55 protein-coding genes and 2 pseudogenes (1 of these 57 only partly in view) are annotated in these 54,045 nt (G+C 69.1%); 19 read left to right on the forward strand and 38 right to left on the reverse strand.

Annotated features, from left to right (window positions below; all coding sequences use genetic code 11):
• On the reverse strand, window positions 1-422 hold the 5' portion of the coding sequence (msrA, locus tag BMW51_RS07485) for a peptide-methionine (S)-S-oxide reductase MsrA (protein WP_093004913.1). It extends 127 nt beyond the left edge of the window; only the first 422 of its 549 coding nucleotides appear in the window; it begins with the start codon at window positions 420-422; its stop codon lies off the left edge, out of view.
• Between the two features lie 61 nt (window positions 423-483).
• On the opposite strand from msrA, the gene galE reads away from it, so the two are divergent.
• Together galE and BMW51_RS07495 are read left to right on the forward strand one after the other, a co-directional pair.
• Window positions 484-1,497 carry a UDP-glucose 4-epimerase GalE gene (gene galE / locus BMW51_RS07490; RefSeq protein ID WP_093004915.1) on the forward strand — a complete coding sequence of 338 codons (1,014 nt, stop codon included), beginning with the start codon at window positions 484-486 and terminating at the stop codon, window positions 1,495-1,497.
• Between the two features lie 4 nt (window positions 1,498-1,501).
• On the forward strand, window positions 1,502-2,344 hold the full coding sequence (locus tag BMW51_RS07495) for an HpcH/HpaI aldolase/citrate lyase family protein (protein ID WP_093004917.1): 843 nt from the start codon (window positions 1,502-1,504) through the stop codon (window positions 2,342-2,344).
• Here BMW51_RS07495 and BMW51_RS07500 read toward each other — a convergent pair.
• From BMW51_RS07500 to BMW51_RS07510, 3 genes are all read right to left on the reverse strand, one after another.
• Window positions 2,341-3,042 (reverse strand): phosphatase PAP2 family protein, encoded by a 702-nt coding sequence (locus BMW51_RS07500; RefSeq protein ID WP_093004919.1) that lies wholly within the window; start codon window positions 3,040-3,042, stop codon window positions 2,341-2,343. The genes BMW51_RS07495 and BMW51_RS07500 overlap by 4 nt on opposite strands.
• A 66-nt stretch (window positions 3,043-3,108) precedes the next feature.
• On the reverse strand, window positions 3,109-4,230 hold the full coding sequence (locus BMW51_RS07505; RefSeq protein WP_093004921.1) for an NADH:flavin oxidoreductase/NADH oxidase: 1,122 nt from the start codon (window positions 4,228-4,230) through the stop codon (window positions 3,109-3,111).
• A 67-nt stretch (window positions 4,231-4,297) separates the two neighbouring features.
• The gene (locus tag BMW51_RS07510) at window positions 4,298-4,672 is read right to left on the reverse strand and encodes a winged helix-turn-helix domain-containing protein (RefSeq protein ID WP_093005177.1); all 375 of its coding nucleotides are present in this window, start codon (window positions 4,670-4,672) and stop codon (window positions 4,298-4,300) included.
• Window positions 4,673-4,748: 76 nt separating this feature from the next.
• On the opposite strand from BMW51_RS07510, the pseudogene BMW51_RS07515 reads away from it, so the two are divergent.
• Window positions 4,749-5,330, forward strand: a pseudogene (locus tag BMW51_RS07515) (DUF2585 family protein).
• A gap of 38 nt (window positions 5,331-5,368) precedes the next feature.
• The gene (locus tag BMW51_RS07520) at window positions 5,369-6,688 is read left to right on the forward strand and encodes a methyltransferase family protein (RefSeq protein ID WP_245708330.1); all 1,320 of its coding nucleotides are present in this window, start codon (window positions 5,369-5,371) and stop codon (window positions 6,686-6,688) included.
• 33 nt (window positions 6,689-6,721) lie between these two features.
• Here BMW51_RS07520 and BMW51_RS07525 read toward each other — a convergent pair whose 3' ends face one another.
• The 21 genes from BMW51_RS07525 to BMW51_RS07625 all read right to left on the reverse strand — a co-directional run bounded on the left by BMW51_RS07525 (window position 6,722) and on the right by BMW51_RS07625 (window position 25,320).
• A complete protein-coding gene (locus tag BMW51_RS07525) occupies window positions 6,722-8,095 on the reverse strand; it encodes a glutamate--cysteine ligase (protein WP_093004923.1) in 1,374 nt (457 codons plus the stop codon).
• Window positions 8,096-8,242: 147 nt separating this feature from the next.
• Complete coding sequence (locus BMW51_RS07530; protein ID WP_093004925.1) at window positions 8,243-9,370, reverse strand: OmpA family protein; 1,128 nt, start codon at window positions 9,368-9,370, stop codon at window positions 8,243-8,245.
• 113 nt (window positions 9,371-9,483) lie between these two features.
• Window positions 9,484-9,981 carry a DUF2793 domain-containing protein gene (locus tag BMW51_RS07535; protein ID WP_093004927.1) on the reverse strand — a complete coding sequence of 166 codons (498 nt, stop codon included), beginning with the start codon at window positions 9,979-9,981 and terminating at the stop codon, window positions 9,484-9,486.
• Window positions 9,978-12,122 carry a GTA baseplate fiber-binding domain-containing protein gene (locus BMW51_RS07540; RefSeq protein ID WP_093004929.1) on the reverse strand — a complete coding sequence of 715 codons (2,145 nt, stop codon included), beginning with the start codon at window positions 12,120-12,122 and terminating at the stop codon, window positions 9,978-9,980. The genes BMW51_RS07535 and BMW51_RS07540 overlap by 4 nt, the downstream gene beginning before the upstream one ends.
• A 40-nt stretch (window positions 12,123-12,162) precedes the next feature.
• Entirely contained in the window at window positions 12,163-12,561 is a 399-nt protein-coding gene (locus BMW51_RS07545; protein ID WP_093004931.1) for a hypothetical protein, read from the reverse strand.
• Complete coding sequence (locus BMW51_RS07550; RefSeq protein WP_093004933.1) at window positions 12,558-13,361, reverse strand: DUF2163 domain-containing protein; 804 nt, start codon at window positions 13,359-13,361, stop codon at window positions 12,558-12,560. Before BMW51_RS07550 ends, BMW51_RS07545 begins: the two co-directional genes overlap by 4 nt.
• Window positions 13,358-15,625, reverse strand: coding sequence for a DUF2460 domain-containing protein (locus tag BMW51_RS07555; RefSeq protein WP_245708331.1), 2,268 nt, complete (start codon window positions 15,623-15,625; stop codon window positions 13,358-13,360). The genes BMW51_RS07550 and BMW51_RS07555 overlap by 4 nt, the downstream gene beginning before the upstream one ends.
• Before the next feature lie 61 nt (window positions 15,626-15,686).
• Window positions 15,687-16,256, reverse strand: coding sequence for a tail tape measure protein (locus tag BMW51_RS07560; protein ID WP_093004937.1), 570 nt, complete (start codon window positions 16,254-16,256; stop codon window positions 15,687-15,689).
• Window positions 16,249-16,443 carry a phage tail assembly chaperone gene (locus BMW51_RS07565; protein ID WP_093004939.1) on the reverse strand — a complete coding sequence of 65 codons (195 nt, stop codon included), beginning with the start codon at window positions 16,441-16,443 and terminating at the stop codon, window positions 16,249-16,251. Before BMW51_RS07565 ends, BMW51_RS07560 begins: the two co-directional genes overlap by 8 nt.
• Window positions 16,443-16,736 (reverse strand): gene transfer agent family protein, encoded by a 294-nt coding sequence (locus tag BMW51_RS07570; protein ID WP_093004941.1) that lies wholly within the window; start codon window positions 16,734-16,736, stop codon window positions 16,443-16,445. The genes BMW51_RS07565 and BMW51_RS07570 overlap by 1 nt, the downstream gene beginning before the upstream one ends.
• Before the next feature lie 29 nt (window positions 16,737-16,765).
• Complete coding sequence (locus BMW51_RS07575) at window positions 16,766-17,173, reverse strand: phage major tail protein, TP901-1 family (protein WP_093004943.1); 408 nt, start codon at window positions 17,171-17,173, stop codon at window positions 16,766-16,768.
• 135 nt (window positions 17,174-17,308) lie between these two features.
• Window positions 17,309-17,704, reverse strand: a complete 396-nt coding sequence (gene gp17, locus BMW51_RS07580) for a tail completion protein gp17 (protein WP_245708332.1) — start codon at window positions 17,702-17,704, stop codon at window positions 17,309-17,311.
• Between the two features lie 12 nt (window positions 17,705-17,716).
• The gene (locus tag BMW51_RS07585; protein WP_093004945.1) at window positions 17,717-17,935 is read right to left on the reverse strand and encodes a hypothetical protein; all 219 of its coding nucleotides are present in this window, start codon (window positions 17,933-17,935) and stop codon (window positions 17,717-17,719) included.
• Window positions 17,932-18,474: a head-tail connector protein gene (locus tag BMW51_RS07590; RefSeq protein WP_093004947.1), complete on the reverse strand. Its 543-nt coding sequence runs from the start codon at window positions 18,472-18,474 to the stop codon at window positions 17,932-17,934. The genes BMW51_RS07585 and BMW51_RS07590 overlap by 4 nt, the downstream gene beginning before the upstream one ends.
• Window positions 18,475-18,588: 114 nt before the next feature.
• Entirely contained in the window at window positions 18,589-19,617 is a 1,029-nt protein-coding gene (locus BMW51_RS07595) for a phage major capsid protein (protein ID WP_177171571.1), read from the reverse strand.
• Window positions 19,618-19,721: 104 nt separating this feature from the next.
• Window positions 19,722-20,102, reverse strand: a complete 381-nt coding sequence (locus BMW51_RS07600; protein WP_245708334.1) for an HK97 family phage prohead protease — start codon at window positions 20,100-20,102, stop codon at window positions 19,722-19,724.
• Window positions 20,090-20,416 (reverse strand): DUF6127 family protein, encoded by a 327-nt coding sequence (locus BMW51_RS07605; protein ID WP_093004951.1) that lies wholly within the window; start codon window positions 20,414-20,416, stop codon window positions 20,090-20,092. Before BMW51_RS07605 ends, BMW51_RS07600 begins: the two co-directional genes overlap by 13 nt.
• The gene (locus BMW51_RS07610) at window positions 20,413-21,498 is read right to left on the reverse strand and encodes a phage portal protein (RefSeq protein WP_093004953.1); all 1,086 of its coding nucleotides are present in this window, start codon (window positions 21,496-21,498) and stop codon (window positions 20,413-20,415) included. Before BMW51_RS07610 ends, BMW51_RS07605 begins: the two co-directional genes overlap by 4 nt.
• 240 nt (window positions 21,499-21,738) lie before the next feature.
• Window positions 21,739-23,058: a DNA-packaging protein gene (locus BMW51_RS07615; RefSeq protein ID WP_093004955.1), complete on the reverse strand. Its 1,320-nt coding sequence runs from the start codon at window positions 23,056-23,058 to the stop codon at window positions 21,739-21,741.
• A gap of 2 nt (window positions 23,059-23,060) precedes the next feature.
• Window positions 23,061-23,612, reverse strand: a complete 552-nt coding sequence (locus BMW51_RS07620) for a hypothetical protein (RefSeq protein ID WP_093004957.1) — start codon at window positions 23,610-23,612, stop codon at window positions 23,061-23,063.
• A 211-nt stretch (window positions 23,613-23,823) separates the two neighbouring features.
• Complete coding sequence (locus tag BMW51_RS07625) at window positions 23,824-25,320, reverse strand: MFS transporter (protein ID WP_093004959.1); 1,497 nt, start codon at window positions 25,318-25,320, stop codon at window positions 23,824-23,826.
• Between the two features lie 414 nt (window positions 25,321-25,734).
• On the opposite strand from BMW51_RS07625, the gene BMW51_RS07630 reads away from it, so the two are divergent.
• From BMW51_RS07630 to BMW51_RS07660, 7 genes are all read left to right on the forward strand, one after another.
• Window positions 25,735-27,030, forward strand: coding sequence for a glycoside hydrolase family 1 protein (locus BMW51_RS07630; RefSeq protein ID WP_093004961.1), 1,296 nt, complete (start codon window positions 25,735-25,737; stop codon window positions 27,028-27,030).
• Between the two features lie 31 nt (window positions 27,031-27,061).
• Window positions 27,062-27,727 (forward strand): TetR/AcrR family transcriptional regulator, encoded by a 666-nt coding sequence (locus tag BMW51_RS07635; protein WP_177171572.1) that lies wholly within the window; start codon window positions 27,062-27,064, stop codon window positions 27,725-27,727.
• The gene (locus BMW51_RS07640; protein WP_093004965.1) at window positions 27,724-28,638 is read left to right on the forward strand and encodes an alpha/beta hydrolase; all 915 of its coding nucleotides are present in this window, start codon (window positions 27,724-27,726) and stop codon (window positions 28,636-28,638) included. The genes BMW51_RS07635 and BMW51_RS07640 overlap by 4 nt, the downstream gene beginning before the upstream one ends.
• Before the next feature lie 51 nt (window positions 28,639-28,689).
• On the forward strand, window positions 28,690-29,646 hold the full coding sequence (locus BMW51_RS07645; RefSeq protein WP_093004967.1) for an alpha/beta hydrolase: 957 nt from the start codon (window positions 28,690-28,692) through the stop codon (window positions 29,644-29,646).
• Window positions 29,639-30,082: a hypothetical protein gene (locus BMW51_RS07650; protein WP_143051830.1), complete on the forward strand. Its 444-nt coding sequence runs from the start codon at window positions 29,639-29,641 to the stop codon at window positions 30,080-30,082. Before BMW51_RS07645 ends, BMW51_RS07650 begins: the two co-directional genes overlap by 8 nt.
• Before the next feature lie 60 nt (window positions 30,083-30,142).
• Window positions 30,143-30,463: a hypothetical protein gene (locus BMW51_RS07655; RefSeq protein WP_093004971.1), complete on the forward strand. Its 321-nt coding sequence runs from the start codon at window positions 30,143-30,145 to the stop codon at window positions 30,461-30,463.
• 101 nt (window positions 30,464-30,564) lie between these two features.
• Window positions 30,565-31,398, forward strand: coding sequence for a 23S rRNA (adenine(2030)-N(6))-methyltransferase RlmJ (locus BMW51_RS07660; protein WP_093005185.1), 834 nt, complete (start codon window positions 30,565-30,567; stop codon window positions 31,396-31,398).
• Between the two features lie 60 nt (window positions 31,399-31,458).
• Here BMW51_RS07660 and katG read toward each other — a convergent pair whose 3' ends face one another.
• The 5 genes from katG to BMW51_RS07685 all read right to left on the reverse strand — a co-directional run bounded on the left by katG (window position 31,459) and on the right by BMW51_RS07685 (window position 36,777).
• Window positions 31,459-33,726, reverse strand: a complete 2,268-nt coding sequence (katG, locus tag BMW51_RS07665; protein WP_093004973.1) for a catalase/peroxidase HPI — start codon at window positions 33,724-33,726, stop codon at window positions 31,459-31,461.
• Between the two features lie 342 nt (window positions 33,727-34,068).
• Window positions 34,069-34,578, reverse strand: coding sequence for a DUF427 domain-containing protein (locus BMW51_RS07670; protein ID WP_177171573.1), 510 nt, complete (start codon window positions 34,576-34,578; stop codon window positions 34,069-34,071).
• Window positions 34,575-34,937: a thiol-disulfide oxidoreductase DCC family protein gene (locus BMW51_RS07675; protein ID WP_093004975.1), complete on the reverse strand. Its 363-nt coding sequence runs from the start codon at window positions 34,935-34,937 to the stop codon at window positions 34,575-34,577. Before BMW51_RS07675 ends, BMW51_RS07670 begins: the two co-directional genes overlap by 4 nt.
• Window positions 34,934-36,259, reverse strand: a complete 1,326-nt coding sequence (locus BMW51_RS07680) for an FAD-dependent monooxygenase (RefSeq protein ID WP_093004977.1) — start codon at window positions 36,257-36,259, stop codon at window positions 34,934-34,936. The genes BMW51_RS07675 and BMW51_RS07680 overlap by 4 nt, the downstream gene beginning before the upstream one ends.
• 182 nt (window positions 36,260-36,441) lie before the next feature.
• A complete protein-coding gene (locus tag BMW51_RS07685; protein ID WP_093004979.1) occupies window positions 36,442-36,777 on the reverse strand; it encodes a hypothetical protein in 336 nt (111 codons plus the stop codon).
• Between the two features lie 61 nt (window positions 36,778-36,838).
• On the opposite strand from BMW51_RS07685, the gene BMW51_RS16430 reads away from it, so the two are divergent.
• The gene (locus tag BMW51_RS16430; protein WP_143051833.1) at window positions 36,839-37,018 is read left to right on the forward strand and encodes an RraA family protein; all 180 of its coding nucleotides are present in this window, start codon (window positions 36,839-36,841) and stop codon (window positions 37,016-37,018) included.
• Here the strand turns inward: BMW51_RS16430 and BMW51_RS07690 are convergent.
• Window positions 37,008-37,910 carry an SDR family oxidoreductase gene (locus BMW51_RS07690; protein WP_093004981.1) on the reverse strand — a complete coding sequence of 301 codons (903 nt, stop codon included), beginning with the start codon at window positions 37,908-37,910 and terminating at the stop codon, window positions 37,008-37,010. The genes BMW51_RS16430 and BMW51_RS07690 overlap by 11 nt on opposite strands.
• Before the next feature lie 96 nt (window positions 37,911-38,006).
• Between BMW51_RS07690 and BMW51_RS07695 the strand changes: the two genes are divergently transcribed.
• The gene (locus tag BMW51_RS07695; RefSeq protein ID WP_093004983.1) at window positions 38,007-38,843 is read left to right on the forward strand and encodes a helix-turn-helix transcriptional regulator; all 837 of its coding nucleotides are present in this window, start codon (window positions 38,007-38,009) and stop codon (window positions 38,841-38,843) included.
• Window positions 38,844-38,859: 16 nt separating this feature from the next.
• Here the strand turns inward: BMW51_RS07695 and BMW51_RS07700 are convergent, their stop codons facing one another.
• Window positions 38,860-39,762: a LysR family transcriptional regulator gene (locus BMW51_RS07700; protein WP_093004985.1), complete on the reverse strand. Its 903-nt coding sequence runs from the start codon at window positions 39,760-39,762 to the stop codon at window positions 38,860-38,862.
• A gap of 94 nt (window positions 39,763-39,856) precedes the next feature.
• Between BMW51_RS07700 and BMW51_RS07705 the strand changes: the two genes are divergently transcribed.
• Window positions 39,857-40,720, forward strand: coding sequence for an aldo/keto reductase family oxidoreductase (locus BMW51_RS07705; protein WP_093004987.1), 864 nt, complete (start codon window positions 39,857-39,859; stop codon window positions 40,718-40,720).
• Window positions 40,721-41,029: 309 nt separating this feature from the next.
• Here BMW51_RS07705 and BMW51_RS07710 read toward each other — a convergent pair whose 3' ends face one another.
• The gene (locus BMW51_RS07710; protein ID WP_245708335.1) at window positions 41,030-41,746 is read right to left on the reverse strand and encodes a GMC family oxidoreductase; all 717 of its coding nucleotides are present in this window, start codon (window positions 41,744-41,746) and stop codon (window positions 41,030-41,032) included.
• Between the two features lie 22 nt (window positions 41,747-41,768).
• Here BMW51_RS07710 and BMW51_RS07715 point away from each other — a divergent pair.
• Window positions 41,769-42,482, forward strand: a pseudogene (locus tag BMW51_RS07715) (chromate transporter); the annotation flags it as partial.
• A 252-nt stretch (window positions 42,483-42,734) separates the two neighbouring features.
• On the opposite strand, the gene BMW51_RS07720 reads toward BMW51_RS07715, so the two are convergent.
• From BMW51_RS07720 to epsC, 5 genes are all read right to left on the reverse strand, one after another.
• The gene (locus tag BMW51_RS07720) at window positions 42,735-44,021 is read right to left on the reverse strand and encodes a dicarboxylate/amino acid:cation symporter (RefSeq protein WP_093004991.1); all 1,287 of its coding nucleotides are present in this window, start codon (window positions 44,019-44,021) and stop codon (window positions 42,735-42,737) included.
• Window positions 44,022-44,136: 115 nt separating this feature from the next.
• On the reverse strand, window positions 44,137-46,617 hold the full coding sequence (locus tag BMW51_RS07725; RefSeq protein WP_093004993.1) for a TonB-dependent receptor plug domain-containing protein: 2,481 nt from the start codon (window positions 46,615-46,617) through the stop codon (window positions 44,137-44,139).
• A gap of 192 nt (window positions 46,618-46,809) precedes the next feature.
• The gene (locus tag BMW51_RS07730; protein ID WP_143051831.1) at window positions 46,810-47,022 is read right to left on the reverse strand and encodes a hypothetical protein; all 213 of its coding nucleotides are present in this window, start codon (window positions 47,020-47,022) and stop codon (window positions 46,810-46,812) included.
• 20 nt (window positions 47,023-47,042) lie between these two features.
• A complete protein-coding gene (locus BMW51_RS07735; protein WP_177171574.1) occupies window positions 47,043-47,831 on the reverse strand; it encodes a gamma-glutamyl-gamma-aminobutyrate hydrolase family protein in 789 nt (262 codons plus the stop codon).
• On the reverse strand, window positions 47,828-48,784 hold the full coding sequence (gene epsC, locus BMW51_RS07740; RefSeq protein ID WP_093004997.1) for a serine O-acetyltransferase EpsC: 957 nt from the start codon (window positions 48,782-48,784) through the stop codon (window positions 47,828-47,830). The genes BMW51_RS07735 and epsC overlap by 4 nt, the downstream gene beginning before the upstream one ends.
• Window positions 48,785-48,999: 215 nt before the next feature.
• On the opposite strand from epsC, the gene BMW51_RS07745 reads away from it, so the two are divergent.
• The 4 genes from BMW51_RS07745 to BMW51_RS07760 all read left to right on the forward strand — a co-directional run bounded on the left by BMW51_RS07745 (window position 49,000) and on the right by BMW51_RS07760 (window position 53,644).
• A complete protein-coding gene (locus BMW51_RS07745; RefSeq protein WP_342723607.1) occupies window positions 49,000-50,271 on the forward strand; it encodes an FAD/NAD(P)-binding protein in 1,272 nt (423 codons plus the stop codon).
• Window positions 50,272-50,454: 183 nt separating this feature from the next.
• The gene (locus BMW51_RS07750) at window positions 50,455-51,369 is read left to right on the forward strand and encodes an ATP-grasp domain-containing protein (RefSeq protein WP_093004999.1); all 915 of its coding nucleotides are present in this window, start codon (window positions 50,455-50,457) and stop codon (window positions 51,367-51,369) included.
• A complete protein-coding gene (locus tag BMW51_RS07755; protein WP_093005002.1) occupies window positions 51,366-52,403 on the forward strand; it encodes an LLM class flavin-dependent oxidoreductase in 1,038 nt (345 codons plus the stop codon). Before BMW51_RS07750 ends, BMW51_RS07755 begins: the two co-directional genes overlap by 4 nt.
• Window positions 52,400-53,644 (forward strand): dicarboxylate/amino acid:cation symporter, encoded by a 1,245-nt coding sequence (locus BMW51_RS07760; RefSeq protein WP_093005005.1) that lies wholly within the window; start codon window positions 52,400-52,402, stop codon window positions 53,642-53,644. Before BMW51_RS07755 ends, BMW51_RS07760 begins: the two co-directional genes overlap by 4 nt.
• Window positions 53,645-54,045 lie beyond the last annotated feature (401 nt).

The raw sequence follows: 54,045 nt of genomic DNA on the forward strand, positions 1-54,045 counted from the left end.
TGATAGCCTTCCGCCGGATACCAGGTGTCGTTCGCCTCGATCGTCGTGACGATCGGCTTCGACTGCTCGCCCTGCGCACGCTCGATCGCGGCCCTGGCCTCCGCCGCCTGCTCGTCCGATTGCGGGAAGATCGCCGAGCGATACTGCGTGCCGACATCGTTGCCCTGGCGATTTAGCTGCGTCGGATCGTGCGTCGCGAAGAAGATATCGAGCAGGTCGCCGTACGCGATTTTGGCCGGATCGAAGCCGACCTTGATCGCTTCGGCGTGGCCGGTGTCGCCACCGCAGACCTGCTTGTAGGTCGGATTGGGCGCGTGGCCACCGATATAGCCGCTCTCGACGCTCTCGACGCCGATCACGTCCTTGAACACGGCCTCGGTGCACCAGAAACAGCCGCCGGCGAGGATCGCATAGTCGGTCATGTAAGTCTCCTTTGAGAAGCATGTAGGAAGTCGCTAACGCGCTCGAAAGGGAGTTGCGGTGATGCTCGACGGCAAAGTGCCACTAGGCGGCAAGGTCATGGTGACGGGCGGCGCGGGCTATATCGGCAGCCACGCGGTGCTGGCGCTGCTCGATGCCGGCTATGACGTAGTCGTTCTCGACAATCTTATCACCGGGTTCGACTGGGCGGTCGACGCCCGCGCGACGCTGGTCGAGATGGCCGTCGAGGACCCGCGGGTAGCGGCCGTACTCGCCGAGCACCGTGTCCGCGCGATCATGCACTTTGCCGGATCGGTGGTGGTGCCTGAGTCGGTCAGCGATCCGCTAAAATACTATCGCAACAACACCGCGGCGACCCGCAGCCTGATCGAGAGCGCGGTGAAGGCAGGCGTGCCGCACTTCATTTTCTCCTCCACCGCAGCGACCTACGGCACGCCCGAGCGTGTGCCGGTGACCGAGACCGATCCGACGGTGCCGATCAATCCGTACGGCATGTCGAAGTTGATGAGCGAGGCGATGCTGCGCGATGTCGCGGCCGCACACCCGATCAACTATGCGGCGCTGCGCTACTTCAACGTGGCGGGTGCGGATCAGCAGGGACGCAGCGGACAGTCGACCGTGGGTGCGACGCACCTGATCAAGATCGCGGTCGAGGCGGCGATCGGCAAGCGCGCCGCGGTAAGCGTGTTCGGTGAGGATTTCGACACGCGCGACGGCACCGGCGTACGCGACTATATTCACGTCAGCGACCTGGCCGAAGCGCACGTCGCCGCACTCGGCTGGCTGATTGAACATCCGGGCGAGAGCGCGACGCTCAACGCCGGCTACGGCCGCGGCTTCTCGGTGCTGGAGGTGCTCGACGCGGTCGACCGCGTCACCAACATGCGCGTCGAGCGCCAGATGGAGGGACGCCGCGCCGGCGACCCGGCCGAACTGGTCGCCAACAATGCCGCGATCCTCGCAACGCTCGACTGGACCCCCGCCCGCGCCGACTTGGACGGCATCGTGCGCGACGCACTGGCATGGGAGCGCAAGCTCGCCGAGATGGGACGCTGACACCATGATAAAGATTGGGCGGCTACGCTCACTGTTGTTCGTGCCGGGCGACCGGCCGGAGCGGATGGAGAAGGCGCTGGTGCTCGGCGCCGACGCGCTGATCCTCGACCTGGAGGATGCCGTCGCGGCGGGTGCCAAGGCGGCGGCACGCAGCGCAGTGCGCGAGTTCGTCGACATGCGCAGCGCCGACATGGCGCTGTTCGTGCGCGTCAACCCGCTCGACAGCAGCTTCAACGCCGATGATTTCGCAGCACTAGCCGGCGCCGCGATGACGGGCGTCGTGCTGCCCAAGGCGGAGGGTCGCGCCTCGGTCGCCGAGCTACGCCGCCGCCTGCCCGGCGACTATCAGGTGCTGCCGATCGCGACCGAGACGCCGCGCGCGGTGTTCACGCTCGGCGACTATGACGGCGCGGGCTTGGCGGGGCTGACCTGGGGGGCGGAGGACCTGCCCGCGGCGATCGGTGCGTCGACCAGCCGCGAAGCGGACGGCAGCTACACCGATCCTTACAAGATGGTGCGCGCGCTCACCCTGTTCGGCGCGCACGCGGCCGGCGTACCCGCAATCGAGACGGTCTACCCCGACTTCCGCAATCTCGACGGCCTCGCCGCCTACGCGGCGCGCGGGCGGCGCGACGGGTTCACCGGAATGATGGCGATCCATCCCGCCCAGGTGCCCGTCATCAACGCCGCCTTCTCGCCCAGCGACGCGGAGATCGCGCACGCGCGCGCGGTGGTCGATCTCTTCGCCGCCAATCCGGGTGCGGGCGCGCTGCAACTGGACGGCAAGATGGTCGACGCCCCGCACCTGAAGGCGGCGGAGTGGCTGCTGCGGCTCGCCGGCGTTTAGCTGCCGAGCAGCGGCCGCGTCCGCCGCGCGATTTGCCACCAGCCGATCGCCCACAAGGTACCGTAGCTCCAGCCCGCCAGCACGTCGGAGGGCCAGTGCACGCCCAGGTAGACGCGGCTCGTCCCAATCGCACCGACCAGCAAAATCGCGAGCGTCAGCACCGTGTTGCGCGTCGCGCGACCGGGCGTCACCTGCGTCACCAGCGCCGCGAGCGTCAGATAGACGAGCGCCGAATTGGCCGCGTGCCCGCTCGGAAAGCTGTCCCCGGATACCTCGATCAGCCGATCGGCGATCGGTGGACGCGGGCGCGCGTAGACGAGTTTGAGAAGGTTGCTGCTCGTCGTGCCCGTGATCACCGCCGCCGCGACCATGCCCGCGGTGAGCGCCAGGCGCCGCGCGATCAGGATCGCCACCGCACCGACCGTCACGATCGCCAGCACCGTACCACCGCCCAGCGCCGTCACGTCGATCATCGCCTTGCGCAGCCAACCGGGTCCGGCCCCGCGAAGCGCGTTGCTGATGCCCAGGTCGAACCCGAACGCGTGACGGCTTAGCACGAAGCCGATCACCAGCAGCAGCGCGATCGCCCCGGCGCATACCCCCGCGGCGCGCAGCACGGAGGGGAGATGCCATGCCTGCGCTTCCCGTACGGGTTCGGCCGCGGTCAGCGCGGGGGCGATCGGGGTTCGGTCGGTCATCACGCGTCTGTAGGGCGTACGCCGCCCCACGTAAGCCCCTGCGGCATCATCACGCCCCCACACCGCTCAATAGGTGCGGTCGTCGGGTGCGTCGAACAGGTCCTTGAACTGCCGCGGCTGCGAGCGAAGATATTGTTCGGGCGCGCGAACGCGGGCACCCAGATGCGCGGCGGCGTGCCACGGCCAGCGCGGATCGTACAGGATCGTGCGCGCGAGCGCGATCAGGTCAGCGTCCCCGGTAGCAACGATCGCCTCGGCCTGCTCGTAATCGGCGATGAGGCCGACCGTAACGACGGGCATCGAGACCGCCTGCTTCACCGCGCGCGCGAGCGGGACCTGATAGCTGGGGCCAACCGGAATGTCCTGCCGCGGATCGAGCCCGCCGCTCGACACGTGGATCGCCGCGCATCCGCGCGCCTCCAGCGCCTTTGCAAAGGCGATCGTCCCGTCCACGTCCCAGCCGCCCTCGACCCAGTCGGTACCCGACACGCGCACCGTCACGGGCTTGTCGGACGGGAACGCCGCACGGACCGCGTCGAATATCTCGAGCGGGTAGCGCATGCGGTTCTCCAGCGTCCCGCCATACTCGTCGTCGCGCCGGTTGGAGAGCGGCGAGAGGAATTCGTGCAGCAGATAACCGTGCGCGGCATGGATCTGCACCGCGTCGAGCTCGAGCCGCGCCGAACGACGCGCCGCCTCGGCAAAGGCGTCGCGGATCTCGTCCATCCGCGCGCGGGTCAGCTCGGCAGGCGGCGCCTCACCCTCGCCGAATGCCAGCGCGGAGGGTGCTTCGGTCTGCCAGCCGTTCGCGTCATCCGCGGCGATCTGCTTGCCGCCGTGCCACGGCAACTCGGTCGATGCCTTGCGCCCCGCATGCGCCAGCTGGATCGCGATCGGCATCTTCGAGTGCGCGCGCACGCCGTCCAGCACGCGCTTCATCGCTGCCTCGGTCGCGTCGTCCCACAAACCGACATCGCCGTAGGTAATGCGCCCTTCCGGTACGACCGCGGTCGCCTCGATCGTCAGCACCCCCGCGCCCGACAGCGCCAGGTGACCCAGATGGATCAGGTGCCAGTCGGTCATCCAGCCGTTTTCGGCCGAATATTGGCACATCGGTGCGATCACGATGCGGTTGGCGAGCGACAGGCCGCCCACGTTCAACGGTGCGAATAACTTGGGTCCGCTCATGCCTTGCGCTCTCGTCAGTGAGCCGCCCCAACGCACGATCACGGATAGGGATGCGCCGCGCGCGGGCTCACGGACGGCTTGGCTGCGGCGTGTCGAGCAGGGTGCGGGTCAGCGCGCGATACGCCTCACTGTCGGCGATCACCGCAGCCTCCGCTTCCAGCGTGCGATAGGCTGCGAGGACCTTACGCCCGTCCGCGGTCAGCCGCGCGCCGCGGTTCTGCCCGCCTCCCGCCGACGCCTCGACCAGCCGGTCGCGGAAACAGCGGTTCATCTCGTCGACCAGCAACCAGGTGCGGCGATAACTCATCCCGAGCGCGCGCCCCGCGGCCGAGATCGACCCCTCGCGATCGATCGCCTCCAGCAGGTCGGCCTTGCCCGGACCCATAGCGAAACCGTCGCCGCAGACCAGCTGCAGCTTGAGCTTGAGCGCGCCGAGCCTCACGGCCGCGCCTCGGGGCGTGTGCGTGCCATGCGCGCGGGCATATCGCGTCCGCGCCGCGCGCGCTACGCTCGCGCACATGCATGTGGAGCGTGAGGCGCGCCGATCGACGCGGACCTGGCTGGCAATCGCGGGCGTTGTCGCGCTCACCGCGGCAATCCTGCTCGCGATGGGACGCAGCGCGATCTGCACCTGCGGTCGCGTCGCGCTGTGGCACGGGCAGGTCAACTCGGCCGAGAACAGCCAGCAACTGCTCGACCCGTACAGCGCGACGCACCTCGTCCACGGGGTGCTGTTCTACGCCGCCGGCTGGCTGCTGCTGCGCCGCTGAAACTGGCGCGCACGCCTGCTCGCCGCAGTGATGGTGGAGGCGGCGTGGGAATTGGCGGAGAACTCGCCCGCGGTGATCGATCGCTACCGCAGCGTCACCGCCGCGCTCGGCTATACCGGCGACAGCGTGCTCAACTCGGTCGGCGACATCGCCTGTATGGTCGCCGGCTTCCTGCTCGCCCGCATGCTGCCGGCGCGCGTCAGCGTCGTGCTGGTGATCGCGACCGAGCTGCTGCTGCTCGCGACCATTCGCGACAACCTCACGCTCAACGTGGTGATGCTGGTTGCCCCCGATCCGCGCATCCTGGCGTGGCAGCAGTCGGGCGGCTGAAGGGGCGGGCTTCACCCGGCGCTTACCAATGCGCGTCTATGCCCCTGGGCATGTTTCACGACTCAGCCCTTGCCGGCGCGACCCGCACCGATCCCCGCCCCGCCAGCGCGGTCAGCCACGGCGTCGGCGTCGCCGGGCTCGTCGGGCTGATCGCGTGGATCGCGGTCGCACGACATTTCGGCATGGACGGCACCTACGCCGCGTTGACCAACGTCGCAGCCTGCGCGCTGCCGATGATTGCGTGGTCGCTGCTGGTCGACAAGGTCCACCGCCGCGCCTCGACCGGGATCGACTGGTCGTACGCGAAACCGTTGCGCGAAACGATCGACATCAGCCTGGTCAAGCTCGCCGGGCTGTGGATCACCTGGGCCGGTATCGCGCTCATCTACATGACCGGGCGCTTCTACTGGGACGGCAATTACCGCTTCGCGATGTGGTGCATGGAAAGCGCCGCGCCGTGGCTGTTCGCCGCCTCGATCCCCTACGTCCTGTGGCTCGACCGCTATCTGGTCGAACCGCGCGACGGTGCTTGGGCGCTCGGCGCTTGGGTCACCGGCACCGCGTCCGCCGACCGCGAGGCGATCTACGCGCACCTGCGCGCCTGGGGCGTGAAGGCATTCTTTCTCGCCTTCATGCTCGCGATCGTGCCGCCGGGGTTCGCCGATTTCGTCGACGCCGATGTCGCCAACCTGCTCGGCTCGCCGACCGCGCTCGCCAATTGGCTCATCAACTTCATGTTCGTCGTCGACGTGGCGTTCGCGACTGTCGGCTACCTGCTGACGATGCGCCCTCTCGACGCGCACATCCGCTCAGCCAACCCGTTCATGGCCGGCTGGACCGCAGCGCTGATCTGCTACCCGCCGTTCATCATGATGGATGACGGACGCCCGTTCGACTACCGCCCGGGCACCGCCGACTGGATGCACTGGATGCAGGGGCAGCCGACCATGCTCGCGTTGACGGGCGCGGTGCTGGTGGTGCTGACCGGCATCTACGCCTGGTCGACCGTCGCCTTCGGGCTGCGGTTCTCCAACCTCACCAACCGCGGCATCCTGACGCATGGCCCCTACGCACTCTCACGCCACCCGGCCTATCTGTCGAAGAACCTCTTCTGGTGGATCTCGACCATTCCGTTCCTCACCACCGGGAGCCTCGCCGACGCGGCGCGCGCCACGATCCTGATGGCGGCGGTCGGTGGTATCTACTACTGGCGCGCGAAGACCGAGGAGCGCCACCTGATGCTCGATCCCGACTATCAGGTCTATAACGCCTGGATGACCCGCCGCGGCGTGGTGCCGCGTTTCTTGCGCTGGGCGCGGGGTAGCTCACCCCTTCCGGTAGAGCACGCACCTGCCTGATCGCGTGGCCGCCGGCACCTCGCGCGGACGACGCTAGAAACTCGCCTCGTCGTACACCTTCGACACGTCGCCGCCCCAGGCGCCGTGGTATCGCTCCAGCAGCACCTCCGCGGGCACCTTGCCGCTGCGCACGACCTCACGCAGCGGATCGAGAAAGCCGGTCTCGTCGTCGCCCGCCGCGTTCAGCCGCGCGCGCGCCTTCAGTCCCGCGTGCGCGATATCGAGCACGCGCCCGGCCACGTCGCGCAACTGCCCGCCGCCCGCGATCGGTGCCGACAGCCCCTGCGCCGGGACCGCGTCGCGCAAGGCTTGCCGTTCCTCCAGCGTCCAGTCCTTGACCAGATCCCACGCCGCATCCAGCGCCGCGTCGTCGTACAGCAACCCGACCCAGAAAGCGGGCAGCGCGCAGATCCGGCTCCACGGCCCCCCGTCAGCACCGCGCATCTCCAGAAACGTCTTCAATCGCACTTCGGGGAAGGCGGTCGATAGATGGTCGTTCCAATCCTCGATCGTCGGCCGCTCGCCCGGCAGCACCGACAGCTCGCCGCGCAGGAAGTCGCGGAAGCTCAGCCCCGCCGCGTCGATGTACTTGCCGTTGCGATAAACAAAGTACATCGGCACATCGAGCATGTAGTCGGCGTAGCGCTCGTAGCCGAACCCGTCCTCAAACACGAACGGCAACATGCCCGTCCGCGTCGGGTCAGTGTCCGACCAGATGTGGCTGCGGTAGCTCAGGAACCCGTTCGGCCGGCCTTCCGTGAACGGTGAGTTGGCGAACAGCGCGGTGGCGAGCGGTTGCAGCGCGAGCCCGACGCGGAACTTCTTCGCCATGTCGGCTTCGCTGGCATAATCCAGGTTCACTTGGATCGTGCAGGTACGCAGCATCATGTCGAGGCCCATCGTGCCGACGCGCGGCATGTGGCGCAGCATGATGGCGTAGCGGCCCTTGGGCATGATCGGCAGCTCGGCGCGCGTCTTGTCGGGCCACATGCCGAGCCCGAGGAAGCCGATCCCCAGCTTCTCGCCCGCTGCCTTCACCTGTTCCAGGTGGCGCCCGGTTTCGGCGCAGGTCTGGTGCAGATGCTCGAGCGGCGCACCCGATAGCTCGAACTGTCCCGCCGGCTCGAGGCTTACCGATCCATCGACGCCGGTCAGCGCGATGACCTTGCCGTTCTCCTCGACCGGACGCCAGCCGTGCTGTTCCAGCTCGCCCAGTAGCGCGCGGATGCCGGCGGGTTCGTCCCACGACGGCGCGTGGTGATCGACGCGCGAATAGACGAACTTCTCGTGCTCGGTGCCGATCCGCCAGTGATCGCGCGGTTTCTCGCCAGAGGCGAAATGCTGGATGAGCTGATCGCGCGATTCGATGACCGCTGCGTTGCTGTCCGAAACGGTCTTCGTCGTCATGTTCGCGCGCTTACGCGCGGATGAACGACAGCGCTAGTGGGCGCGTGGTGGCGGTCGCGCGCTGTATAACCTGCCTCAGCCACAACGAAAAAGGGAGGCCGGCGGTGTGCCGACCTCCCTTCTTTTCGTACGTCAGTGACGATCGACTTACTGGCCCGAACCCGGACCGTAGGTGATCTCCACGCGACGGTTCTGCACTTCGCGCACACCGTCGGCGGTCTGGACGCGCAGGCGGGTTTCGCCGAACGCTTCCGTGGTCATCACACCGTCCGGAATACCCTTCGACGCGAGGTAAGCCTTCACCGAGTCCGCGCGGCGCTGCGACAGACCGACGTTGTACTGCGAGGAACCCGACGTATCGGTGTAACCGGCCAGCATGACCTGCGCGTTGCTGCAGTTCTGGTACTGGGTGACCGCGTTGTCGAGGATCGACGCTGCTTCCGGGGTGACGTCCGACTTGTCCCACTCGAAGAACACGATGAACGGACCCGGCGAGCACACCACTTCCGGCGGAGGCGGCGGAGCCGGCTCGGGCGGGGGCGGCGGCGGCGGGGGCGGCGGCGGCGGCGGAGCAGCCGGCTCACCGAAGTTGTAAGTCACGCCGCCCAGGATGCTGTGCGAACGGAACCGGCCGTCGTAGCCGCTGCCGCGCGCATCAACCAGGTTGACGCTGTCGGCGTTGAAGAAGCGGTACTTCAACGACACGTCGACGTTCTCGCTCAACGGCGCGCGGATACCCGCGAGCGCCTGCCATGCGAACACCGTGTCCGAATCGTCGACCAGACGGTAGCTGCGGGTCAGGGCGTACTTGCCCTTCACGCGCGCCACACCGGCACCGCCGCCGACGAAGCCCTGCAGGCCGTCGTCCGGACCGAAGTCCAGCAAGCCGTTGACCATGAAGCTGAGCGCCGAGCTGCGGCCGCCTGCATAATCATAGCTGCCAGCCGGAACCGACTGACCCGTTGCCGGACCAACCGGAATGCGGTTGCCGGACGAGCGAATGCCGTCAACGGTTGCCGAGCGATAGCCAACTTCGGTTTCGAGGCGGAACGCGCCGAAATCGTAGCCGATCACGCCGTCGACGTCGTAACCGTAATTGTGGTCGATGGTGGTCTGGCCGGTCAGATTGGTGGCCGCGCCGTTCACGTTGTAGTCGATGTCTTCGACGATCATCGCACCGCCCTCAACGCCCACATACCACGCCTTGTCGCGGGCCAGTGCGGGCGAGGCGAGCGCGGTCGAAGCGAGCGCCACAGTCATGGCAAGCTTCCGCATACTATTCCCCTTTCCTTGGTGTCACTACGGACAGCGCAAACCCACTATCCGAGCGTTGGTTTCCACACAAGCGATCAAAATAGCTGACTGTGGCAGGAACGACACACTTTGGATCAGGCGATCAGCCCGTGCGCGCGCATTGCGGCGAGCACCGCGGCGACCGTGTCGCGCGCCTCGGCATCGATCGTCGCTCCGCCCGCGGGGCTCGAAATCGCGGGCTGGCGTGCGCCGATCACCGGCACGCCGTCGACGATCACCCGCGCCGCGCGGACCACACCGTCCTCCCATGCGTCGTGGAAGGTGACGCGTCGCGCGCGCGCCGCGCACCATAGCGAGAGGCCCGGTGTGGGCACTACGAAGCGCCACCCGCCATCGGTCCAGCCGGCGATCGCACCCGCCTGGCCGACCCATTCGCCGCCCGGCTGCGCGCCGACGATCCAGCATTGCCCGGGCTTCGGATCGGCCGGCGGCACGTCGACGCCGATGTCCTCGACCATGCCCGCGACGACGATGTCGAGCCGCGCAAGTGCTTCATTGTGCGTCCATTCCTTGCCGGCTTGGCCAATATGCAACAGTGGCAAGCCAAGCCGCGGCGTTTGATCCTCACTCATGATTGGTTCCCTTGTTCGATGACCGCGGCGCGCGACGACGCGACCGTTCCGACCTGCACCACGGCGACCCGCACGCCCCCGCTCGCGACCTCCGCCGCCGTGATCGTGATCGCCGGGTCGACGAGCATCTCCACCCGCTCGCCGAGCACGCTCGACACGGTGACGCGGTAGCGTTCGCCTTCCTCGCCGACCGGCGCCTCGGTCTCTCCCCAGCGCCACCCCAGCCGGCTGCGACGAACCCAGGTCACGCGTGCGCCGCCGTCTGCCGACGGGTTCCAGCGCAGGTGAACGGGAGCGAGCGGCGCGACCGATCGCCCGTCGAGAAAAGTTTCCGAACCCGCCCCCACTGCCTCGCCATGACCGGCATCGTCGCCGATTTCCGAGGCGCTCACGCGGATGCGGTCGCCGAGTCGCACCGCACCCTCGCCCGCGACCAGCAGCGAGTCGCGCTCCAGCAGCACGAAGCGGGTGCCCGCGTCGTGCACGTCCACCGCGCTGCCGTTCAGCCCGCGCGACAGCAGCGACAGCCGCCACCGGGCCGGCGCGACCTGCTCCGCGCGCGCGAACTGGATCAGCTCGTCGCCGAGCAGGGCGAGGTTCGCGCCCCGGTCACGCTGCGCATCGTCCGCGTGGCTCAGCGTCATGCCGTCGTGCAGCAGGTCCACGTCGATCACATTCGCGCGGTCGATCATCGTCGCGCTCGCACGACCGACCGGCGCCGCCACCGTACCCATGATCGCGGGCGCCGCGGTCGCGCCAAGCATCTGCCACGTCGCGCCGTCGTCGCGGCTGATCTCGACCGTCGCCTGTCGCCATCCCGGCCCGTCACCCGCCGCCGCGATTGCGAGCCGCGGGGTCGCCCATGCCTCCTCGCCGCTCGGGTAAAGCTCGAACGCCGCGATCACCGTGCGCCCGATCGCCACGTCGGGGCTGGCGTTCACCACCCCCGCCTCGGCCACCCGCTCATCGGGAGCGTGCCCCAGCGGGACGAGGTCGACCGTCACGCGCATTGCCTCGACGCTGCTGCGCACCACGCGCCAGACCGCGGACTCGTCGCCGACACGCACCGCGTCGCCCGGCGCCACTGCAACCGCGCGCGCGTCCGACACGATTTGACGCGTCTCGCGCATCCGTTCACGCGTGAGCAGCGTCGACAGCGCCAGTCCCTTCGCCGCGTCGGCCGGCAGCGCCGCCGCCAGCGGCACCTGCTCGACGCCGCCGCTGCCACCGCGCACCGCGCGCTGCACGCCAATCTGGTAATCGCGTGCCGGGTCGTAGTGCGACACCTCGACCCGCGCCGGCGCCCGTTCGACCGGCGCCCGCGTCCGCGTCACCACGCGCGCATCCACGCCGACCGGATCGGCCACGCGGTTGGCGAGCGCGACGCCACCCTCCCTGCAAGAGAACCAGCCGCCGCTCAGCTGCGCCAGCACCTCCGCCGCCCCCGCGATCGTGTCCCCGCTCGCCGCGAAGCCGTGGATCGGCGTGTCCGGCCCGTCGCCGACCACCGCGCCCTCCCCGATCGCCCGCGCCACGTCGCCGACGCGAACCGGACCCTCGTCCGCGATCACCTCGAAGGTCAGCGACGGAATGCGATTGCCGAAGTCCGCCAACTGCAGCAGCTCGAACACCGCGTAGGCGACACCGCGATGCGCCGGCGCGACGCCGCCACCGACCGCGCTCGCGATCAGCGGATCGGGCAACTGCTCCTCGTCGCCCAAGTAGAGCCGAAAGTCTGTCTTCGTTTTCCAGTCGCCCGCGGCACCACGCAGCAGCTTGCCGTCGGCCCAAATCCGCCCGACGCCCGTGATTGGACGCGCCGACAGCGCAACCGCGAACGACGCCGCGTAGCTGTAGCGCATCACGCTTCCCTGCCCCTTGCCGCCGCTCGTCGTGCCGCGCTGCTCGATCAGGTCGGTCGCCCAGATCACGCATCCCGCCACCCTGATCCGGCCGAAGATCTTCGGCACCTGCGTGCCATAGCTCGATGTCTGTACCTTCAGCTCGCTCAGCCGCGGCCCCTCGCGCCCCCTGGGTGCGAGCAGCGCACGGTCGACGCGCTGTCCCAGCACCGCACCCAGCGCCGCCCCCACCGGCCCGCCGATCGCGCCACCGACCGTCGTCAGCACCAACGTCGCCATGATGCTCCCCTTCACTATCTCGTTTGTTCGAGCCTTCCGCTCAGTCGCACTCGCCCGCCCGCCACGCCGCGACGATCGGCCACTCGGGCACACCCGGCCGCTCCACCACGCGCCTGAGCCCCGCATCGGCGTGGACGATCCCGCCCGCGGTACGCACCGCCACGTGCACTTGCGTGGCCGCGACGCGCAGCAGCAGCACGTCGCCCGGGCGATCGCCGGCGCAGCGCACCAGCCCGTCCGGCACGTCGCCCGCCCGCCACCGCGCCGTCCTGAGTGGGTAATCATCCCGCACGGCCACGTTGACCCCGCCGCCCCGCAGCGCCGCTACCGCGACACCGACGCAGTCCAGCCCCAGCGCCGGATCGCGCCCGTGCAGGCGAAAGCGCGCACCCACCAGCGCCCGCGCCGCCGCCGCGACGCGCTCACCCACCACGCTCACGCGCCCGGATAGCGCGTCAGCAGGTCGATGCCCGGCAGATACGGCTCGCCGCGGAAGTTCACCGCATTGCCGAACCTGCCCGCGCAGGTCGCCATGCGCTTGTCGCACCCCTCGATCAGCTCGACCAGCATGCCCGGCCGAATCGCGAACGGCGGCGCCGCGCGCAGCGTCACGCGCGCGCCGTCTGAGTCGAGCACCGCGCTCTCCACACCGCAGTTCGCGCCGCCCAGCCAGCGCACGCGCCCGTCGCCGTACGCCCCCGCACTCGGCTCGACGGCGTCGAGCGTCAGCACCGCGCCCGCACTCGCGACCACGCGCGCGAATCGCCGCCGTCCCGCCATCGCGACGCGGCAGCGTCGGTCGCCCAGCTCGGCGCGACATTCGGGCGAGGTCGCCTCGGTCACCGCGCGCTCCAGCCGCGCCGCCGCTCCGCGCAACTCGGCCGAGAACGCGCCGTCGCGCACCTCGACCTCGCCGATCGTTCCGTCGCACAGCGCAATCGGCACCGCGCCCGCATCGCTCCAGTCGACCGCGCTCATCGCCACGCGCGCGCCGTCCCAGCGCCCCGCATCCAGGTCGCGTGCCGAGATCGCCGCGGCGTTCAGCGCACCGCGCGCCTCCATCGTGTCGGCGTCGAGCCCTTCGGCGCGCACCACCGCCGACGGCACCATGCCCGGTGCGGCGCGGTACGTGACCCCGCCCCGCACCAAGTCGCGATCGTGATCGGTCAACGCCAGCGTCACGCCGTCGCGCCGCTCGACCAGCCAGCACAAAGCCAGCGTGCTCAACCGGTCGCTCATGCCTCGCGCACCTCGATCAGCGGCACCGATGCCGCCTCGCCCGCCAGATAGGTCGCGCGCGAGACGCTCAACCGGTCCTCGGCGAAGCGCACCGCGACGTCGAACATGAACGACGCCGCCACGCGTGTGCCCGCAGCCGGCGCCTCATCGAGCGTCACCACGCCGCCCTCCCCGACCGAGAAGCGCTGCGTCGCGCGCCCGTCCACCGTCACCGACACGCTGCCCGCCACCGGTCGCGTCACCCGCCGCCCGGAGTCGCCGTAGCGCTTCACCAGCGCGAAGCTACGCTGCACCCCGTCGCCGACACCGATCTGCACGTCCTCGCCCGCATGGTCGAACGGATCGCGCAGCCGGAACCCGCGCGCCGGCCCGCGACGCGCGCGAAAAAAGTCGAGCAGCGCCGCCACGTCCGCCTCGCTCCTGACGCCGGGTCCGACATCGTAGCGCGTCCGCGCCCCGTCCCAGCGCGCGCTGCGCATCTCGTATCCGCCCGCGCCCTCGACCACGTCGGTCGCGAACGTCGGCGACACCTCCGCCTCGCGCCCCAGCGCCAGCGGGAACGCCACGTCGTCGAACGCCTGCATGTCGTCCTCCCCTTCGATGTTCCACACGATCAGCCCGTCGCGCATCACCTGCGGCAGCGCCCACAGGTACGCCGCGCGCACCCCGCGCGCGCGCGCCACGTCTGCCGCGGCGACGATCGCCTGCCACTGCGCGCGCTCGTCCGGTCGCAGCACGAAGCCCGAGAAATACTCCTGCCGCGCGGGCGCATAGCCCAGCCGCGCAATCGCCGCCGCGACACCCGCCGCGCTCGACGCGGTGTCGCCCGCGGTCACCCAGTCGTAATCCTCCAGCTGCAGCACATCGAACGCCGGGCTCGCCCAGCCGAGCGGCATGTTCATCCGCCTCGCCTCGGGCGCCGCGCGATCGAGCACGGTCGGCAGATAGACGAGCAGATACGTCTCGCACCCCGAATGCGCCTCGCGCACCGCATCGGTCAGCGCGGCGGTCGACGCTGCCAGCAGCGCGCCCGCGCGGTCGAGCGTCGCGCATTGCTCCGCGTCTAGCATGCCCCGCACGCTCGGCACCGCGACCGGCGACAACGCCGCGACCGCATGCGCGTCGTACAGGCACGGTCGCCCGTCGGGCATCGTCCACCACCACGGCTCACCGACCTGGAACTTCGGCGCCAACCCCGCCGCCACGCCTAGGTCGACGAACGCACGCGCGACCGCGTGCAGATACGCCATCGCCTCACCGCACGCCGGCGACAGCAAGGTCGAGGGCGGAACCCATCCCGTCAGCGCAGGGCTGCCATCCGCCGCGCGCTGCTTCCACGCTTCGGGTGCATGCGCGTCGAACAGTTCATAGCTCAGCGACCAGATCACGTCGTAGCCGAGCACCGTCGCCCGCCGCGCGAAATCGGCATGCCACGCCGCGCACGCCCCGTTCAGCGCACCGCCTTTCAGCGTCACCACGCCGTCTTCGAGCCGGAAATAATGGCTCATGCCGACATAATGCGTGATCGCGCCGCGGTAGCCGAGCTGCAACGCGTTCCTCAGCAGCCGCGCCGGCGTCAAATGGTAGCTGTCGTCGTAACCGCTGCACACGCGCAGCCCGTGTTCGGGCACCACCGCGTCGCCGATCTCGATCACGCTGCCCGCGCCCTCGCACGCGATCCCCGTCAGCTCGACCCAGCCCTCGACCGGCACCGCCAGCGCACCCCCGCCCGCGTCGTAGCCCGGCGCCACCAGCGACACGAACATGCGATCGACATCGCCCGCCCACACCGGATCGCGCTCGCCCGGCAGCAGGAACCCGCCGTCCAGCCTCGCAAAATCGATCGCCACCGCCGCGTCCTCGGGGGTGCCGTGCGCATAGTTCCACAGCCGCACGTACCAGTTGCGCGGCGCGCCATCCGCGTCGCGCCCCTCGATCGTCAGCACCGGGCCGTTCACCGCGTCGAGCGGCAGCACCCCCGACGATCGCCACCGGAACGACAGCCGGCAATCGCGATAGTCGCGCCGCGTCTCATACCCCAGCAGCGCGTGGTCGTGCCGATCGACGCTATCCCAGATCAATCCCGCCAGATCGTCGCGCCGATAGAATACCGCATCGACCCTCAGCGCGTCCGCCGCGGTCGTCGTCACCGCCGCCATCATCGGCCGCGGAAAGTTGACCGTCCAGAACACCGGATCGAACCGCGACACCAACCCCGTCGCCTGTCCCCCGCGTGCGGCATGGAGGTGAAACCCTGTCGTCACCCGCCCCTCCCTCGTTGCTGTCATCAACCAGGCCGCAACCCGGACCCCAGACGGACCCCGCCTAGCCCGCCTCTTCCAGCGCCCGCCGCACCGCGCGCGCCACCTGCCGGCTCGACCGCGCCATCGCCTCGGGCGCGGCACCCGCCGGCGCGTTGAGCGTAATCGCCACCCGCACTTCCCGCGCCCCGCCGCCCGCGCCGTTCGCCACCACCTGCCCGCTCGCCGTCGGCACGAACACTTCGGGTCCACGCTCGCCGACCATATACGCCCGCCCCGGCGACACCGGCCCGCCCGTCGCCCGTCCGGGCAAGCCCAGCAGCCCGAGCAATCCGGTCAGCAATCCGCTACCCGCCGCCCCCTTCGCGCCCACGCCCAGGCTGCCGATCCCCGCCGTCACCGCCGCCTGCGCAATCTCCGACAGTGCCGACAGCGCGACCCCGCGCAGGTCGTCGAACCCAAGCTTCCCCGTCCTGACCGCGCGCGCCAGCGCCGTCTCGACCGCACGCCCGGCGCGGTCGGCACCCGCCACGAACGGGCCGTCCAACGCCTGGCGCATCTCGCCCACGTCGCGCGCGAACCCCGCGGTGTCGGCGCGCACGCCGATCACCAGCCGCTCGATTTCCTCATCCATCCGGATATCGCTCCCGCAACCGCGCCAGCACGCCGCCGTCCGCCGGCTCGGCCTGCTCGCCCATCATGGCTTCGAACATCGCCGCGACCTCGTCGGGCGTCGCGCGCCAGAACGCGTCGGGCGACCAGCCCCAGGCAACACCCGTCATCCCCGCCAGCCGCCGCGCGGCCCGCGCGAAATCGCCCATCACCGCCCCGCCAGCACCTGCCGCAGCAGCAGCTTGAGCACCGGCGTCACCGCCGCCAGCCCGGCCTCCGCCACCGCCTCGCCCAACCGCTCGCGCGTGACGCTTTCCGGCGCATCGTGGCGGCAATGCCAGAACAGCGCCACCATCTCAGCCAGCGTGATGCGCCCGTCCGCCGCGCGCTCCACCAGCGCGAACAGCGACCCCAGCTCGCCCTCCGCCGCTACCAGCCGCGCGAACGTCGGCCGCAGCGTGATCGCCGCGCCACCGACGCGCAACGCCGCCTCGCCCCTCATGGGATTAGCAGGCGCTGTATCCGCCCCGCTCACGAACTCACCACCGGACCCGAGCTCTCCAGCGACAGCGTGTAACTACGCTCGCCGTTGTAATCCCCGGCATAGTCGAGCCGAGTGACCAGGAACCGCCCCGTCATCGCCTCGCCGCTCTCGAACGTCAGCCGGTAATCGTCGATCGTGCCCGCCAGCGCGCTCGCCTTCACGCGCAACTCCGCGTCCGACCCCGTGAACACGCCCGCCCCCGACACGCTGACGTGCCTGACACCCGCGCCCGACAGCAATTCGCGCCACCCGCCCGAATCCTTGCTCGTCACCGCGACCGCCTCGCCGTTCACCGACACCTGCGTCGTCCGCAGCCCCGCCACCGTCCGATACGCCACCGGACTGCCGCCATCGCCGACCTTCAAGAGAAACGCCGACCCCTTCTCCACCGCCATGTGATTTTCTCCTGACCAAAAACCCCTCTCCCCAAAGGGGAGAGGGAGGGAGCACCGAAGGTGCGGAAGGGTGAGGGGCCGCCCGGAAGCACTTCGCATCCGCGACACTCCCCCAAGCACTCCCCACCCCACCCATCATTCCGCCAACACCCGCACGCGGTGATTCACCATCGCCGCCCACGCACCCTTGCCGCTCGCGACCACGCTCGACCTAAGCAGCACCACGCTCGCCACCCGCCACCCATCCAGCGCGCGCGGCAGCCCCGCCACCGCCGCCTCGACCGCCGCCGCGAGTTCGCCCGCGCGCACCGGCGAGTCCCCACGGTCGCGCACCGTCACCGCGACGCGCAGCTCGCGCCCCGCCGCGTCCTTGGTGCTCCAGTCGCTCGCCACCACGTCGCCCAGCAGCACGAACGGCGCCGCCGCGCTCACCCCCGCCCCCTCCCACACGCCATTGACGCCGCCGACGCCGCGCAGTCGCGCCAGCACGCCCGCGCGCACGGCCGCCGCGGCGCTCACCCCCTCACCCATCCGCGCCTCCCCTCACCACAGCCAGCCTGCGACATCGCGCAGCACCGCCTCCTCGACGCGCCGCGCGTGCAAGGCAGGCGCGCTCACACCCACGCGACCGTCCTCCGCCGCGACCACCACGCCCGGCACGTCGCGCAACCGCGTCGCCAGCCGCGCGATCACGCCCGCGACCGCGCGTGCCGCACGCCGCTCCGCGACGCGCTGCAGTTGCTGCTCGAACCCGCCGCTCACGCATGCACCGCGCGGGTCAGCGCCAGCCGGCGGAACGGCCGCCACAGCGCGGTCACCGCCGCGGGCACCGACGCCTCGCCGCCGCGATGCTCGAACAGGTGCGCCGCCAGCATCACCACGCCTTGCCGAACCGCGGCGGGCAGCCCCGCCCAGTCGCTCGCCAGCCCCGCACGCACCGTCACGCTCGCCCGCCGCGCCGTGCGCACCCAGCCGCGCGCCTCGGCATCCACGTCGACCGCGTAATCCGCGATCGGCAGCGCCGTCCCCGCCGCCACCACCGCCGTGATCGCCGACACCGGCGCGACCGGCAGCAGCTGCCACGCCGCACCTGCTTCCACCAACACCACCGACGCCTCGCGCGCGATCAGCACCTGCGCCAGGAACTGCTCCGCCACGCCCAGCGCCGCCTCCGCATAGCCCGCGATCAGCGCGTCCTCGTCGCCGCTCGCCACGCGCAGCTGCGCCTTGATCGCCGCCACCGCCGACGCACGATCCTCCCCGCCCAGCGCCACTGCGCCGGGCCCGTTCGTCACCGTCATTTGCGCACCCCGTGCTCTCTTCCGCCACGCCGTCAGACGGAGGCGGCGGTGCCGCCACCGCTGCCCGCCGCGGCATCTCCCTGGATTGCCTCGGCAATCCAGGGGTGCCCGCACTTACGCTGCAGCGAACTTCATCAGCTTGATCGCCTCGCTGTTCGACACGCACCCGCCGACGCGCTTGGTCGCGTAAAAGGTCACGAACGGCTTGTTCGAATAGGGATCGCGCAGCACGTTGGTTTCGCTGCGTTCCGCGATCAGATACCCCGCCTTGAAGTTGCCGAACGCGATCGACAGGCTGTTCGCCGCGATGTCGGGCATGTCCTCCGCCTCGACCACCGCGTAACCGAGCAGCGTCGCCGGCTGCCCGCTCGTCAGGCTCGGCTGCCACAGGAACTGCCCGTCGGCGGTCTTGAACTTGCGGATGCGCGCCGCGGTCGACGCGTTCATCACCCAGCACGCACCCTGCCGGTAGGGCGCACGGAGCGACTGCACCAGGTCGATCAACCGCTCGGGCGCGCCGCTGCCGAAATCGCCCGCCGCCCCGCTCGCCATATATTGCAGCGTTCCGAAGGCGCGCGTCGCGTCGCCCGCATTGCTCGTCGCAGCTTGCAGGAACCCGCGCGGGCGGTTGACGCCGTTGCCGTTCACGAACGCGGCGCCTTCCGCCTTGGCGAACTCCGCCGCGATCTCGCCCGCCAGCCAGCCTTCGACGTCGAACAATGCGTCGTCCAGCATCGCCTGGCTAGCCGACGGATTGGCGAACAGCTCGCCCATCGGCGGCGCGATCTCGGCGAAGACGGGCGTCGCCGTCACCGGCCGCGCATCGGTTTCCGCCGCCCAGCCCGACGGCGTGCCCCCCGTCGTCACCAGCTTGCGATACCCGGCCGACCCCACCTGCACCACGCTGGCGATGCTGCGGATCGGGCTGGCGCTCTTCAGCGTCGCGTCGATCACCGCGTCGATCTCCTTCGGGATCGCGTAGCCGCCGGCATCGCCCGTTATCCCGGTGAATGCCTTGGTCTCGATCATCGCTCCCGACCGGACGAAGCCGTCGAAGCCCGCGCCCGACCGCACGAAGCCGTCAAACGCACCCGCCACTTCACGCGCACCGTCCAGCACCGGGCGCACCACCACGTCGTTCATGCACATTCTCCCACACGAAAAGACCCCGCCCGCAACCGCGAACGAGCCCAAGAGGACGAGGCGATGCGCCCCGCCCGAACCAGAAATGACCGGAAAACCCTCGCCTAGGCGGCGCTCACCCGCTCCACTCGCGCCGCCGGCTGCATCGGCACCGCGACGAGACTCACCTCGGCAAGCTCCGCGCGCAGGATCTCGCGCCACGCGCCGCGGCGCACCACGCGCGCGCGGTACCCGACCGACAGCCCAGGCAACGCCCCCGCGCGCACCCGCCGCGCCACCTTGGCATCCGCGACCACCGCCGTCACGCGAAGCCCACGCGCATCCTCGCCGATCGCCTCGATCCGCCCGACCGCACGCCCGCGATGCTGCACCAGTAGCGGCACGTGACCCACACCCGCGAACGCGCCTGCGCGCATCACGTCACCCGCGCGATCGGGCGCATCGAACACCGCGGCATAGCCCTCGACGCGGATCACTTGACCCACTCGCCGAAGCCCAGCTTCACCGCGAGGCCCAGCAGCAGCAGCGCGCACGCCATCCGCGCCACCCACGCGATCAGTGCCTTCCACGCCGACCGTTTCGCGTCGCGCCACGCCTTCAACAATTCGCGCAGCTCCGCCACGTCCGCGCCCGCCGCCGCGTCAGCGAGGCCGAGCCGCGTCAAGGCGCGCGTCGCGCCCAGCTCGCCCGCTTCCTCCGCGATCGCGCGCAGCGTCGCCATGTCGGCACCGCGCTCCCCGGCCTGCGCCATCAGCTGCGCCAGCACGCCGGCACTCGCTCCACCCGCCGCCGCGCTCATGCCCAGCCCACCATCTGGCGCTTCTCGTCGCGCGTGACGAAATCGGCCGCGGCGACCATCCGCCACAATCGCTCGCGGTCCTCGACCAGTGCGGGCACCATATCCATGTCGACCTCCAGCACCGCGCCCTCGAACCACTCGGCCAGCCCCTCGCGCATCGCCGACAGGATCGCCCCTGCCAGCGGCAGCACGCTCAGCCGCCACAGCGCCTTGTTCGCTTCCTTGTAGTTCGCGTGCGTGCTGTCGCCCGGCAGCCCGAGCAGCATGGAGGGCACGCCGAACGCCAGCGCGATCTCGCGCGCCGCCGCCGCTTTCGTCGCCACGAAGTCCATGTCGGCGGGCGTCAGGCTCATCGCCTGCCACTTCAGGCCTCCTTCCAGCAGCATCGGCCGCCCCGCGTTCGCCGCGCCCTGGAACCCCGCCTCCATCTCCTCCTTCAACCGCCGGAACTGCTCGGCGGACAAGGTCGCGCCGTCGCCCGCGTCGTACACCAGCGCGCCCGATGGCCGGGCGGCATTGTCGAGCAACGCCTTGTTCCACGCCGCCGCCGCATTGTGGATCGCGATCGCACCCGACGCCGCACCCAGGCAGCCGAGCCCGTAATGATCGTCGACCGGATTGAACGCGCGGACGTGGATCACGCTCTCCGCCGGCAACCGCGTCACCCGCTCGGCCACCGTATAGCGATACGCCGTCGGCCAGCCGAACGCGTCGGGCTCGACGGTCACCCGCTCGGGCCGAAGCGCGAACAGCGCCGCCGGCCGCCCATCCTCACCGCGCCCAATCTGCACGAACGCATTGCCGTGCAGCAGCAACTGCGCCGCCACCGCCTCCAGCAACCCGCGTCGCGCCACCAGCGCGCGCAGGCCATCATCACTGACGTTCAGCGGCGCACCCCCGACGCTCTCCGCCACCAGCTTCACCGCGCGCTGCGCCACCGCGTTGCGGCAGTACCCGGCGCGCACCTGTGCCTCATAGGACGCGGGCCACTCGCCCACGCCCACGCGCAGCCCTCCGCCCAACACGCGCGACAACACCGGACGCGACTCCTCGCGCCCGGGCTTCCACCCGAACCATGCCATAATCTTTTCCCCTGTCCTGCTAAGGCAGCGCTGCCGCTCACCTCGCGAAGAGGCGCGAAAGCCCGCTGCGGGTGAGGTCTTCGGTACTGGCCGCCAGCACCATTGCTCGTCGGCTCGGCCGATGGGCGCACGCTATAGCCGTTTCGGACGTCGACCCTGCTATCCACCACCCCGCCGTCTGAGTGCATCTCAACGCGTTTGATCGAGCAACTTGATGTCGCGCAGCCGCGCCGCCCACGTCTACCCGAGTAAACGCACGCTCGCGGGCCCGCGCGCATCCAGCATCAGCGCGCTCAGCGCCCAGACGCAGGCGTCGGCGCGGTCGGGCGATCGACCCGGCCCCTCGTACCCGCCGCCCGCCTGCAATCCCGCCAGCTCGTCCTCCAGCGCCGGAAACGCCCCCGCGTGCCACACCCGCCGCACCTCATACAGAGCCGCGACCGGCTCGGCGCGCGCCGACTTGCCGCGGCTCGCGTGCACCAGCGTCACCGGCAATCGCGCATCCGCCGCGCGCAGCACCTCCCCGACCATGTCGCCGCCCTGGTTCTTCTCCGCGACGATCCGGTCCGCGCCGTGCCGCGCCGCGCATCCTGCGACCGCACGCGCCCAGGCGTCGGGCGAGGCACCAGCAATACTCGCATCCTCCAGCACATAGCCGCAATCGTCCACGCCCAGCCCGGCGGCGACGATCCCGCACGCGTCGCCGTCCGCGCTCGCCGGCGGGTCGACCCCGACCACCACGCGCCGCAAGCTCGGCACCGCGCCCGCGCGCACGCGCTGCCGGTCGATCAACGCGCGCGTCCACAGCGCGCCGACCACGTCCGCCATCATCTCGCCCTCCAGTTCCTGTCGCCCCAGCCGCGTGCCGCCGTACGCCGCCTCCATCGCCGACACGAACCGCGCCGGCAGATGCGGATTGTCGCGCGTCGCCCCGCGCGTCTCGACCGTGCCCGCCGCGGTCATCACCTGCCGCATCAGCGCGGTCGTGCGCGGCGTCGTCGTCACCAGCGCGCGCGGATCATCCCCCAGCCGCAGCCCCATCAGCAGGTTGTTCCACGCCTCCACGCCCTTCCATTTGCCCAGCTCGTCCGCCCAGGCGAAATGATGCTCCGGCCCGCGCAAGGCTTCCGGGTTCGCTGCCGAATAGACCGTCGCCACTGCGCCCGACGGCCAGCGCACCTCGCCCGCCGTCGGCTTCCACACGACGGCCGCGTCAGCACCCGCCACCGCGATCACCCCGCTCGGCCCTTCGACCATGACGCGGCGCGCATCCTCGATCGTCGCACCGACCAGTGCCACGCGCACCGCCGCGCTGCGGGCCGCTGCGTTGACCCATTCCGCGCCCGCGCGCGTCTTGCCGAACCCGCGCCCGGCACGGATCAGCCACACCTGCCACTCGCCCGGCGGCGCCAACTGGCCCTCGTGCGCGCGCAGCGACCAACGCCCCGCCAATTCGCGGCGATGTCCGACCGTCAATTGCCGCAGGATGCGCGCGCGCCCGGCCGGCGACAGCCGCGCCAGCCGCTCGACCGGCGTGGCGGGCGGCTCCTCCCCCGCCACGCTCACCGCGCGCTCTGCCGCTCGAGCTTGTCGAGCAGGGCCGTCAGCCGCGCGTCCGTGTCCGCCTCGCTCGGCGGCGCGACGCGCATCGTGCCTCGGGTCGTTCCGCGCGCAAACCGGCCGAGCATCGACAGCACGAAACGCAGATCGGCGTCGCTCGCGCGTCGTTCGACCAGCTGGGTGACTTGGCTTCCCGCGACGATGGCGCGCGCGCGTTCGTCATCCTCGGGCACCCCCTCCGGGTCGATCGCGTCCGGCAGCCGCTCCAGCGCGTAGCGCAGCGCCTCCGTCTCCAGCCGGGCATAGCCGCTCGCCAACGCCTCGTCCCACGCGGACGCGAACCCCGCATCCTTGCGCCGCGCCCGGTACGCCAGGCTGTAATCCATTCCTGCGGCCTGACTGGCAAGCCGGACATTGCACGTCGCGGCCAGCACCTCGATGAAGCGCGATCGCCTGGCATCGGTGAACCCTGTGCGACGGGCACGAACCTTCTGCACCAGCCGCGAATTTCCCGCGCGCAGCACCAGCGTGCCGCCCGTCCCCCTGTCATCCATCGCCGCTCCCCCGCCTTCATCGAGCGCGACGCGCAGATCCGATGCTGCTTTTCAGACACCAGCCAGCGCGCCACAACGACAAAGGGCCGATGCAGCGGAGTGTGTCACCCCGACCGCCCGGCCCGTTGTCGCATCATCTCGATGTTCTTGTTTTGTACACAAACAGCGTTACGCTGTCAAGCACTTCTTCCACCCTAACGCGGCGATTGATCTATGACGCATCGCCCCGACGCGCCGCCAGCGCGCGCAGGATCTCGCCGTGCCGCGTGGCATCCAGGCGATAGAACAGGCACGTCACCGCCGCCGCCAGCGCCAGCACACCCGCGACCGGGCCGTAGATGATGCCGATCGCGGTCACGGTGCCGGGCGGCAGCTGCAACGGTGCCGCCCCCGCCGCCGCTTGCGCCCCGCTGCTGCCCGCCGGAAAGCCGATCGCCTGCAGCGCCAGTCCGGAAATGAGCGAGCCGAACCCCGACGCGGCTTTGCTAGCGAATGCCCAGCCGGCGAAATACAGCCCCTCCTGCCGCCCGCCGAACAGATATTCGTGCTCGTCCGCCGCATCCGCCATCATCGAGGCGAAGGCGATCGCCGCAGTCGCCATCAACATGCCGCCGATCAGGATTGCGCCCGCCAGCAGGGCGACGGGCGGCGCACCCCGGTCGGGCAGCAGCCCCACCAGCCGCAACGTCGTCGGCACCGCCAGCGCGCTTCCCAGCCCGATCACACCGATTACCAGCACCGTGCGCTTTTCCAGCCGGCGCAGCATCGGCCCCGCCAGCGGCGCGCCCAGAAGCAGCCCGCCGAACAGCGACAGCGTCACGATCTGGATCTGCCCGGGCGTCATGCGCCAGAAATAGGTGTTGGCATGGATGCCGAGCGTCGAATGGATCGCCGACGCGGTGAACAGCAGCAGCGCGGCGAGGAAGAGCGTGCGAAACGACGCGTTGCGGAACAGCTCGCCCAATTGCCGCAGCAGCCGCAGATGCGCGGCGTCCGAGCCCGCCACCGCTTCATGCTGGCGCGCCGCCATCCGGTGGAGCCACCACATCGACGCGCCCGCGCCGAGTGCGACCAGCGCCGCCAGCGTCGCCGCGAACGGCAGATAGGCACCACGCTGCGACAGCCCGCCCGGCCCTGACAGGAACACGCCGAAGCCCAGCAGCACGGTCGCCATCGCCGCCAGCATGCCGATGCCCCAACGCCACGCCGCGATCGACGATCGCTCGTCGTAATCGTCGCTCAACTCCGCGCCGGCCGCATTGTACGGAAGCACGAACAGCGAGATCGACGTGCGCAGCCCGATCGACGCCGCGGTCAGCCACGCGACCAGCCAACCCGTCGGCCAGCCCGCGGGCAGCGAAAACAGCATGACCAGCGACAGCATCGTGCCCGGCACGCCCAGCGCCATGAACGGCAGCCGCCGCCCAAACCGCGAGCGCAACGCATCCGACGCCGATCCGATCAGCGGGTCGACTACCGCGTCGACGACCAGCCCCGCCGCCAGCGCGAACCCGACCAGCGCCGCGGGCAAACCGCAGACTGTAGTCGCGTAGAAGAACAGAAAGATGTTGATCGCCTGCGACGCGACCCCGTCGAGCACCGCACCGGTCGCGTAACCGACCTTCTGCCCGACCCCCAGCTTCGGCAGCGCACGCCCCGCGCCTCTGCTGTCAGCAGGCCTGCTGTCGGACGAAGCGATCGTGGTCATTCAAACCCTCCCGGCCTGCGGAGAAGGGCTGAATCGCACGCCGCCCCGCCGCCCCGCCTGCCGATCAGCGCTCGATGCGCTGCACCAATCAGCTGTCGGGATCGTTCAAGGCTTGGCGAACCACGTCTCTCTCCTGCCATGATCCTGCGCCGCGAAACCGGCTTGGTCAACACACTTGCGGGCTTGACAGTATGTTTGTTTGAAGATCAGATGAAGACAACCGGCACGATCGCCGGATCGGGAGAGACATCGTGACGGCGAACAAGGAACGCGCCCGATCCAGCGCGAGTGCCGTCACACACGGGCGCCCGTCAGCATCGGCACGCCCATGACGCTCGCCGACCACGCACCTCTCCGCATCGGCATGGTGTCCGAGCGAACGTTTCGACCCACGTCTCATCTGGGAATTCGCACGTGAATAACGACCGCCGCCACTTCCCGACCGGTTTCCTATGGGGCTCCGCCACCGCGGGCCATCAGGTCGAGGGCGATAACTGGAACAGCGACTGCTGGGCGCTCGAACACGCGCAATCGTCGATCTTCAAGGAACCCTCGGGTGACGCGGTCGACCAGTGGAACCGCTTCGACGACGACATGGCGCTGCTCTCCGCGATCGGGCTCGGCGCCTACCGCTTCGGTATCGAGTGGTCGCGGATCGAGCCGCAGGAAGGCATCTTCTCGCAGGCCGCACTCGACCATTACCAACGCTGCATCGACGCCTGCCTCCAGCGCGGCATCGTGCCGATCGTGACGTTCAGCCATTTCACGATTCCGCTCTGGGTCGCGCGGCGCGGCGGCATGATGTGCGACGCCTTCCCCGCGCTGTTCGCGCGCTACTGCGACCATGCCGCGCGGGCGCTTCGCGGCATCGCCTACGCCTGCACGATGAACGAGCTGAACGTGCCGCTGATCATCGACGACGTCGCGACCGGGCTGTTCGCGGGCGAGGACGGCCCGGCAAAGAAAGCGGCGGCGGAGGCCGCGCTCGGCGCGCCGATCACCAGCAATTTCCTCTTCACGCCGGGCGAGGCGCTGCTGCGCAACGGGCTCGGCGCGCACGCCGCCGCGCGCGACGCGATCAAGGCCGCGCGCCCCGACATCCAGGTCGGCATCACCTTGTCGCTGCAGGACGAGCAGGCCGAGCCGGGCGCGGAGGCCGTGCGCGCCGCGCGGATCGCCAAGATGGTCACGCCCTTCCTCGACGCGGTGCGCGGCGACGACTTCATCGGCGTGCAGACCTACACCCGCACCACCTCGCGCCGCGACGGCAGCCACAGCCCGGAGCCCGGTCATCCGCTGACCGTGATGGGCTACGAGGATCGGCCGCAGGCACTCGCCGAGGTGTGCCGCTACGTCTGGGAACAGACGGGCACGCCGATCCTGGTGACCGAGAACGGCTTCTCGGGCGACGACGACGCGCGCCGCGCCGCCTTTGTCGCAGAATCGCTCGCCGCGCTCCACGGCGCGATCGCGGACGGCGTCGCGGTGCGCGGCTATTGCTACTGGTCGCTGCTCGACAATTACGAGTGGATGGCAGGCTACGGCCCGAAGTTCGGGCTGATCGGCGTTGATCGCACCACGCAGAAACGCCGGATCAAGCCGTCCGCGCTCGCCTACGGGGCAATCGCGCGCGCCAACGGGTTCGGCGCGGAGGACAAAGCCCAGCCCACGCCACAGCTTACCGGCGGCACGCCGCTCGGCGTGGCCTAAGGCAATGAGCGCGCGAACAGCGGCATTGAACATGAACCCGCCGCCTGCCGAAACCGACAAGGTCCGCTCCGACACCGCCAGGCGGCCGCGCCGCACGCAGGAGCAGCGCACCGCCGACACCCGCGCGGCATTGTTCGAGGCCGCGGTCGTGATGATCGACCGCCACGGTTACGCCGGCGCCAACAACGCCTCGATCGCCGATCAGGCGGGCGTCAGCCGCGGCGCGATCACGCACCATTTCACCACCCGCGCCGCCTTCATGGCCGAGGTCGTCCGCTGGGTGTTCGAGCAGGAAATCGCGCACTACACCCGGCTCGCCAGCGAGCGCCCCGGCGCGCTCAAGGCCCGCGACTGGCCCCAGATCCTGTGGGAGGTGTTCTCGCGCCCCTCGGGCGTCGCGGTGATGGAGATACTCGTCGCCTCGCGCAGCGACGCCGACCTCGCCGAACTCACCCGCCCGATGCAGCTCGAGATAGAGCGCCGCGGCGCGCAGAACTACTTTCACCACGCCGAGGTGACCGCGGCCGAGATGGCGGTGATCCGGATGAGCGTGTGGGCGGTGCGCGGCATGACGATGGGTCGCTCGTTCACCGATGGTCCGGGCAGCATGGAGGACGCGGTCGCGCTGCTCGGCCAGGTGCTCGGCCGCGCCGCGCCCACCGGCAGCATCCGCCAGCTGGTCGATCTGGCGAAATGACGCGGTTGAGCGATCCGGGCCTGGCCCCCGCCCCCTTCGCACCGATCGACGATCCCTCGCCCGCGGGCGCGATCCCGCTTGTCCACACGCCCGATGGACAAGAGCGCGCCGACGAGAGCTGGTTCCTGCTCAACGGACAGGCGACCGCGCGCAACGTCGCGCATCCGACACTGACGCCGTTCCTGCCCGACCCTTCGCTCGCGACCGGTGCGGCGATGATCGTCGCACCCGGCGGCGGCTTCGCGGTCGCGTCGCTCGAGAACGAGGGCTGGCCCGTCGCCGAATGGCTGGCCGCGCACGGCGTCGCCGCCTTTGTGCTCAAATACCGGCTCGAGCCGACCCCCGCCGCGCCTGCTGACTTCCAGGTCGCGATGATACAGCGCGTCGCCGCCGCGATCGCGCAGGCCGGGCGTGTCGAACTGGCGGTGCCGGATGCCGCCACCGCCGACGCGCGCGCCGCGCTGCGGCTGATGCGCGCGCGCGCGGCCGAGTGGCGCGTCGATCCGGCGCGCGTCGGCGTGCTCGGCTTTTCCGCCGGCGCGATGACCGCGCTGTCGCTCGTCCAGCCGAACAAGGCGGACGCGCACCCCGACCTGATCGGCGCGATCTACCCGTCGATGAAGGCGATGCCGGTTCCCGCCGACGCGCCGCCGCTGTTCATTGCGATGGCCGCCGACGATCCTCTGTTCGGTCGCCAGGGCTACGATCTCGCCGCCGGCTGGCGCGCCGCCGATCGCCCGGTCGAGCTGCACGTTTATCAGAACGGCGGACACGGCTTCGGCATGGGACGCGAGGGCGCGACCAGCCGCCACTGGCGCCGCGCCTTCGCCGACTGGCTCGCGCTCCACGGCTGGCTCGATCAGGGCGCGCAGCGCTCGCGCGAGAACGAGGAGCCACAACCGCATCGCTAGAAAACGACCGCCGCGTCATCGAGCGCGGCGGCGTCACGAAGGAGAGAGAGGATGAACTGGAAGATCGTCGCGGCAAGCCTGCTCGCGTGCCTGTGCGCCGCGCCCGGATCGGCCGCATCATACCAGCCGAACGGCTCGATCGAGCAGAAATACGCCGCCGATGGCCCGTGGGCGACGACCACCACCGCGACGACGCAAGGCTGCGACCGCGAGGGCAATCTGTGCGACATCTGGTACCCGACCGATCTCGGCAGCAATCCCTTGCGCGGCCAGCAAGGCGGCTTCCGCCACCCGGTGATCGTCTTCGCCAACGGCACGGCCAACAGCGTGCCCGCGGAGAAGAACCGCTTCTTCCTGCGCCATCTGGCAAGCTGGGGCTTCGTCGTCATCCGCTCGCGCGACGGCAATACCGGCAACGGCGACACCGTTCGCGACGTGGCGGCGTATATCAAGGCGCAGGACAATGATCCGCGCAGCGTGTTCCACAACCGGATCGACGAGGACAAGCTGGGGCTCACCGGTCACTCGCAAGGTGCCGCAACCGCGGTGAAGCTGTTCTCGCTCGGCAACAGCCCGTTCAAGACCTTTGTGCCGATCGAAACGCCCGAGCGCGTCGTCTGCCTCGTCGTCGATTGCGCGATCGCACCGGGCGCGCTGACCGGGGTGACCGCCGGATCGATCTTCTTCGTCGGCGGCAACCTCGACCCCGTCTCGCCGCTGCCGGTGAACCTCGGCTATTACCTCCCGGTCGCTGACCGTGTCGACAAGGTGATGGCGATGGTCGCGTTCGGCAGCCACAACGAGATCGAGGGCGATCCCGCCTGCCCGGCGGGCGGACTGCCCGGCGCGTGCAACATCGGCGTCCAACCGATGCTCGGCTATCCAACCGCCTGGTTCATGTGGAAGCTGCAAGGCGCCTCGGACGGACCCGCCGCATTCGCGCGCGACGGCGAACTCGCGCATGCCGCACCCAATTGGCTCGGGGTGGCGAGCAACATCGATGACTAACGCCGCACCGCGCCTCGTCGTGCTGATCGTGCTGGCCCTCGCCCTCGCCGCCGGATTCTTCTGGGTGGCGAGGCGACAGGTGGCGGCACCGCCCACCGAAAATTTGGTGGTCGTACGCGAGGGTGACGCCCCATCGCTCGCGCAGCGCAGTCTCGCACCGGCAGCCGTCCCAACGAACACCGTGGCGCCGGCTGCGCGCGACGCGTCCGCAACCGACCGGGCGATCCTGCGCGCGCTCGGCATGCCGGCGGGCGCCACCCTCATCGATGTGATCCCCGGCAACGCTGCCGCGCAGGCCAGTTGCGGGCTGGTCGCGCCCGCACCGAATAACCAGCCCGGACGCTTCGTCTATCTCGGGCTGGCAGGCCTAGGCGCGCTCGACGACGGCGGCGCGGACTTCGCGCAGCTCCACGACCGCATGTGCCCCCGCCGCTGACGTAACCCGACCCGAACACCGGACGGTGCCCTGACGCGCCCGGCATGATAGGCGGGCGCCATGTCGAAGACACAGAACACGGCGGGCACCGTCACGGTCGACGGGGTCGCCTACGACTGGCACCTCCAGCGCGAGCCGCACGAATCGGACGACGAGGGCTGGAAGGGCATGACGATCGCCTTGGTCGCGCACGATGCGAAGCGCGCGGCATGGGTCGAATTCCCCGCGCCCAAGCGGCTCCTGAAAGGCCTGCCCCGCGGCCGGCTTCAACTCGACGACGCGACGATCGCGCGATGCGTGCGCGCCGCCTTGTCGGCCGGCTGGGAGCCGATGTCGCGCGGCAAGCCGATGGTGTTCACCGTCGATGCCCAGGGCAATTGAAGTTTGGAGCTGATCGGTCGCACAGGGCGATCGATCACCCGCACTCGGCAACCCCGCCCGTCGTCGTGTACGGGGTCGATCAACAGCCATTCGGTGTCACCGTGAATTATCGTCACTCGTTCCATGCCGGCAACAGCGCCGACGTCGTCAAACACGCGCTGCTGATCGCGCTCGTCCGGGCGTTGCAGCAGAAAGAGGGCGCGCTGACCCTGATCGACACGCATGCCGGCTGCGGGCTCTACGACCTCCAGGGCGATCAGGCGCAACGCACCGGCGAGTCCGTCCACGGCGTGCTGCGCGCTTTTGCGGACCACGACGCGCTGCTCGACGATTACCGCGCTGCGGTACAGGCGGTGAACGCCGCGGGCTACCTGCGCCTCTACCCCGGTTCGCCGCGCGTTCTGGCGCAATTGCTGCGCCCCCAGGACGCCCTGATCCTCAACGAAAAGCATCCCGACGACGCGCGCACGTTGCGTGCGGCGATGCGCGACACCCCCGCGGCCGTCCACGAACGCGACGCCTACGAACTCTGGCTGGCGATGGTGCCGCCGCGCACCGCGCGTGGGCTGGTGGTGGTCGATCCACCCTATGAACAGGTCGACGAACGCGCTCGCATCACCGCCACCTTGGCACTCGCGCATCGCAAATGGGGGCACGGCGTGACCGCAATCTGGTATCCGCTGAAGGACCGCGCCGCGCATCGCCGCTGGACGGACGATATGCGCGCGCTCGCCATCCCCAAGTTCCTGACGATCGAGCACTGGCTGTACGACGACGATCAGCCCGGCGTGTACAACGGCGCAGGACTCTTCATCGTCAACCCGCCCTATGCCTTCACGCAAGCACTGCCGCCGCTGCTCGACGCGCTACGCACTGCGCTCGCACCCGAGGGGCACCGGGGCGAACTCAGCGCGAATTGGCTGGGCGCAGCGTAACCGCGCATCGTCTCCGAAGCGGCGACCGGGGCAGGTGCGACACCCGCCCCGGCCCGCTCGTCACTGGTGCGTGTCGTAGCGGTCGGCCATCATCACCTTGTTCCACACCGCCACGAAATCGCGCACGAAGCGCGCCTCGCCGGTCGACGCGGCATAGACCTCGCTGATCGCGCGCAATTGCGAGTTCGCGCCGAAGATCAGGTCGCAGCGGCTCGCGGTGTAGCGCTGCTCGCCGCTGTCGCGATCACGCAACGCGAACGTGTCGCCGTCGCTCTTCGCCCATTCGTAATCCATGCTGGTCACGACCGTGAAGAAGTCGTTCGACAACGCACCGACCCGCTCGGTCAGCACGCCCGTGTCCGAGCCGTCCCAATTGGCGCCGAGCGCGCGCAGGCCCGCGGTCAGCACCGCCCACTCGGGGGCGCTCAGGCCGAGCAGATTGGCGCGATCGAGGAACATCTGCTCGGGTGCGATCTTGCCGCCGGTCACGTCCTCGAACCGATCGTCGACATAGTTGCGGAAGCCGTCGACCATCGGGCGCAGCCACTCAAAACTGTCGGCGTCGGTGCGATCGTCGGTCGTGTCCATCCGCCCGGGCGTGAACGGCACGTCGACCGTGTGGCCGCCGTCCGCCGCCGCACGCTCCACCGCCGCGCAGCCGCCCAGCACGATCAGGTCGGCGAGCGAGACGCGCTTGCCGCCAGCGGCTTTGGCATTGAACTCGTCCGCGATCCCGCGCAGCCGCTCGACCACCGGCATCGCGCGCCGGTTGACTGCCCAGTCCTTCTGCGGCGCGAGCGCGATCCGCGCGCCGTTCGCCCCGCCGCGCTTGTCGGTGTCGCGGTAGGTCGACGCGGCGGAAAAAGCGGTAAAGGCGAGGTCGGACACCGACACGCCGCTGCCCAGGATCGCCTGCTTCAACTGCGCGACGTCGCCCGCGTCGATCAACGGGTGGTCGACCGGCGGGATCGGGTCCTGCCACAGCAGATCGTCCTCGATCGTCCGCTCTTCGCCCAGGTACCGCTCCTTCGGCCCCATGTCGCGGTGCGTCAGCTTGTACCACGCCTTCGAGAATTGCAGCGTGAAGTAATCGAAATCGGCCAGGAACCGCTCGCAGATCGGGCGATAGACGGGGTCGTCCTTCAATGCGATGTCGCTGGTCATCATCATCAGCGGGTGCGTCTTGCCCGGAATATGCGCGTCGGGGGTGCGCGGTGCGTCCGGGTCCTTGGGCGTCCATTGCAGCGCGCCCGCCGGGCTCTTGGTCTGCTCCCATTCGAACCTGAACAGGTTCTCCAGGTAGCTGTTGTCCCAGGTCGTCGGATCGGGGGTCCAGCTGCCCTCGATGCCGTTGGTCATCGTGTTCTCGGCGTTGCCTGAGCCCTCAGGGTTGTGCCAGCCCAGCCCCATCTGCTCGATCGGTGCCATCTCGGGCGGCGCGCCGATGCGGTCGGGCGCGACCATGCCGTGGCTCTTGCCGAAGGCGTGCCCGCCCGCGATCAGCGCCACCGTCTCCTCGTCGTTCATCGCCATGCGCGTGAAGGCAATGCGGATGTCACGCGCGGATTCGAGCGGGTCGCCGCTCTTGTTCGGACCTTCGGGATCGACGTAAATGATCGCTTGGTTGGTCGCGGCGAGCGGCTGTTCCAGGTCATAGTCCGCGTCGCCGTTCTCCCCACGCCAGCGCTTCGAGCGGTCGGTCATCTTGTCGAACGATTCGACCGTGGACATGTTGACGTATTCGGGACCCCAATAGGTCGCGTCGTCCGCTTCCCACGCGTCGTGCCGTCCGCCGGCATAGCCGTAGGTCGGGAAGTTCATGATCTCCAGCGCGCAATTGCCGACCAGCACCATCAGGTCGCCCCACGACAGCGCGTCGCCGTATTTCTGCTTGATCGGCCAGATCAGCCGGCGCGACTTGTCGGTGTTGCCATTGTCCCACCAGCTGTCGATCGGGGCGAAGCGCTGCATCGCCTCGCCCGCACCGCCGCGCCCGTCCGCGATGCGGTAGGTGCCCGCCGCGTGCCACGCCATGCGGATCATCTGCGGGCCGTAATTGCCGTAATCGGACGGCCACCACGACACCGATGTCTGCAGGAACTGCTTGATCTCGGCCTTGAGCGCCTGGAGGTCGATCGCCTCGAACGCCGCCTTGTAGTCGAATTCCTCGCCCAGCGGATTGGCGCGCGGACCGTTGCGGTGAAGCTGCTCGACCCGCAGGCGGTTGGGATACCAGTCCTGCAACGTCGGCTTGCTGCCGAACGCCCCGCCCAGCCGGTCGCCGCCGAACGGACACTTGCCCGCCAGTACGTCCTTATAGTCTTCCATCATCGATCCTCGGTGTTGAAGCAGGTGTTCGGGTTCAAGCGGTGGGCATCACCCATCCCCACGGTCACGCGTCCGTCCCGCGCAGTCTCCGGACGAAGACACGCAAACGCTCACCGATCGGGCTGCGGGATTGATCCACATCAGTCTCCAACGCGGTGCAGCCGTGTTGGTTCGCTAAATTCGCGTTCAGCCAAACATCATGGCGGCCGCACAGAATCTCGCTATTTCGGTGAGTGGTCGGACGAGCGTCAGTCGGAACGGCGCGGACGGATTGCGACGCCCCGCCGAGCACCTGTCAGAGCGCGCGCGCCGCGCCTCGTGTTGGTCACGAAGGCCGCGGCCTCACCACCCCATGCTGCCATGCACGCCCTTGAACGGGCCGGCCAGGTCCGACGTGATCCACCCGCCATAGAAGCCGCCGGGCTGCGGACGAACCTGCTCGCCGTCGACGGTGCAGTGATCGAGCGGGGCGGCGTAGAAGGCGACGTGATCGCGCAGCGCCGCGAAGGCGGGCGTCGGCGCCGGGTAGCTCCACGCCACATCGCGCAGCAGCTCGCCGTCGACTGCCAGGTGCCAGTAGACCGCGTGCCCCTTCCACTCGCAGAACGACCACCGCTCCGACGGGCGCAGCAGGCCCGCCGTCACGTCGGCGGGCGGCAGGTACCAGCTCGGCGGGTGGCTCGTCTCCAGCGTGCGCACGGCGGCACGCGTGTCGGCGACGAGGACACCGCGGTGCTCGATGCGGACGTGCCGGTCGCTTCGCTCGGCGACCGCCGGGCGGGGATAGCGCCAGACGCTTTCCTGGCCGGGCGCGACGGGATCGGGCGCCACGGGATCGGGCGGCGGCCTCACGCGCGCGCCTCCCGGCGTGCCAGCCAACGCTGCAGGTGCGGCCGGACGTGGAGGAAGCGCCGGTACAGATGCTCCAGCAGCGACAGCACCAATCGGCTGCGTGCCGCCTCGCCCAACGGCCGCAACGCCGGGATCGCGCGCCACATCGCGGCGAACGCGGCCGCGCCCGACAACAACGGCCCGTCCGCCTCGCGCGCATGGAAGCGCGCCAGCATCTCCGCGCGATCGAGCGGACAGGTAGCAGGGCCGACCACGTCAACGAACGTGATCGCACCGCGCGTGTCGAGCCGGCGCATCAGCGCGATCTCACGCGAGCAGAGCGGGCAGTCGCCGTCGTGCCAGACGGTAACACGGTTCATCGTCCCTCCATCCCATCATGCAGGCTCCGCGCGACGAGGAGAGTTGCCAGACCAACACCGGCGACGATCGCTAGCAACGGCAACAGGCGGTTGTGCGAAGGCTCGCCGACGGCGACCGGCAGTGTCCCGGACGCCGGCGCATCGTAGCGCGACAGATCGACGTCCTTCGACTTCCCGCCGAACAGCTTGCTGGCAACGTCGCGCACGGCGGGGCGGCTCGCCACGTTCAGCACGCCGTGCAGCACCCGAATGCCGAGCCGGCTGTGCGGGTTCGCCAGCCGCGGCGCGATCTTCGGCACGCCCTGCGCATCCTCGACCATCGGGCGCATGACCCGCTCATAGGCCTCGAGCGCCGCCGGCACGTCGGCCGATCGGATCAGCTCCTGCGCCAGCACGTAAGCGCCGGTTACCGCCAGCGTCGTGCCGTAGCCCGCGATCGGGGTCGCGCACCACGCCGCGTCGCCGGTCAGCACGACGCGCCCGTTCGACCAGCGCGGCATCCGCACCTGGCGCAGGACATCGAAGTAGAAGTCGTCGGTCGTCTCCATGCCGGCCAGCACGCGATCGCTCTGCCAGCCCGCGTCGGCGAAACGCTCGCGCAACCACGCTTTCTGCCGCTCGGCATCCCAGTCCTGCTCACCCTCCGGCGACTTCTGCACGGACAGCATCGCGCGCGCGGTGCCGTGCCGGTCGGGGCGGAGCGACACGCTGCGACCGCTGGGCGCATTGTACCAGCGCCACAGGCGATTATCGTCGGCGCGTCGCGGGATGGTGAAGTAAGCGATCGTCAGGTCCATCCAGCGGGGCTTGTTCTCGCCCGGAAAGACCAGTTCGCGCGTCGGCGACCCGACGCCCTCGGCGACGATGACCAGATCGTAGCGCTCGACCCCGCCGCCGGCGAAGGTGACGGTGGCACCGTCATCGTCCTGCGCGACGGCTGCGATGCTGTCGCCGAACCGGTACGTCGCATTGTCCTTCGCGGGTTCATAGAGCAGCCGCGACAGGTCGCCGCGCAGGATCTCCATCTCCGCGGTCGGCCCATCGGCGCCGGTGTCGTCGGTCAGGAACAGCGCAGCGACCGTGCCGTCCTCCTCGATCCAGGCAGTGCCCTCCTCGCCCGTGCCCTGCGCCAGCGCCGCCTGTTCCAGCCCCATGCGGCGCAGCACCTCGCGGCCGACCCCGCGCACGTCGATGTTCTGCCCGCCGTCGCGAAAGGCCGACGCGCGCTCGACCACGGTGACGTCGAAGCCCGAGCGACCCAGCCACCACGCGACGGTGTTGCCGGCGATACTTCCCCCGGTGATCAGGACACGGCGCGACATCGTTCGACTACTCCTCGCCTGCCAAACAAACGGCAGCGGATAAGTAGCCCGCGAATTTTCTTGCTGAGCGAAGGACGGCGAAGCCCGCGCCAACGACGGCGCTTCAATCGCAGCCGCTCGGTCTGCCTTCCCCGAAGAACCGGACCTCGTCCCTCAACCCCCTCGTGATCGAACCAACGCTATCAGCGCTGCTTCTTCGTGATCGTCGCGGTGAAGTCCGGGTCCTTCTTCGCGACCCAGTCGACGAATTTGCGCACGTTCGGATTATCAAGCAGGCCCGCCACCTCCATCCCGTGCCGCTGAAGTTCGGAATTGGTGAAATTGGCGGTCAGCGTCTGCTGGCAGATCGAATGCATCGGCACGACGTCGCGCCCGCCGCGGCTCTTCGGCACGGGATGGTGCCAGACGATGGTCTTGCCGGTCGGTCGCCCGCACAGCCAGCAGGGCACCGGCTCGGCCGCTGCCTCCTCTTCCTGCGGGAGGTGATCGTAGGGGTCGTGTTTCGAACGTCTGGCCATGACTCGATCTTACCGAATGAATTGCGCGCACTTCAGCGCCTAGCGCCGCGCGCCGCTCGGCATCAAGGCGCTCGGTGCGACGCCGCGAACGTCGGTCCGTCGCGGCGCCGGTGATCAGGATGGGACGCTGCGCTTCGCCGACGCGACCATCAATCCAGGCGATCGCATCGTCGTCGATGTTGAAGCGTCATCATCTTGCCTGCCTGAGAACCGACTTCTGCTGAGCCCGGTCAGGCGCTAGCAGGCACCGCATAATCCATCTCGGCAAGGTCGGTGAGCAGATCGGGCCCGGTCGGCTCCCAGCCGAGGCGTGCGCGCGTCCAGGCATTCGACGCGACCATGTCGAGCCCCGCGAACGGCGCCATCCAGCCGAAATAATGCTCGACCTCGTCCTTCGCGACCGATCGGACCGGCAGCCCGGTGCCGCGTCCGATCGCCTCGGCGACGGCGCGCGCGGGCACGCCTTCGTCCGCGCAGGCATGGTAGCGCGCGCCGGGCTCGCCCTTTTCCAGCGCGAGGACGTAGAGTCTCGCCACGTCGCTGACGTGCGCGGCGGCCCAGCGCGTCTGCCCCTCGCCCAGATAGGCGATCGCCCCGGCCCGCCGCGCTTCGGCGATCAGCGGCGTGATCAGCCCCGCCTTGGTGGTGTCGTGCACCTGCGGAAGCCGGATCGTGCGGACGTCGATGCGCCGCGCGGTCAGCGCCGCGCCGGCGAGTTCGGTCGCGATGCGCGGGTTCGCGTGGTGCGGATTGAGGACATCCTCGGTCGCCACGCCGCCGCCAAGTGGCGTGCCGATGCCGACGCCCGAGGTGATGAGCAGCGGCTTGCGCGTCCCTTCCAGCGCCCGGCCCATCGCGGCGATGTTGCGCTCGTCCTTCCTGGTGTTCTCGACGAAGGTGTTGAAGTTGTGATCGAAGGCGCAGTGGATCACCGCGTCGGCCGCCGCCGCGCCGCTCGCGAGCGTTTCGGGTTGCTCAAGATCGCCGCGGTGGACCTCGGCACCCGCCGCCTCGAGCTGCCGCGCGCCCGCTTCGGAGCGGGTGAGGCCCAGCACCTGGTGACCGCGGCCGAGCAGTTCGGGGATGAGGTGCGAACCGATGAAGCCGGTCGCACCGGTCAGGAACACGCGCATGGATAGTCTCCTTCTCGTCGCAGGAGGATGTCGCACCCGGCTGAAGCGTGTTAAAGTAGTGACGTTATCATGGTATACCGGCCAACAGGATCAGTCATGGCCAGCGAAGCGTCCAATCTGCTCGGCAGCTATCTGCGTGATCGTCGCGCGCGTCTCGACCCAGCCACCTTCGGCTTTCCCGGTGGCAGGCGGCGCACGCCGGGGCTGCGCCGCGAGGAAGTGGCGAGCCGCGCCAACATCAGCGCGACCTGGTACACCTGGCTCGAACAGGGGCGTGGGGGCGCTCCTTCCGCCGACGTGCTCGATCGCCTCGCCAAGGGGCTGATGCTGACCGAGCCCGAGCGCGAGCACCTCTACATGCTCGGCCTCGGGCGTTTGCCAGAGGCGCATTATCGACCGGTCGACGGCATCACGCCGCGGCTGCAGCGCGTGCTCGACGGCATGCCGCTCAGCCCCGCGATCATCAAGACCGCGATGTGGGACGTGGTCGGCTGGAACCGCGCCGCCGCGGCGCTGCTGACCGACTATGCACTGCTGCCGCCCGAGGGGCGCAACATCTTGCGGCTGATGTTCACAGGCGACCGGGGCCGCCGTCGCAACGAGGATTGGGGCAGCGTCGCGCGGTTCGTGGTCGGTGCGTTCCGCGCCGACATGGCGAGGGCCGGCGCGCACGGCAGCGCAGGCGCCGCGAGACTGGTCGAGGAATTGAGCCAGCTCAGCCCGGAGTTCGCCGCCTTGTGGCAGGACAACGAGGTCGTCGCGCACAGCGAAGGCGTGAAGCGGATTCGCCACGCCGAGGTCGGATCGGTGAAGCTCGAATTCTCATCCTTCGCGGTCGAGGGCAGACCGGAGCTGGGGATGATCGTCTACAATCCGGCGACGTCGGTCGATGCGAACAAGGTCCGCTTGCTGGTCGACGCGGCGGCGGGCTGAGTGGTCCGCGGTCGGGTCACTTCAACGCTCTGACGTAGTCGACGAAGGCGCGCAGCGGCGGTGGCACCAGCCGCCGCTGCGAATAATAAAGGAACGGACCGGAAAAGGACTGCCACCAGTCCGTCAGCACTGGCTCCAGCGCGCCCGAGGCGAAATGGGGCGCCAGCCAGTCCTCGAACAGGTGGATCACCCCGGCACCACCGATCGCTGCATCCACCGCCAGGTCCATCGCGCCACCGACCCGTACGATCAGCCGGCTGGCGGGTTCGACCTTGACCACTTCGCCGTCGCGCTCGAACTCCCACGGCGCGGTCAGCGCGCCGCTGGCGAAGCGGCCGAGGATACCGTCGTGGTTGAGCAGATCGCGCGGGTGCGACGGTCGTCCGCGCCGGTCGAGATAGGCCGGCGACGCGGCGGTGGCGAAGCGTTGCACCCGCGGGCCGATCGGGATCGCGATCATGTCCTGTGCCAGCCGCTCGTCGTAGCGGATGCCCGCGTCGCTGCCGGCGGCGAGCACGTCGACGAAGCCGTCCTCGGCGTCGACCTCGACGCGGATGTCGGGATAGGCGGCGAGGAAGCCCGGCAAGATGGTGGGTAGCACCAGCCGCGCGGCGCTGACCGGCACGTTCAGCCGCAGCGTGCCCGCCGGTCGCCCCTTCAACTCGTCGACGACGCGTAGCGCGGCCTCGACCTCGGCCATAGCAGGACCCAGCCGCTCGATCAGGCGCTGCCCCGCCTCGGTCGGCGTGACGCTCCTGGTGGTGCGGTGAAGCAGCCGTACGCCGAGCCGCTCCTCCAGCCGGCGTACCGCCTCGCTCATCGTCGAGGCGCTCGCCCCGCTGCTCCGCCCCGCCTCGCGGAAACCTCCCGCCCTGGCCACCGCCAGCAGCGTTTGAACATCGGAGAGATCGGCGGGCATTGTACAATTATCCGAACAGGTCGTACGGATCGTGCCCGCTAATCATGCGAATGTCATGCGCCTAGATCGTGGTCACGCTTCAAGGAGAACGACCATGCGCACGATTGACCACGCAGGAACCTACACCCTCGGCGACCGACAGGTCCGCCGGCTCGGCTACGGCGCGATGCAGCTCGCGGGACCGGGCGTCTTCGGGCCACCGCGCGACCGCGACGCCGCGCTCGCGGTGCTGCGCGAGGCGGTGGCGTCGGGGGTCGACCACATCGACACCAGCGACTTCTACGGTCCCCACGTCACCAATCAGCTGATCCACGAGGCGTTGTCGCCCTATTCCGACGACCTCGTCATCGTCACTAAGGTCGGCGCCACGCGCGGCGCGGATGCGTCGTGGAACCCGGCGCAGGAGCCCGCGCAGCTCCGCGCCGCGGTGCATGACAATCTGCGCAACCTCGGTCTGGAGCGCTTGGACGTCGTCAACTTCCGCATCCATCCGGGCCACCTCGGCCGCGGCGATCACTCGATCGCCGACAGCTTCGAGGCGATGGCGGAGATGCAGACGGAAGGATTGATCCACCACCTCGGCATCAGCAACGCGACGCCTACGCAGGTCGCGGAGGCGCGCGCGATCGCGCCGATCGTCTGCGTGCAGAACGAGTACAACCTCGCCCACCGCGACGACGACGCGCTGATCGACGAGCTCGCCGCCGACGGCATCGCCTTCGTGCCGTTCTTCCCGCTCGGCGGTTTCAGCCCGCTGCAATCGGCGTCGCTCTCGACCGTCGCCGAGCGGATCGGCGCCACGCCGATGCAGGTGGCGCTCGCCTGGCTGCTGCGTCGGTCGCCCAACATCCTGCTGATCCCCGGCACGTCGTCGGTGTCGCACCTGCGCGAGAACCTCCAGGTCGCCGACATCGAACTGCCCAACGAGGCGATGCGCGCGCTGGACGCGATCCACTAGAATCTACGCGGAAGGCGATCCTTCGTAAAACCAGCCGTCACAGCCAGGTCGCCGCTGTGGCGATGACAGAGTGCGACAGCGGGACTGGAACATTGGTGGGTCCGCCGCCTACCCAATTACCGTTGTAGACCACTGTTTTCACGCGGTATCATATCGGGTTTTTCGCTCGTGTGCCCCCGTTTATGCCCCCATCGACTCAGGTGAAAAGTTGAACGAGCGGAACGGCGAAGCTAGCTCGCAAACGCGAGGCATGCTGCTGCCCTACCCGCCGCCGACTACCAACAAGTGCATGTAGTGTGACGAAGCCCTTTATGCTTTCGCTCGAATCATATCGCTAGCCTTCTCCGCGATCATGATCGTGGGTGCGTTCGTGTTTCCTGAAGTGATCCGCGGCATGATGCTCGCATCAACCACCCGCAGTCCTTCAACGCCGCGAACACGCAGCGATGGATCGACGACCGCTATCGGACCGATCCCCATCGCGCAGGTGCCGACCGGATGGTAGATCGTGCCGCCCGCCGCTCGGGCGTAGTCGAGCAGGGCGTCGTCGTTCGCCGCAGCTTGCCCCGGCAGCAGCTCGCTTTCGATCAAGTGCGCGAGTGCCGGCTCCGCCGCGACGTCACGGGCCTGGCGTAGTCCCGACACCAGAACCTCGCGGTCCAGCGCATCCGCGAGATAATTGGGTTGGATGCCGGGCGGGATGGTCGCGTCCGGCGAGCGGATTTCGACCGCCCCTCGCGACTCTGGACGTAGCTGACAGACGGCGAAGGTCAGGCCCGGCGAACGCTCCAGCTCCATCACTCCACGCGCCGCAAACGCTTGCAGGTCCATCGTCGCGGGGAGGATGTGGAACTGCAGGTCCGGAGAAGCGAGGCCGGGGCGCGATCTCGTGAACGCGGCGACGTGCGCGGCAGACAACGCAAGAAGACCGCGACGTCGCAGCAGGTAGCGGACGACCTGACCTGCCAGCGGGATACCGCGCGACATCCCGTTGATCGACGGAACCTTCGGCTTGAGCCGGAACATCATGCTGGCGATGAAGTGGGGTGAGACGGTGCGCACGGGACTGGTCTGGCTCGCCCTCTGGTTGCTGCCCGTGGCGGCGCTGCTGATCGCACTCGGACCCAATGACGTGTTCAGCCATATCGCGACCTTCTTCTCGACGATGGCAATCGTGACGTTCGGGGGAGCCTATGCCGTACTCGCCTATGTCGCGCAGCAGGCGGTCGAGAATTATGGCTGGCTAGAGCCGAAGGAGATGCTGGACGGCCTCGGCATGGCAGAGACGACGCCTGGGCCGTTGATCATGGTCCTGCAACTCGTCGGTTTCCTCGGCGCCTATCGCGATCCAGGCGGGCTGTCGCCGCTGACGGCCGGCACACTCGGCGGCCTGCTCGCCACCTGGGTGACGTTCGTGCCCTGCTTCCTGTGGATCTTCCTGGGCGCTCCATTCATCGAGCAACTGCGCGGTAATGCCGCGGTCGCCGCCGCGCTATCCGCCATCACCGCGGCTGTCGTAGGGGTCGCCCTGAACCTTGCTGTCTGGTTCGCGCTGCACACGCTGTTCCGCAAGACGAGATCGGTGGCCGCGGGCCCGTTCCGCTTCGATGCGCCGGTATTGGCCAGCATCGACCCGGCAGCCCTCGTTCTGTCGCTGGGTGCCGCATATTCGATCTTTATGACGCGGGCGGGGGTGATTACGACCTTGCTGGCAACGTCGGCCGCGGGCCTGGCGATCTTTGGATTTGGAGCGATCCGGTGAAGGACGAAGAAAAAACCTTCAACGGGATTGATCGCCGTCTAGCGCTGAGCCTTAGTGTCGCCGCGGTTGCCGCCTCGCAAATGGGGTCGGCTTTCGCGTAAGGCCCTGCCAGTCCGTCGCCGCGCGGCAACCTAAGCTTGGTGATGTCAGCGAATATCCGCAACAAACCGCTTGTGGAGCTCAATGGCGATGTCGTCGCCGGCTTGGCGTCGGAGGCGAGCGTGACCTGATGTTTGATCAGACGGGGCTAGGTCAGGCCAACGCCTCGCTCTGGCTCAGCAGGATCTGCTCCCGTCTGGCGACGATCAGCGGCACCAGCGTCTGCCCCGCGACGTTGACCGCAGTTCGCCCCATGTCGAGGATCGGGTCGATCGCCAGCAGCAGCCCGGCGCCGGCGAGCGGCAGTCCCAGCGTCGACAAGGTCAGCGTCAGCATCACCGCCGCGCCGGTCAGCCCTGCGGTAGCAGCCGACCCCAGCACCGAGACGAACGCGATCAGGAAATAGTCGCTCAGGTGAAGCGGGACGTTGAAGAATTGCGCGACGAAGATCGCCGACACCGCGGGGTAGATCGCCGCGCAGCCGTCCATCTTGGTCGTAGAGCCGAGCGGCACCGCGAATGCCGAATAGGAGCGCGGCACGCCGAGCGCGCGCTCGGTCACCTCCTCGGTCAGCGGCAGCGTGCCGACCGAGGAGCGCGACACGAAGCCGAGCTGGATCGCGGGCCAGGCGCGGCGGAAGAACCACGCTGGACTGATCCCGTGGAGCAGCAGCAGGGCAGGATAAACGACGAACAGGACAAGGAAGAGGCCGAGGTAGACCGCACCCGCGAACGCGCCGAGCGACGAAAGCGTGTCCCATCCGTAGCGCACCACCGCGTCGCCGATCAGCGCGGCCGATCCGATCGGCGTCAGCGCGATGATCCAGCGCAGCAACCGGCGAAAGACCGCGAGCGCGGAGGTGTTGAACGCCAGGAACGCCGCACCCGCGTCGCCGACGCGCACCGCAGCGGCGCCGATCGCGATCGCCGCGACGATGATCTGCAGCACGTTGAAGCCAAGCGTGGTCGACACCGCGCCGTCCTTGACGCTCGACGCGGCGGACAGGCCCAGCATGTTGGCGGGGACGAGCCCGGTCAGGAAGTCGAGCCACGATCCGCGCGTCGTCGGCATCTCGGCGGCGGCGGCGCTGACGTCGGCGCGGATACCGGGCTCGATCACGAGGCCGAGCGTGATGCCGATCGTGACCGCGATCAGTGAGGTAATGGCGAACCACAACAGCGTCTGCGTCACCAGCCGCGCGGCGTTGTTCAGGTCGCGCAGCGCCGCGATCGATCCGACGATCGCGGTGAAGACCAACGCCGGCACCAGTGCCTTCAGCAACTGAACGAAGATGGTGCCGATCGTGTGGAGCGTCACCGCGAGCGCGCCGTCGACGCCGCCGGTCTGTCGCGCGACCAGGCCGAGTGCCAGGCCCGCGACCATGCCGACGAGGACCTGCACACCGAACGACGGCAGGCGATTGGGCGTGTGAGTGCTCATGAACGAACAGATGGGCGGTCGCGCCGGCTGGGCCAAACAAGCAATAGTGTCGGCAACAAAAGCCATGAATGGCCAACGACCCCCGTGGACTGCGATGACCCCATGCGGTCCGCCGTCACCAGTTCAGCCCGGCGCGAACGTAGAGGAAGCGTCCGTTGAACCCGAACGGCGAGTAATAGGGGAAGCCCAGCACGCCGGTCGAGTTGTTCGCGATCGAGGTTTGTCGCGGATAAACGTCGAACAGGTTGCTCACCCCCAGGCCGATCTGCGCACCGCGGGTGGCGGAATAGCGCAGCTCGAAATCGGTGATCGCGCGGTCGCCGGTGCGGACATCGGCAGCGGGTGTCGTTCCCGGCTGGTTGACGTCACCGTAATAGGTCACGCGTGCGAGCGCGCCGATCTGGTCGAGCGACCAGTCGATCGTGCCCGTCACCTTCTGCTGCGGGGTGCCATCCTCCAGCGTCAGGATGCGGCTACGTGCGAACAATGTCGGCGCGGGGTCGAGTGTCGCGGTGGAGGTGGGCACGCGCGTGACCTTCACGTCGTTGATGTTGCCCGCGACCGTGAAATCGAACGCACCCGCGCCCGTCGTGCGCCAGCGATAATGCGCGACCGCGTCGATCCCCTTGGTGGTGGACGCCAGCCCGTTGATGAAGAAGCGCGCGGCGGCCACCCCGGTGTTGGTTTGGGCAAGGATCGCCTGCACCTGCGGATTGCCGGCACCGGCGATATTCTCCGACAAACCGATCTGATCGCGGATGTGGATGCGATATGCGTCGATCGTCAGGTCGAACCCGCCGGCGCGGATCACCGTGCCGAGCGACAGGTTGGTCGACTTCTCGGGTTCGAGCGGCAAACCGCCGAGCGCGCGTCCGACCTCGCTGGTCGACGGCACCGTGCCCGTCAGCACGGGCACGCCGTTGGTCACCACCGAGGCGACCTGCGTGAAATATTGCTGCTGGAGCGAGGGCGCCCGGAAGCCGGTCGACGCGGTGCCGCGCAACGCGAACCAGTCGGCGACGTCGTAGCGTGCGGACAGCTTGCCGTTCGCGGTGCTGCCGAAATCGGAATAATCCTCGGCGCGGCCGGCAATGCCGAACAACAGCCTGTCGGTCACCTGCGCCTCGACGTCGACGTAGACGCTGCCGCTGCGGCGGCTGCGCTTCGTCGCGTTGCGGGGATCGAAGCCACCAAATCCTTGTGCACCAGGCGCCGAGCCCGCGACCGCGTCGGTCGCACCCGCGGGATAACCGTAGGACGCGCGCTCGCCCGCGCTGATCTTGTATCCTTCGCGGCGCCCTTCGATGCCGACTGCGAGGTTCAGCGACTGGAACACGTCGAACTTGCGCGTGACGTCCAGGCCGGCGACATATTGGTCATAGGCGACCTCACCGTCGTAGAAGTTGCGCGGGGTGGCCGAGCCATAAGCGTAATTGGCCGAGTTGAGCGTGCGGAAATCAACCGTGTTGCGCCCGTAGCTGAGCGACAGGTCGAGGTCGAAACCGCCGAGCGTGCTGCGCAGGCCCGCTGCCGAGTTGATGTCCTTGGTCTTGGTGTTGATGAGCGGCAGGAACCCGTCCGGGTAGCCCGCGAGCGCGAGCTGGCGCCGCGTCGTCGCCGCCGCGGTGGTCTGCGCCGCGGGATTGACGCGCGGGAATGCCGCACTGCGCGTGTCGCGTTCCTGGTATCCGCCGAATGCGTACAGGCTGAGATTGTCGGTCAGCGAGGTGCCCGCATTGACGAAGCCGGTATATTGCTCGACCTCCGGATCGCCGTAGCGACCGGTCACGCGCGCGGGGGAAACGCGGGTGTCGAGATCGGCGCGATTGGTCGGCTGCCGCTTCAGATACTCGCCGGTCAGCGTGACGAAGCCGTCGTCGCCGAACCCGATGCCCTGCCACGCCGACACGGTGACACTGTTCTCGCCCGTCACGTGGCGGCTGTTGCGCGCGGTATCGACCTGCGTGTCGTAGAAGCCGTAATTGACCTGCGCGCCGCCGCCGGAGCGCGCCTCGCGCAGGCGCAGGTTGATGACCCCCGCGATCGCGTCCGAGCCGTATTGCGCCGACGCACCGTCGCGCAGCACCTCGATCCGGTCGAGCGCGAACGTCGGCACGGTGTTGAGGTCGACCGCCGCCGATCCGCGCCCGACGGTGCCGTTGGTGTTGAGATTGGCCGAGGTGTGCCCACGGATGCCGTTGATCAGCACCAGCGTCTGATCGGGCGACAGGCCGCGCAGCGTCGCCGGACGGATCGCGTCGGTGGCGTCGTTGGCGGATGGACGCGGAAAGTCGATCGACGGCGCGATCGTCGCGAGTGCGGCAGCGACCTCGGTCGTGCCCTGGCGTTGCAGGCTGGCCGCGCTCAGCACATCGACCGGCGACACGCTGTCGAGCCGGGTGCGTCCGGCGGCGCGCGTGCCGGTCACGATGATGTCGTTGCCCTCGTCGGCAGTGGTCGCCGCGTCGGCCGCGGGTGCCGCCTGCGCGGGTTCGGCGACGGCAGGCGTGCCCGGCGTCGGCGTCTGCGCATCGGCAAGCGGCGCGACGAGCGCGAGGACAGACGCTCCGGCAAGTGCGAGCGGGCGGTATGTCATGCAGGGCACCCCTTTTGATTGGTGGCTTGGCCACGCGTTCTTATTCAGCATCAAGAAACGGTCTGCCCGCCTGTTCCGCGCTGGCCCGACCGGCTCACGTTTCTGGAAAACAGAGTGGCTCGCCGGACACACCGGCGAGCCTCAGGTTGTGCTAGGGAGCATCCTGGCGGGTTGGTGAAAGAGTGTAAGGCGTCAGAAAGCATTGCCCACGGAGCTGTTGGCGTTCGTCACGGTCGCATTGTCGATGGGGGCCGCCGCCAGCGCGGCGTCGTTCTCGGTCAGTGCGTCTTCGTCGTTCAGCACAATGTCGCTGCCCGCACCGGTATTGGTGGCTTCATCCGACCTGCCGCAGGCGGCGATGCCGAGTGCGAGCGACAGCGCGAGCGTGGTGACAATTTTCTTCAAGGTTACCTCCTTTGTGACGATCAAAGCGGGAATGACGCAGGTGTTGCGGCAACGCCGCGATGGATCGCGGCACTGTCGCGCAGCGCTTGGCCGAACAGCGAAAAGAAACCGCGGTTGGCGGGGTTCGCCTCGACGTCCCATTCGGGATGCCATTGCACCGCCAGCACCTCGGCGCCGCAAGGACGCGCCGCGACCGCCTCGACCACCGCGTCGCCCGACGCACGCGCCTCGATCGACAGGTCGCGGCCCAACCGGTCGATTGCCTGTTCGTGGACCGAATTGACGGAGACCGAACGGCGACCCGTCTCGCGTGCCAGCCGGCCGCCGGCCGTCAGTTCGACGTCGTGATGATGGTCGAACAGCTCGGCATAGGGCCGCGCGTCCCAGCCGCCACGCAGGTGACGCTCGCGACACGGCTCGCGCGACAATGTGCCACCGAACAGGACGTTCAGCTCCTGCAAGCCGCGGCAGATACCGAACACCGGCTTGCCCGCCTCGATCATCCGTGAAGAGAGCGTGAGCGCGACTTCATCGCGATCGTCGTCGCGAACGCCGTCATCCACCGCGCCGCCGTAGCGATGCGCGGCGACGTTGGAGCGCGAGCCGGTGAGCAGCAGACCGTCGAGGTGATCGCTCAGCGCGCCCGCGTCGCTCACATCGACGATCGCAGGCACCAGCATCACGCATGCGCCGGCATAATGGACGAGCGGCGCGACGAAGCGGCTGGCGACCGCCTGGATCGGCCGCTGCGCCACCTCGTTGCAGCACAGCACCCCCACCAGCGGCTTGCGTGCTCCACTCACGTTCATTGCTCCGCCAACCGCTCACGCACCGCCTGCGCACCAACGGCATTGAGCACGCGCGCCTCGGGTTGCGAGACGATGCTGCCCGCGGGCACGTCGCTCAGCAGCCAGACGTTGCCCCCGATCGTCGCGCCCTCCCCGATCGTAACGCGTCCCAAGATCGTCGATCCGGCATAGATCACCACATCGTCCTCGACGATCGGGTGACGCGCGTGGCGGCTGCGCGGGGTCGGCGCCGCGTCGCCCGGCGGCGTGCGCGCGCCGAGCGTGACGTGCTGGTAGAGCCGCACGCGCGCGCCGATGATCGCGGTTTCGCCGATGACGACCCCGGTGCCGTGATCGATGAAGAAGCTTTGGCCGATCGTCGCGCCGGGATGGATGTCGATCCCCGTCCGCTCATTGGCCAGTTCGGAGATCAATCGTGCCACGATCGGCGCGCCGAGCTGAAACAGCTGATGCGCGACGCGGTGATGCAGGCTTGCGATCGCACCGGGATAGCAGAGCAGGATCTCGTCCTCGCTGCGCGCCGCCGGATCGCCCAGGAACGCCGCGGCGACATCGCTGTCGATCAGCGCACGGACTTCATCCAGGGCCGCCATGAACAGTCGCACGATCGTCGCCGGCTGATCGGCGTCGAACCCGGCTCCGCGTGCCTCATCCTCCCAATAGGACAGCTCGGCGGCGACCTCGCGCTCCAGCTCGGTGGCGAGCGCGATCAGCTTGGCCGCGACGAAGCCATCCTCGTCGCGCACATCGCCGATGAAGCCGCCAAGCCGCCGCGGGAACAAGGCGGACGCGATCAGGTCCATCAACGCCGCCACGCCGCGGCGGGACGGGAATGCGCCGACCGGCCGATGGGCCGAACGACGGCGCGCCTCGTCACGCACGGAACGAAGTGCCGTCACCGCAGTGTCGATCGCCGATCGCCCGCCCGAGCGCGGAAGCGCTGCGAAGCTCATCGACCAGCACCACCCGGCCGGTGGACAGGCACCGGTAAAAAGACAGGTGACTGGAGGATCGAGGACATGCGCAGCGGTAAACTCCTGTCGAGCAGGATATCCCAGCTTTACAGTAGGTGTTAAAACGATTGCTAGACCGCCGCAAAGGCAACCTATCGACCGGCCGCGACATTCCTGTGGCGGCGAACCCCGCTCGACGTTTCGAGGACAACTACTTGATCAAGCATGTGACGATCATCGGCGGCGGCTTCTCGGGAACGTTGCTCGCGATCAACCTGCTGCGACACGACGGGCCGCGTGTGACCCTGATCGAACGAGCGGCGCTGGGTCGTGGCATCGCCTATGGAACGCGCCAGACGGAACACCTGCTGAACGTGCGCACCGCGAACATGAGCGCCTTTCCCGATCAGCCCGACCATCTCGTGCGCTGGTTGTCGAGCCACGACCACGGCTTCGATGCCGCGGATTTCATCCCGCGCGGTCTTTACGGCGGCTATCTGCGCGATCTGCTCGACACCGCCGCGGCGTCATCGCCCAGACGGCTTGATCTCGTCGCGGCGGACGCTCTCGCCGTGGAGGAGCGCGGTGACGGCCACCGCGTTCGTTTGTCGGATGGTCACCACGTTGACACCGATGCGGTCGTGCTGGCGCTCGGCAACCTGCCGCCACACGTCCCCGCCACGCTGCAGCCGGTCGCGGGCCATCCGGCCTTCATCCGCAATCCCTGGAGCATACAACCAACGCTGGGCGATCTGGCGCACGGCCTGAGCGAGGCTGACACACTGCTGCTGATCGGTAGCGGATTGACGATGGTCGACGTGGCGGTGCAGCTCGACAGCGCCGGGTTCAAGGGCCGGATGATCGCGATTTCCCGCCGCGGACTTCTGCCGCATCGCCATGCCTCGGGCGGCGCCCACCCGGCACGGCGACGCGAGCGGCCGGCGCCGCCATTGTCACGAATGCTGCGCGCGGTTCGCGACCGCGCGTCCGACATCGGCTGGCGCAGCGCAGTGGACGAGCTGCGCCCCTTCACGCAGGCGATCTGGCAGAGTGCCGATGACGCGACCCGCGCGCGCTTTCTGCGCCATCTGCGTCCGTGGTGGGACGTGCACCGCCACCGGCTTGCCCCCAGGGTGGCCGATCGGATCGCGTGCCTGATCGAGGCTGGCCGACTGGAGGTACGCGCCGGCAAGATCTGTCGCACAAAGGTCGCCGACAAGAAGCTCAACGTCGTGTGGCGCGCACGCGGTACGGCCACCACCACCACGCTGGATGTGTCGCGCATCATCAATTGCGTCGGCCCGCAGGGTGACGTGACGCAGGTGGACGAACCGTTGCTGGGCGACATGATCGCGAACGGCACCATACGTCCCGACGCGGAGCGGCTTGGGATCGATGTCGACGCGACGGCACGTGTCCGCTCGTTCGACGGGCAAGCGAACGAGAGCATCTTCGCCGTCGGGCCGATGACACGAGGCGCGTTCTAGGAGATCACCGCGGTGCCCGACATCCGGCGTCAGGTGTGGGACCTCGCGCGCTACCTGTCGAACGCCCACTGGGTCGCAGGCGAAGGCCTGTGACCGGCGAGCTCTGCCCGACAAGCTGACGTGCCAGACGGCAAAGCGAAACTTCGCTCCACCAGCTGCAAGGTGCTTTAATCGGTGGTTGCCATGACCGATCTCGCCATCCTGTTCGAACATCCGCAGTGGTTCGCGCCGCTGTTCGCTGCGCTCGACCGTCGCGGCGTCGATTACCGCGCGATCCACGCCAACGGCCTCGCCTTCGATCCCGCCGCAACCGCGCCGCCCGCGCGCGTCATCTTCAACCGTATCGCCATGTCGAGCTTCCTGCGCGCGCCCGAGCATCCGATCTTCTTCGCCGCGGCCGCACTCGCGCAGTGGGAGGCACGAGGGGCAACCGTGCTGAACGGCGCCGCCGCCCTGACGCTCGATGCCTCAAAGGCACGGCAATTGTCGCTGATCGCACGGCTCGGCCTGGCAATCCCGGCGACGCGCGTCGTCCACCGCGCCGCCGACCTGGTCGCGGCGGCGGGCGAGCTGCGCTTCCCGATCGTGGTCAAGGCGAACATCGGCGGATCGGGCGCAGGCATCGTGCGCTACGACGATCCCGCCGCGCTCGCCGCCGCGGTCGCGGACGGGCAGGTGCCCGACAGCATCGACCGTGTGCTGCTGGTGCAGGAATATGCGCCGGCGCGCGGCGGCACGATCACCCGGATCGAGACGCTGGCGGGGCGTTTCCTCTACGCGCTGGAGGTTGACGGCGGTGGCAGCTTCGACCTGTGCCCGGCGGACGCGTGTGCACTCCCCGGTCGTCCGACGATCACAATGAAGGCGGTCGAGCCTGCCCCGGCGTTGATCGCGGGCGCGGAGGCGATCGTCGCCGCCGCGGGGATCGACGTCGGCGGGGTCGAGGTGCTGATCGACGACCGCGACGGGACGCCGCGTTTCTACGACGTCAACGCGCTCTCCAACTTTGTCGCCGATCCGCTCACCGTGCTGGGCTGGGATCCGCACGAGCGGCTGGTCGACTGGCTCGAACAACGCATTGCGGAGGCACGCGCGTGAGATACGGTTACTGGATGCCCGTCTTCGGCGGCTGGCTGCGCAACGTTTCCGACGAAGGCATGGAGGCGACGTGGGATTACGCCAGACGGCTGGCGCAATCGTCCGAGCGCTGGGGCTATGACCTGACGCTGATTGCCGAGCTGAACCTGAACGACATCAAGGGCGTGGAGCAGCCCGCGCTCGACGCGTGGTCGACCGCCGCTGCGCTTGCGGCAGTGACCGAGCGGCTGGAGCTGATGGTCGCGGTACGCCCGAACTTCCACCACCCCGCGTTGTTCGCGAAGGCCGCGGCGAACATCGACCGGATCGCGGGCGGGCGCCTGTCGCTCAATGTCGTGTCGAGCTGGTGGGCGGACGAGGCGCGGCAATACGGATTGCAGTTCGACCAGCACGACGATCGCTACGCGCGCACCGCCGAGTGGCTGGACGTGGTCGATGGCCTGTGGCGCGAGGATCGCTTCAGCTACCAGGGCCGCTTCTACACGACGCAGGATGCGATCTGCTCGCCCAAGCCGAAGAGCCGACCGATCATCTACGCCGGGGGGGAGAGTGACGCCGCGAAGACGATGATCGCGGCGCAGTGCGACGCCTATGTCATGCACGGCGATCCGGTGGTGGCAATCGCACCCAAGATCGACGACATGCGCGCGCGCCGCGCCGCGGCGGGCGGCACGCCGATGACCTTCGGCATGGCCGCCTACGCGATCGTCCGCGACAGCGAGGCCGAGGCGAAGCGAGAGTTGGAGCGGATCACCACCGTCACCGAACTGCCCGCGGGCTACGCCAATTTCGATCAATGGCTGTCGGGGACGCAGCTGGAGCGCGAACTGAAGCTGCAGGAATATTCGGTCTCGAACCGCGGCCTGCGCCCTAACCTCGTCGGCACGCCCGAACAGTTGAAGGAGCGGATCGCCGAATATGAGGCTGCAGGGCTCGACCTGCTGCTGCTGCAAATGAGCCCGCAGGAGGAGGAAATGGAGCGGTTCGCCGCCCAGGTCATGGCCGTGCCGACGGCGGTGCCGGAACCCGCGTGAGGGTTGCGCAGAGGATTCCGCCGGCCGCGCGTATCCTGGCCGCGCTGATCGCGGGACTCGCTGCAGGCTACCTCGCGGGGCCGCGCACCGCCGTTCTGCCGGCGGCGCAGGCGGTCGGCGGGCTGTGGCTCGACGCGCTCAGGATGCCGATCATCCCGCTGGTCTTCGCGCTGGTGGTCACCGGGCTGGGCAGTGAAGGCGGCATGGGCGGTGACGCAGCACCTGCCGGCGGACTGGCGCGACGCGCAATCGGCGCCTTCGTCATGTTCCTGTTCGGCTCGGCTTTGTTCGGCGTCGCGCTCGGCTCGGCGATGTTTAGCGGCTGGCACGTGTCCAATTTGTCGGGAGTCACGATCGGGGCTGCGAAGCTGCCTGATCTGCCCCCGCTCGCCGACACGCTGCGCGCGCTGGTGCCGGTCAACCCGATCGCCTCGGCCGCCGCGGGTGCGATCGTGCCGGTCGTCATCTTCGCGCTGATCTTCGCGCTCGCGCTGCGCCGGATCGAGCCCGACCGGGCCGCAGTTGTGACGAATGCATTCAGAAACCTGCTTGACCCGCTGCTGGTGATCATCGGCTGGGTCCTGCTCGCCGCGCCGATCGGCGTCTTTGCGCTGTCGTTCGACGTCGCCGCGCGCAGCGGGTTCGCAGTCGGCGCGCTGCTCGCCTGGTACGTCGTCGCACGCGTGGTCGCGGGCGTGACACTGCTGGCCGTCTTCGTGCTGCTGGTCGCAATCGCCTCGCGCACGCCGGTGCGCGTGTTCCTGCGCGCGATATTGCCGGCGCAAACGGTCGCGTTCAGCACACAATCCTCACTCGCCTCACTGCCCGCGATGCTTCAGGCGGTGCGCACGCTCGGGCTGCCCGAGCGCACGGCGGGCACGATCCTGCCGCTCGCGGTGGCATTGTTCCGCATCAGTGCGCCGTGCGCGATCACGCTCGTCACGCTGGCGCTCGCGCGGTTGAACGGCATCGATCTCGAGCTAGGCCAATTGGTCGTCGTGGCGATGCTGGCGGTGCTCAACAACTTGGTCATCGCTGGCCTACCGAACCAGATCAGCTTCTTCGCCGCCTACGCCCCAGTTGCGCTCGCGGTGGGCGTGCCGATCGAACTGTTGCCGTTGTTCCTGGCAGTGGACACCATCCCCGACATGTTCGCGACAGCAGCGAACGTTACAGCTGACGTGGCCGTCACGACCGTGCTGACCGAACACGATCGTGATGCATCGGGCGTGTCCGTCTGACGCGCGACACGCGGCATGGCGCTATGTCAAAGAAAGCGGCCTGGTGGTCGGGGTGATCCCGGTCAGAAATGAACATTGTTCTTTGGTCAAAGGCTGCCGGTTGTGACACATGCTGGTCAGCCGTTCGATGAAGTACTGACCCACAATCTGCCTTTCAGGACGGAATTTCCGCTTCCTGATACAGGACGATCGTTCATCTCAGAGATGGACGCTCGGCCATCTGTTCACCGCGTTTCGGTCAGAACCGCGCGGGCTTGCCGGGCTGCGCCGACTGCCTGCCTGTAGTGCACGGTCGCGTATCGCTCAGCCTCGTCGAAGCCGACCGGCGCCCAATCCTCGGTCGGATAGCAGGCGTCGTAGATCACGCGCGCAGCCGCACGCAGTTGCAGATCGTGCTGCAT

The organism is Sphingomonas palmae, assembly GCF_900109565.1.
Lineage (GTDB): Bacteria > Pseudomonadota > Alphaproteobacteria > Sphingomonadales > Sphingomonadaceae > Sphingomonas > Sphingomonas palmae.

Excerpts from the sequence above, each read along its gene's own strand:
- galE (WP_093004915.1), top strand. The coding sequence starts at position 484 with ATGCTCGACGGCAAAGTGCCACTAGGCGGCAAGGTCATGGTGACGGGC.
- BMW51_RS07495 (WP_093004917.1), top strand. The coding sequence starts at position 1,502 with ATGATAAAGATTGGGCGGCTACGCTCACTGTTGTTCGTGCCGGGCGAC.
- BMW51_RS07500 (WP_093004919.1), bottom strand. The coding sequence starts at position 3,042 with ATGACCGACCGAACCCCGATCGCCCCCGCGCTGACCGCGGCCGAACCC.
- BMW51_RS07505 (WP_093004921.1), bottom strand. The coding sequence starts at position 4,230 with ATGAGCGGACCCAAGTTATTCGCACCGTTGAACGTGGGCGGCCTGTCG.
- BMW51_RS07520 (WP_245708330.1), top strand. The coding sequence starts at position 5,369 with ATGCCCCTGGGCATGTTTCACGACTCAGCCCTTGCCGGCGCGACCCGC.
- BMW51_RS07525 (WP_093004923.1), bottom strand. The coding sequence starts at position 8,095 with ATGACGACGAAGACCGTTTCGGACAGCAACGCAGCGGTCATCGAATCG.
- BMW51_RS07530 (WP_093004925.1), bottom strand. The coding sequence starts at position 9,370 with ATGCGGAAGCTTGCCATGACTGTGGCGCTCGCTTCGACCGCGCTCGCC.
- BMW51_RS07535 (WP_093004927.1), bottom strand. The coding sequence starts at position 9,981 with ATGAGTGAGGATCAAACGCCGCGGCTTGGCTTGCCACTGTTGCATATT.
- BMW51_RS07540 (WP_093004929.1), bottom strand. The coding sequence starts at position 12,122 with ATGGCGACGTTGGTGCTGACGACGGTCGGTGGCGCGATCGGCGGGCCG.
- BMW51_RS07550 (WP_093004933.1), bottom strand. The coding sequence starts at position 13,361 with ATGAGCGACCGGTTGAGCACGCTGGCTTTGTGCTGGCTGGTCGAGCGG.
- BMW51_RS07560 (WP_093004937.1), bottom strand. The coding sequence starts at position 16,256 with ATGGATGAGGAAATCGAGCGGCTGGTGATCGGCGTGCGCGCCGACACC.
- BMW51_RS07565 (WP_093004939.1), bottom strand. The coding sequence starts at position 16,443 with ATGGGCGATTTCGCGCGGGCCGCGCGGCGGCTGGCGGGGATGACGGGT.
- BMW51_RS07570 (WP_093004941.1), bottom strand. The coding sequence starts at position 16,736 with ATGAGGGGCGAGGCGGCGTTGCGCGTCGGTGGCGCGGCGATCACGCTG.
- BMW51_RS07575 (WP_093004943.1), bottom strand. The coding sequence starts at position 17,173 with ATGGCGGTGGAGAAGGGGTCGGCGTTTCTCTTGAAGGTCGGCGATGGC.
- gp17 (WP_245708332.1), bottom strand. The coding sequence starts at position 17,704 with ATGGGTGAGGGGGTGAGCGCCGCGGCGGCCGTGCGCGCGGGCGTGCTG.
- BMW51_RS07590 (WP_093004947.1), bottom strand. The coding sequence starts at position 18,474 with ATGACGGTGACGAACGGGCCCGGCGCAGTGGCGCTGGGCGGGGAGGAT.
- BMW51_RS07595 (WP_177171571.1), bottom strand. The coding sequence starts at position 19,617 with ATGAACGACGTGGTGGTGCGCCCGGTGCTGGACGGTGCGCGTGAAGTG.
- BMW51_RS07605 (WP_093004951.1), bottom strand. The coding sequence starts at position 20,416 with ATGAGCGCGGCGGCGGGTGGAGCGAGTGCCGGCGTGCTGGCGCAGCTG.
- BMW51_RS07610 (WP_093004953.1), bottom strand. The coding sequence starts at position 21,498 with ATGGCATGGTTCGGGTGGAAGCCCGGGCGCGAGGAGTCGCGTCCGGTG.
- BMW51_RS07620 (WP_093004957.1), bottom strand. The coding sequence starts at position 23,612 with ATGGATGACAGGGGGACGGGCGGCACGCTGGTGCTGCGCGCGGGAAAT.
- BMW51_RS07625 (WP_093004959.1), bottom strand. The coding sequence starts at position 25,320 with ATGACCACGATCGCTTCGTCCGACAGCAGGCCTGCTGACAGCAGAGGC.
- BMW51_RS07635 (WP_177171572.1), top strand. The coding sequence starts at position 27,062 with ATGAACCCGCCGCCTGCCGAAACCGACAAGGTCCGCTCCGACACCGCC.
- BMW51_RS07640 (WP_093004965.1), top strand. The coding sequence starts at position 27,724 with ATGACGCGGTTGAGCGATCCGGGCCTGGCCCCCGCCCCCTTCGCACCG.
- BMW51_RS07645 (WP_093004967.1), top strand. The coding sequence starts at position 28,690 with ATGAACTGGAAGATCGTCGCGGCAAGCCTGCTCGCGTGCCTGTGCGCC.
- BMW51_RS07650 (WP_143051830.1), top strand. The coding sequence starts at position 29,639 with ATGACTAACGCCGCACCGCGCCTCGTCGTGCTGATCGTGCTGGCCCTC.
- BMW51_RS07655 (WP_093004971.1), top strand. The coding sequence starts at position 30,143 with ATGTCGAAGACACAGAACACGGCGGGCACCGTCACGGTCGACGGGGTC.
- katG (WP_093004973.1), bottom strand. The coding sequence starts at position 33,726 with ATGGAAGACTATAAGGACGTACTGGCGGGCAAGTGTCCGTTCGGCGGC.
- BMW51_RS07675 (WP_093004975.1), bottom strand. The coding sequence starts at position 34,937 with ATGAACCGTGTTACCGTCTGGCACGACGGCGACTGCCCGCTCTGCTCG.
- BMW51_RS07680 (WP_093004977.1), bottom strand. The coding sequence starts at position 36,259 with ATGTCGCGCCGTGTCCTGATCACCGGGGGAAGTATCGCCGGCAACACC.
- BMW51_RS07685 (WP_093004979.1), bottom strand. The coding sequence starts at position 36,777 with ATGGCCAGACGTTCGAAACACGACCCCTACGATCACCTCCCGCAGGAA.
- BMW51_RS07690 (WP_093004981.1), bottom strand. The coding sequence starts at position 37,910 with ATGCGCGTGTTCCTGACCGGTGCGACCGGCTTCATCGGTTCGCACCTC.
- BMW51_RS07695 (WP_093004983.1), top strand. The coding sequence starts at position 38,007 with ATGGCCAGCGAAGCGTCCAATCTGCTCGGCAGCTATCTGCGTGATCGT.
- BMW51_RS07700 (WP_093004985.1), bottom strand. The coding sequence starts at position 39,762 with ATGCCCGCCGATCTCTCCGATGTTCAAACGCTGCTGGCGGTGGCCAGG.
- BMW51_RS07705 (WP_093004987.1), top strand. The coding sequence starts at position 39,857 with ATGCGCACGATTGACCACGCAGGAACCTACACCCTCGGCGACCGACAG.
- BMW51_RS07710 (WP_245708335.1), bottom strand. The coding sequence starts at position 41,746 with ATGTTCCGGCTCAAGCCGAAGGTTCCGTCGATCAACGGGATGTCGCGC.
- BMW51_RS07720 (WP_093004991.1), bottom strand. The coding sequence starts at position 44,021 with ATGAGCACTCACACGCCCAATCGCCTGCCGTCGTTCGGTGTGCAGGTC.
- BMW51_RS07725 (WP_093004993.1), bottom strand. The coding sequence starts at position 46,617 with ATGACATACCGCCCGCTCGCACTTGCCGGAGCGTCTGTCCTCGCGCTC.
- BMW51_RS07735 (WP_177171574.1), bottom strand. The coding sequence starts at position 47,831 with ATGAACGTGAGTGGAGCACGCAAGCCGCTGGTGGGGGTGCTGTGCTGC.
- epsC (WP_093004997.1), bottom strand. The coding sequence starts at position 48,784 with ATGAGCTTCGCAGCGCTTCCGCGCTCGGGCGGGCGATCGGCGATCGAC.
- BMW51_RS07750 (WP_093004999.1), top strand. The coding sequence starts at position 50,455 with ATGACCGATCTCGCCATCCTGTTCGAACATCCGCAGTGGTTCGCGCCG.